Raw genomic sequence first — 42,861 nt, 5'->3', positions numbered from 1 at the left:
AGGGCGGAAAAAGCCGCTAACACGCCAGGCAGGCTTTAATCACTAGGAGCTTATAATGCGTATCGGCCACGGATTCGATGTACACCGTTTCGGCCCCGGCGATCATTTAATGATCGGCGGCGTTAAGCTGCCGTTTGAGCACGGTTTTGTGGCCCACTCCGATGGCGATGTGCTGCTTCATGCCATTAGCGATGCACTGTTGGGCGCCTGTGCGCTGGGCGATATTGGCCGCCACTTTCCGGACACTGACCCGGCATGGGAGGGCGCTGATAGTCGCGAACTGCTACGGCACGTGGTCATGCTTGTTCAGGAACAAGGCTATGGGGTAGTCAATATCGACGCCACGCTGATGGCCCAAGCGCCCAAAATGGCGCCACATATCGAGGCCATGCGGAAAGTCATTGCCGCCGATTTAGACGTTGGGCTTGGCCAAGTCAACGTGAAAGCCACCACCACCGAACGATTAGGCTTCACCGGGCGCGGTGAAGGCATCGCCGCGGAGGCGGTGGTGCTACTTAATCGTGCTGAGGCGCTTAATGATTGATATGCCGGAGTGGCAGCGCTGTTTAGACGCTCAGTTTGGTGCGCCCAAACCGGGCCAGTACCGTGCCCAGCCGGAAGACTTCTGGGTCGATGAGCAGCTTGATTTTACCCCCGAAGCGCACGGGGAGCATCTGTGGCTGCGAGTTGAAAAGCGCAATCAAACCACGTTAGATGTCGTCAAGACCTTAAGTCGGCTTTGCGGCGTAACGCCTCGTGATATTGGTTATTCCGGCATGAAAGACCGTATTGCCGTCACGCGCCAGTGGCTAAGTGTGCATCTGCCCGGTCGTGACGCGCCGGCTGAGCTTGAGCAGTCGCTTACTGCGCTGGGCATCACGGTCGTGGAGCAGGCGCGTCACCCGCGTAAACTCAAACGTGGCGTTCACCGTACGAATCGGTTCGTTTTGCGCTTGAGCGGTGAAGCCATTGAGGGCGACGATTTTATTGGTCGCTGGGAAGCACTCTGTCAGCATGGCGTGCCCAACTATTTTGGCCCCCAGCGCTTTGGCCCGGAGGGACGCAATCTTCAGCGTGCCGAAGCATTACTTAACCGAGGTTGGCGTAAACGCGACGATCGCCAGGGTATGATGCTCTCCACTGCGCGCAGTTTTCTGTTTAATGAACTACTCAGCGCGCGCATCGCCGATGGCACTTGGTCACAGCCGCTGGCGGGCGATACGTTAATGCTGGACGGCACGCAAAGCGTGTTTGGTATCGATGCCACCGACGCGGCGCTCCAGGGGCGTGCAGCGGAGCTGGATGTGCACCCCACGGGGGTGTTGTGGGGTGTTGGCGAAGCTGGTGAAGGCGATGCTGGGGTTTATGAGGCGCGTTTGCTGCAGCACTATCCAGGTCTATGTAGTGGCTTAGAGCGCAGCGGGGTAAAACAGGCGCGCCGAGCACTGCGTATGCGGCTGCTTAACCCCCAACTCACTTGGGAACCTGGCGCCGTCCTACTTTCGTTTGCACTGCCGCGGGGCAGTTTCGCCACCGCCGTGCTGGGTGAGCTGATATTAGCGAGCTGACGTTAGGTGGGCTGAACGCAGCCGTCAGTGTCTGGATGGCTAATCAGGCTTAGAGGTTAGTAAAAGTGATGGATACGAGCCGTCACGTTACGCGCTTATGATCAAGGAGACCCGCCATGCGGCGACTACTGCTTTCCAATGATGATGGTGTGCACGCACCGGGACTGCGTGCGCTGCACGATGCGCTGTTGGCCCATGCCAATATCCGCGTAGTGGCGCCTGACCGTGACCGTAGCGGTGCCAGCAACTCGCTTACTTTGTCACGACCACTCTCGTTGACGCCGCTGGATAACGGCTTTTACAGCGTCGATGGTACGCCTGCGGACTGCGTCTATTTGGGCGTTCACGGTGTGTGGGACGAAAAACCCGATTTAGTTATCTCAGGTATCAACCACGGCAGTAATCTGGGTGACGATGTGCTCTACTCGGGCACCGTTGCGGCGGCGATGGAGGGGCGCAATTTGGGGATGACGGCGATTGCCATGTCGCTGTGCGGCGAGCGCCATTTTGCGACTGCTGCCCGGGTGGCAGGCACTTTGATTGGTGCTGCGGATCAGCTCTCGCTTCCGCCGCGAACACTGCTGAATGTCAATGTGCCCGATGTGCCCTGGGAGGAGATTAAAGGCGTTAAAGTGACGCGCTTAGGCTATCGTGGGCCAGCAGAGAAGCCGTTGGCGGTTCAAGACCCGCGTGGGCGCACGCGCTACTGGATTGCGCCGGTAGCCGCCAATGCTGATGACGGCGATGATACCGATTTTGCTGCCGTCGAAGCGGGCTATGTGTCGATTACCCCTCTACAAACAGACCTAACGCGGCACCCCGCGCTTAACGATGTGCAGGAATGGTTGGATGTTTTTGCCTGATATCTCTCCAGGAGAGCTGCGCGGTCGCGGCATGACCTCCCAGCGCACCCGTGACCGTATGGTCGAACGCCTCATGCAACAGGGCATTAGCGACGCCCGGGTGCTGGAGGTGATGGCCAGTGAGCCGCGTCATCTATTTGTTGACGAAGCGCTGGCTCATCGCGCCTATGAAGATACCGCGCTGCCGATTGGGTTTAGCCAAACGCTCTCGCAGCCGTTTATTGTGGCGCGGATGACAGAGCTCGTGCTGCGCGCCGTGCCGCGCAGAGTGCTCGAACTGGGAACAGGGTCTGGCTATCAGACGCTGATCCTGTCGCGATTGGTCGAAGAGCTCTACTCCATTGAGCGTATCAGCGCGCTACACGAGCGAGCGGCTGAGCGCTTAAGACGGCTAGCAGCACCTGCCACCCTGGCGGTGGCAGACGGTGGTTTTGGTTGGCCTGACGCCGCGCCGTTTGACGTTATTTTACTCACCGCCTGTGCTCAGACGGTGCCTACAGCGCTACTTGAGCAATTGAGCCATGATGGGGTGCTCATCGCCCCGTTAGAAGAGCCCGATGGCAGCCAGTGGCTTACTCAGGTAAAGCGCATCGGCAGTGCCTTTGAAAAACGTCGGCTTGAGCCCGTGCGTTTTGTACCCTTACTGCAAGGAGTAGTGGATTGAAGCGGCAACCCTTGGGAATATTTTTAAGAGGCGCAGGGATGGGCGCTGCCGACGCGGTGCCCGGCGTGTCGGGAGGAACAATTGCGTTTATTAGCGGTATTTATGAAGAGCTGATCAATACGATCAAACAGTTTGGACCCAGCGCTATTGGCGCTTGGCATCGCGGCGGCTGGCGGGCTCTTAGTAACCATTTGAATCTCGCCTTTCTGGTGCCTCTACTGGCGGGGGTCGCGGTTAGCCTGTTTAGTGTGGCGCATTTAGCACTCTGGTTGATGGAAGCGCACCCGCTGCTGCTGGATGGGTTCTTTTTTGGCCTGGTCTCCGCCTCTGCTTTGGTGGTATGGCAAGCGAGTAATGGCTGGAAACTATGGTATTTACTGCCGCTACTGGTTGGGTTAGTGCTCGCCCAGGCGTTGCCAGGCATGATGCCACTGGTGTTATTAATTGGTAATGAAGCACTGGTAGTGATGGTGGCAGGCTGCATCGCGATTAGCGCCATGCTATTGCCGGGCGTTTCAGGCAGCTTTCTATTGCTGACCATGGGGCTCTACGGCACCATCATGGGCGCAATCCGCAGCCTTGATATGGGTATTATTATACTGTTTGGCATGGGCTGTATGGTGGGATTGGCGCTGTTTTCACGGCTGCTGTCCTGGTTGTTACGGCATCATCACACCTCAACCATGCAACTGCTATTGGGGTTTATTGTCGGTTCGCTACCGGTTCTCTGGCCATGGCGTGAACTGTTACGCTATCAAATCGGGCCAGAAGGGCAAATGATTCCTCTGGAGTACCGCTATTTATTGCCCGCTGACTATGCCGCATTGACCGATGCTTCGGCACAAGTGGTCGGTGTTGTCGCGCTAATGGCCGTAGGTGCCCTTATTGTCGTGTTACTCAACCGATATGCGGATCGTCGGTCAATCGATACCCAGCTTGGCGCTGAAAAGGAGTAGGTTTATATGCGTAAAGGTTATCTACCTAAAGCACTAATGATGTCGGCGCTGGCACTGGCAATTGCTGGCTGTGCCAGCCAGCAAGGCGGAAGCCCCCAGGTGCGGGATTTAAGTCAGGCACGCCAGGCGGTGGAAAACTCGCCCCAATATACGGTTAAAGCCGGCGATACCCTGTATGGCATTGCGTGGCAGCACAATTTGGATTATCGCCAGCTCGCGGCAATGAATAACATTAGCCCGCCTTACCAAATCCGGCCAGGGCAAACCATCGCTCTGCGCGAAGGCGTTTCATCCGCGGACAGTAACCAGCCCGCTGCAAATACCTCCCGCGGCGGAGGCGCTGTGGCGACCGGGTTGAGCCCGCAGACAGCCTCAGTGGCGCGTGATGATCAAGAGTTGGATTGGTTGCTGCCCGATGAGTCGGCGATTGAGCGTAATCGGCGCCTTACGGCTGAGCGAGAGGCCGAAGATGCAGCAGAGCAAGTGGCTGAGTCCGCCAATAGCCCTTCGTCAACGCCCCAGCCTGAAGTGGTCGCCGCAGCTGACCCAGAGCCCGAACCCGCCGAGCAGCCTGCGCCACAGCCAGAATCAGAACCAGCGCAAGCGCCAGAACCGCAGCCAGCGTCTGAACCCGAACCCCAGCGCGAAGCGGCCGCTCCTGCTCAAAGCGCTAGCGTAGACCGCTCTTCGCGCACCTATACGCCCGCTGAAAACATCGCCTGGCAGTGGCCTGCTGATGGCAATGTGGTCGGAGAGTTTGGTCAGGGTAATAGCATCACCGCTGGGATTGATATCGCCGGTGAAAAGGGGCAACCTGTAAAAGCGGCAGGCCCCGGCATCGTGGTCTATGCGGGCAGTGGTGTCAGGGGGTATGGCAACCTCATCCTACTCAAGCACAACGATCAATTCCTAAGTGCGTATGCCCATAACGACAGCTTGCGGGTCAAGGAAAATGACGTGGTCGAGGCCGGCGAGGTGATTGCCACAATGGGGGATAGCGATGCAGAAAACGTCAGATTACACTTTGAGGTTCGCCGTGATGGGCAGCCGCAAGATCCCATGGATTTTCTGCCTTCCCGCTAATGTCCTCACAGGGAGGGTGAGCCGTCAGCGTATGACTTCGTTGCCCGAATCGCTGCATTCGAGCGTCATATAACAATCGTCACATAACAATATGGTGTGCGTCCTTGAACGCACCCCTTTGACTTTCTAAATGGCGGGTAGGCGACAAACGAGGGGTAAGGCCATGAGTATGTTGGAGAAAGATCTACAGGAGGTTGACCTGGATGCTGCTGAGGAGGCGCTTGATGATACTGATGATGTCACGGTAGAAGAAGACGCTTTCGAAAAGGCACTAGGGCGCGAGGATCGTCAATCGACCCAAAGCTTGGATGCGACGCAAATCTACCTCAACGAAATCGGCTTTTCGCCACTGTTAACGCCAGAAGAAGAAGTATATTACGGTCGCTTGGCCCGGAAGGGTGACCCCTTGGGTCGCTCGCGGATGATTGAATCCAACCTGCGGCTGGTGGTAAAGATTGCCCGTCGCTACCTGAACCGTGGCTTGACGCTACTGGATTTGATCGAGGAGGGCAATTTGGGCTTGATTCGCGCGGTGGAGAAGTTCGACCCCGAACGGGGCTTCCGTTTCTCGACCTACGCGACTTGGTGGATTCGTCAGACCATCGAACGGGCGCTGATGAATCAAACACGCACCATCCGCTTGCCGATCCATGTGGTCAAAGAGTTGAATATTTACCTGCGGGCGGCGCGGGAATTAACCCAAAAATTTGACCACGAAGCCACTGCCGAAGAGATCGCCGATCACCTTGATAAACCGGTCGATGTGGTCAAAAAGATGCTTGGCCTTAATGAACGCGTGTCGTCGGTGGATTACCCCATGGGGGGCGAGAGCGATAAGCCACTGATCGATACGCTGGCGGACGATGAAGTGCAGGGCCCTGAAGCACGCTTGGTGGACGGTGACGTCAAAGAGCATGTGGATCTGTGGCTGGACGAGCTGAGTGAAAAACAGCGCGAAGTGGTGGTGCGCCGTTTTGGCTTACGCGGCCATGAATCAGCCACCCTGGAAGAAGTCGGCGCCGAAATCGGTTTGACCCGTGAGCGGGTGCGCCAGATCCAGGTCGAAGCACTCAAGAAGCTGCGCCGCGCACTGGAAAAACAAGGCCTTTCTTTAGAGGCGCTGTTTGAAACCTGAGTGACCGGGAGCTTTTGCCACTGAACGCTGAGTTAACTCTTCTAGTCGGCTAAATGCACCAGTGGGAGGCAACTTTAGCTCGCGACCGCTTATGTGGTTGGGAAAAGTGTGCCACCTCTCTAAGCCGGGCGAGCGTCATTAAGCGCTTACTCGGCTTTTTATTTCTAAATCAGGTGAGTGAGAAAGCCCATGCGCCCCCTTGTGGCCGATATTGATCTGGACGCTCTGCGTCACAACTATCAATTGGCGTGCCGCTGTGCGCCCCAAAGCCGCACCGTGGCAGTCATCAAAGCCGATGGGTATGGGCATGGTGCGCTGGCTTGCGCTAAAGCGCTGGAGAGCCAGGCACCGGCGTTTGCCGTTGCCTGTATCGAAGAGGCCCTTACACTGCGTGAGGGCGGCATTACCCAACCCGTAATCCTGCTGGAAGGCATCTTCAGCGCTGATGAACTACCGCTGGTGGATACCCACGGCTTCTGGATTACGGTACACAGCCAGTGGCAGGTCGATGCTCTGCTAGCCGCTTCACCTAAAAAGCCAATTCCCGTCTGGTTGAAAGTTGACTCGGGCATGCACCGCCTGGGCTTCGCTATCGACGAGGCCGCTGCCATCTGGCGTCAGCTTAGCGCCGCACCGAGTGTGGCGTCGCTCCACCTCATGAGCCACTTTGCCAGCGCCGATTCCCTCGATGACGGCTACTTCAAGCAGCAAATGACCCGACTGCAAGGGCTCGCCAGTGAGCTTTCAGCGCCGCTATGCCTGGCCAACTCACCGGCCACCCTGGCGTGGCCGGTGGCCCACGGCGATTGGAACCGGCCAGGGATAATGCTCTACGGCAGCGATCCCCTGGAAGAGGCCAACGACATCACCCAGCAGTTGCAACCGGTGATGACGCTACGCTCGGCAATCATTGCCCTGCGCGAGCTGGAAGAGGGGGAGCCCGTAGGCTACAGCGGTCGCTGGCGTGCGCCGCGGCGTTCACGCATTGCCGTGGTTGCCTGCGGTTATGGTGATGGCTACGACCGCCATGCCCGCGATGGCACGCCGGTACTGGTCAACGGCCAACGCTGCGCCATTGCTGGTAAAGTCTCTATGGATATGTTGACCGTTGACGTGACGGATGTGCCTGATGTCGCGATCGGCAGCGAGGTTGTTCTCTGGGGCAGGGCCAGCAACGGCGAAGTGCTGTCGGTGGATGAAGTGGCCCGCTATTGCGATACCATCAGCTATACGTTGCTCACAGGGGTACTGCCCCGGGCGCCGCGGCGTTATTATGGGCGTTTTGCTTAAACGGTTGTTTGCATGTCGAAATCACGTTACCCGCGCTCGTTCGCCCACCCGCGATACTGGCCCACATGGCTGGCGATTGGTGCCATGTATATTGCTGCCTGGCTACCATGGCGTTTGAAAATGGCCATCGGCAAAGGGCTTGGCCTACTGGCCTGGCGCTTTGCCAAGCGTCGTCGGCATATTACCGAAACCAATATAGCGCTCTGTTTCCCCGAAAAAAGCCCCGAACAGCAGCGACAACTGGTCAAAGATACCTTTATTGCCAATGGCATTGGCCTGATTGAAACCGCCACGGGGTGGTGTCGAGATAGCGAACCTCTGCGCCACCGGGTCACTTATATCGGCGAAGAGCATATGGCCCGTGCTGAGGCTAAGGGTAAAGGGGTGATTATTGTCGGTATTCACTTTTCGACACTTGACTTGGGCGGAGCCCTCCACGCTCTGTCTTTCTCTGCCGATGCGGTTTATCGCCCGCATAACAACCCGCTGTTTGAGCGCTTTATGACCCGGGCTCGTGGGCGCATTTTTGGTCAGGCGATTGACCGCCATGATCTGCGCGGTGTGGTGCGGGAACTAAAAGCGGGACGTATGGTTTGGTATTCACCAGACCAGGATTTTGGCCGTGATGTGAGTGTGTTTGCACCGCTATTTGGGCAGCCGGCAGCCTCTATTCGTTTGACAGCCAAGCTTGCGCGTATGACAGGCGCATCGGTGGTGCCGATGATGTTCCATCGCAACCCGGATAATGCGACGTATACGATTGAAAGCCTGCCTGCTCTGGAAGGCTTTCCCAGCAATGACGAAGTAGCCGATGCCACACGGATCAATCAGTTTATTGAGCTGGCCATTCGCAAGCACCCAGAGCAATACCTCTGGTTGCACCGGCGCTTTAAGACCCGTCCTGAAGGCGAGCCAAGCGTTTATTAATCACCAATAATCGTCAAAAAAAAGCCAGCGCTAGCTGGCTTTTTGGTGTTCTGGTGCTGCGTTGAATCCAGATTGGGGGCTTAATCCAGGTTGCGGGAGTAGAAAATCTCCAGCATCTCTTTACGCAGACGGCCCTCAATGTCACGGGCTTCTTCAAAGGTAATGTCGCGACGCGACGTGCCGAACAGGTAGTTATCCAGTTCGAAGTCTTTGAGCAGCATCTTGGTGTGGAACATGTTTTCCTGATACACGTTAACGTCCATCATCTGGTACGCATTCTTGGTGTCTTCAGCAAGGTAGTCTTGAATGGAGGTAATACCGTGATCGATAAACAGTTTCTTACCATCCACATCGCGGGTAAAGCCGCGTACCCGGTAATCCATGGTGACGATGTCAGAGTCAAAACTGTGAATCAGGTAGTTCAGCGCTTTTAACGGGCTGATATGACCACAGGTGGAGACATCGATATCCAGGCGGAAGGTGCTAATGCCGTTGTCGGGGTGCGACTCGGGGTAGCTGTGCACGGTAACGTGGCTTTTATCCAGATGCCCAACCACGGTTTCCGGCAGCGGGCCGGGGCCCGGCTGAATCTGCTCAGGCGCTGCCTCATCAAGCTCATGCTCGGCAATCAAAATTGTCACGCTAGCGCCGTGGGGTTCATAGTCCTGGCGGGCGATATTGAGTACGTGAGCACCAATGATATTCGTGACGTCTTTAAGAATTTGCGTCAGACGCTCAGCATTATAGAGCTCATCGATATAGTCGATGTAAGCCGCTGTTTGCTCTTCGGTTTTGGCATAACAGATGTCATAAATATTAAAGCTCAGCGAGCTGGTCAGGTTATTAAACCCGTGGAGTCGGAGATTGTCTGTCACGTCCGAGCCTCCTCCATAATCTCAAAGGAATGGGTGATCTTAACGCCGCCGTTAACCAGCATGATCGATGCACTGCAGTACTTTTCAGCGGAGAGTTCAACCGCGCGGGCAACCTGCTTCTCTTTCAGCGCGCGACCGGTTACCACGAAATGGACGTGGATCTTGGTAAATACGGCGGGCACTTCATCGGCGCGTTCGGCATCCAACTCAGCGACGCAGTCGGTGACATCCGCACGCGCTTTATCAAGAATATTCAGAATATCAAAAGCGGTGCAGCTGCCCATGCCCATCAGCAGCATTTCCATTGGGCGGGGCCCTGTGTTGCGGCCGCCGTGGTCGGGCGGGCCGTCGATCACAACGCTGTGCCCGCTACCGGATTCCGCCACGAATTGGCGGCCTTCTGTCCATTTTACCCGTGCTTTCACGCGGCTCTCCTCATCTAGGCGACGAAAGGTAAGTCGCGCAGCATAACATTTCTTGGCCTGCGCGCCCCACCAATTGCTCAGCTCTGTAGCTGGCTTTCCAGTGCGGCCAGTCGCTCCGGGGTTCCCACGTCGACCCAGAGCCCGGCATACCGTTCGCCGCTTACCCGTTGGTTATCAATGGCGGTTCTCAGAAGTGGCGCCAAGGCAAAGGCCCCCTGGGGCTGTTCGGCTAATAGGGCCGGGTGAATCAGGCTGATACCCGCATAGGTCAAGCGCTCAGTGTTGGTTTGATTTACGCGCCCACCCACCAGCCCAAAATCCCCATTCGCATGGTGAGAGGGGTTTTCCACTAGCACCAGATGAGCCAGGTCGTTACCCTGTAGCGCGTGCTGGTCGGGGAGTGCTTCGCACCAAACGTCACCGTTAACCAGCAGAAACGGTGCCTCGCCAAGCATCGGCAGTGCTTGCTGAATGCCCCCACCGGTTTCCAGAGGCACTGCTTCCCGACTCCAGTGAATGCGCACTCCATAGGCGTCACCACTGCCGAGCGCGTCAATAATCTGCTCGGCACGATAGCTGACGTTGATGACGACTTCATGAATACCCGTCTGGCGAAGTCGCTCCAGGTGGTGCACGATCAGTGGTTTACCCGCTACGGGCAGCAGCGGCTTGGGGCAGTGGTCAGTGAGTGGTCGCATCCGCTTGCCCAGGCCCGCGGCTAAAATCATCGCTTTCATAACACTTCCGCTAATCGTTGCATGATGGCAGGCCTTAAGCTGCGGTTGACCCACTCGGCGAACTCAGCCTGCTCGGTCAGGTGCGAAAGGCTATCTTCCAGATGATCCAGAAAGTGCGGTAAGCGCTCCAGATAGCCACTTTTTTGATCGCGCAGGGTTAAACGGCAGAAAATTCCCAACACTTTTAGTGAGCGCTGAGCGGCCATAGCGTGGCACTGGGTGAGAAAAGTGGCAAAATCCACGCTGCTGGAAAGGCGGCCGTCGCTGCGCGCCTGGCGATAAAAAGTATCGACAAAGTCGGCAAACTGCTCGCTGCTAAAACGGCAGTAGCGCCCCCGCAGCAGCGAGATCAAATCATAGCTAAGCGGGCCTGCCACGGCGTCCTGAAAGTCGATCATAAACAGCCGCTGTTCATGTACCATCAGGTTCATGGCATCAAAATCACGGTGCACAGTGACCACCGGCTGCGCTAAGGCGTGCTGGATTAACTGCTCGCGAACTGTGTGCCAGCTGTCCGGCGGTGGCAACGTTAACCAAGCGCTGAGGCACCACTCGGGAAACAGATCGAGCTCACGGCCCAGCAGCGCCGTATTATAAGCAGGCAGTGAGTCAGGGTCTGCGCGATTTTGCAGCTCGGCGATCAGCGCGAGAGCCTGCGCATGGTAAGCCTGTGTGGTAGCGTCGTCGTTGAATAGGTTCTGCAGCGGTGTATTACCCAAGTCTTCAAGCAGCAGAAAACCATCCGTTAGGTTAGTCGCATGCACCTTGGGTACCGGCAGCCCAGCGCTACGCCAGCGCTTGGCGATGTTAACAAACGGCTGGGAGTCCTCTTGCTCAGGGGGGGCATCCATGACCACTTGGGTGGTGCCGTCGGGTAGCGTGAGGCGAAAATAGCGCCGGAAACTCGCATCCCCCACGGCGGACGAAAGCGAAATATCGGCCTGGGATAGGCCATTTTGTTGGGCAGCCCACACGGTGAGGGCGTTAATCCGATATGAGGACATGCAAGCTCCTTGCTGGTCGGGCATCATGCGGGCTGTATAATACCGATTCTGGATGCCAAGGATAACGAACATGGGCAAGCGATTTTCGCGCACCTTGCCGGTTGCGCATACGCTAATGGGCAGTTTGCTTGCTAGCGCCTCGTTTACGGCGGTGGCTCAGGGTCAAACCATGTCCGCTGAAGCGCTGGATTGGCAACCCTGGGGGGAAGAGGAAGCGGCTAACCAATTGTGCCGCGGGCGCTACGTCATGCCCAACTACCGCTTGCCAGCGGAGGATAACCCGGAAACGCTCTCGCTAGAGGCCAGCGACGTCGATTATGCTGCCGACGGCGAGGCGTTGCTACGCGGGGATGTAGTACTGCGACGCGGTAATGAGGAAGTCCAGGCGGAGCGGGTGTTCTTACCCGCCGACCGCCAGCAGGTCGATGCTGAAGGCAATATCGCCATACGCGACGGGCGCGCTTTAGTGCGTGGCGAGCAGGCGATGCTCCGGCTAAACGAAGACCGGGCCACCCTGGGCAACAGCCACTATGTGCTCTACGAGCAGCATTTACGGGGTCAAGCCAGTCAACTGGAACAGACCGGGGAAAACGAGTATCGCCTGCAGGACGCAAGCTTTACCACCTGCGACCCAGGCGCCAATAGCTGGCAGCTGGTCAGCAGCGATATTCGTTTGGATCAGGCTTCTGGCTTTGGTACGGCCCGTCATGCGCGTCTTGAGGTAAAAGATGTGCCGATTTTTTACTGGCCATGGCTGCGCTTTCCCATTGATGATCGCCGCCATACCGGGCTGCTATCCCCATCGATCGGCTTTTCCACGGACGGTTTCGACTACGCCCAGCCGTTTTACTGGAATATTGCCGCTAACCACGATGCGACGATCACGCCGCGTTGGATAAGTGACCGCGGGCTGTTGATGAACGGTGAGTACCGCTACCTGTTCGAGGAGAGCTCGGGCATCGTTGAAGGCGGCTATTTAAACAGTGACGACGGTGGCTCTGGCGGCGGAGAAAATCGCTTCGAGGGTGATGATCGCTGGTATGTGGATGCCCGTCATGCAGGGCGGGTAAACGAGCGCAGCAATTACCGGCTGCGCTACGGAGCGGCCAGTGACGGACGCTATTTCGATGACTTCGGTGGTGAGTTTGGCGACAGTGATCGCGCCAGTATGGAGCGCTTGGCTCAGGTCGATTACCGCGGCCAGCGCTGGCAGTTGGACGCCCGCGCCCAGGGTTTCCAGCGCCTGGAAGACCCGCTTAGCGATAGCGACAAACCCTTTTACCAACTGCCGAGCCTGAGCGCCAATGCCAACTGGCAGTTCGACAATGGGCTCTATACCCAGTGGCGATCAAACGCGACCTATTTTTGGCGCGACGTGGATGAGCGCCGCGTACCGGAGCGTGAGGCGGCCACCGGTAGCCGTTTGCACCTTATGCCTGCGGTTGGCTGGCGCTTTGAGCGGCCCTGGGGCTACCTGGAGCCGCGCACCGAGCTATGGAATACCGCCTATGAACTGGATTATGGCGAGCGCGATACGCAGCGTAGCGACTCACCCAGCCGCAGCGTTGCGCTGGCCTCTATTGACAGCGGTCTGGTCTTTGAACGTGAGCTGGCACTCGGTGGGCGGGACTACCGCCAAACCCTGGAACCGCGCTTGAACTACGCCTACGTGCCGCGCACCGATCAGAGCGAGCTGCCTGACTTCGACAGCCGCGAGCGCGCTTTTTCCTGGGATCAGCTCTGGTCAGCGCAGCGCTTTTCCGGCACCGACCGAGTGGGCGATCTGAACCGGCTCTCTTACGGTGTTCAGTCGCGCCTATTGGAAGATGCATCCGGCCAGAACCGGCTCTCGTTTGGGGTAGGCCAGAGTGTTTACTTTGACGACCGCCGCATCGATAGCGAAGGCGATGCCGATACGCTGCCGGATCGACCGGAAGATAACCCTAGCGTTAATCCAGAAAGCCGCTACCAAGCCACTCGGGATCGTTCGCCGCTGGTGTCCCGGCTGGACTGGCAGATCAATGATCGCTGGAGCAGTGGCGCAGAATGGCTCTACGATGATCACCGGGAACGCACCGAACGCTCCAGCGTTGATGTCGGTTATCGGCATCCCGAAGGGCATGTAGTGAACCTTGGCTATCGTTGGGAGATCGAAGGGTTCGACCCCAGCGTATTGCCGGGCGATGATGGCTTTCGCGACTACAGCCGTGAAGAGTGGGATCTCTCATTTGCTTGGAAAGCCAGCACCAACATTGATTTGATCGGCCGCTACCTGCACGATCAAACCAATGATCGCTCACTGGAGCAGTTGGCAGGTGTGCAGTGGAACAACTGCTGTTACGGTCTGCAGTTGGTGTGGCGCGAATGGGTAGATGACAATGACACCGCCCGCATTAATGATGACTTTAATGATCGCGGGCTGTTTTTACGCTTCGTATTCCGTGGCTTAGGCGGCGTTGGCCAGGATGCGGATAGCTATTTTGAACAGACCATTCCTGGCTATCGTCCGACTGCCCTTTAAATGACTTCCAGAGAATGGCTAATGAAAGAGACGTTTGTTATGAAAATGAGAAAGCCCCTGCTAGGCCGCATGAAACAGCTCTCTGCTGGAAGCCTGCTCGCTCTGTTTGTAGGCGCAGGCCTTGCGTTGGCCCCGCTAGCCCTTCAGGCGCAAGACTTCCAATCCACTCAGCGTCAGGCGTTAGACAGTGTGGTGGCAGTGGTTAACGATGATGTGATTATGCGCAGCGAGCTTAATGATCGGATGGCGCAAATCGAGCAGCAGGCGCAAGCCCAGGGCGGCAACCTTCCGCCGCGCTCCCAGTTGGAGCGGCAGGTACTTGAGCGCATGGTGATGGAAGAGATTCAGCTGCAAATGGCCAAAGATGCCAATTTGAGCATTGATGACACCGAGCTAAACAGACAGGTTCGCTCGATTGCTGAATCCAACGGCATGACGCTGGATGAGTTTGCCGATGCCGTGGAAGCCGACGGCATGACGCTGGCCAGCGTGCGTGAAGACATTCGCCGCGAAATGTTGATGCGCCAGGTGCAGCAGCGTCAAATCAGTAACCGCGTATCGGTCAGTGACCGTGACGTCGAGCGCTTTCTAAATCAGCAGCCCGGTCAGTCCAGCGAGCAGAACTTTATTGAAGAGGCCCGTGCCCGCCACGTGCTGATTGCCCTGACCCCTAATCGCGATGAAAACCAGGCCCGCGCACGCGCGGAAGAGGTGCGTCAGCGTTTGGCGCAGGGCGAGGATTTTGCCTCAGTAGCCCGTGAGATGAGTGACGACAGCGGAACGGCCCTCAACGGCGGCGAACTGGGCTGGGTACGCCCAGGGCAGACCGTTCCCGCCTTTGAAGAGGCGATGCGTGAGCTGGACGTTAACCAGATATCCCAGCCGGTACGTTCTCAGTTTGGCTATCACGTGATTGAGGTAGAGGAGCGTCGTCGTCAAAACGTTACCCAAGAGAGCCAGCGCGAGCAGGTGCGTCAAGCGATCTTCCAGCGTCGCGCTAACGAAGAGTTAGAGACCTGGCAGCAAGAGGTGCGCTCTCAGGCCTTTGTTGATATTCGACTCTAATGGCTGCGGGCGCTTTATCAACCGATAACGCTTTGCCGGTGGTCGTGACCACTGGCGAACCGGCAGGTGTCGGCCCAGAGCTAACGCTTATGCTGGCGGCTCGGGGTAAGCTGCCTGAAAACACGGTGGCGATTGGCGATCCGGATATGTTGCGCCAGCGCGCAACTGCGCTGGGGCTCAATATCACCATTAATGTGTGTCCGCCCGGCGAGCATCCAAGTGGCACCAAGGGGTTGAGGGTTTGGCCTGTCGCACTGAATGCGCCTGCCACGCCAGGCGTGCTCAATCCGGCCAATGCTGACTATGTGCTGGCGATGCTGTCACTGGCCGTGGACGCCTGCCAAAAAGGTTTGGCTTCCGCCATGGTGACGGCGCCGCTACACAAAGGCGTGATCATCGAAGGCGGCCATCCAGGCTTTACCGGCCACACCGAGTGGCTGCGCGATGCTTGCGGTGTCGATGAGGTGGTAATGATGCTCGCCACCGACGCGGCGCTGCATGCGGCGTCACCAAGCTGGCAGGGCAGTGGCGATCTTCGTGTGGCGCTGGTGACCACCCATTTGCCGCTGCGCAACGTTGCCGACGCCATCACCTTTGAACGGGTAACCCGTATTAGCCGACTGCTTGAGGCTGATTTACAGCGCCAGTTTGGGATTGCCAAGCCGCGCATCGCAGTGTGCGGTTTAAACCCTCATGCTGGAGAAGACGGCCACCTGGGGCGTGAAGAGCTGGATATTATTATTCCTGCGCTTGATGCGCTGCGCGCTGAGGGAGTGGATATACTTGGCCCCTTGCCTGCCGACACGCTGTTTACCCCCAGGCATTTAGCTAGTGTCGATGCGGTGCTGGCGATGTACCACGATCAGGGCTTGGCAGTGTTAAAATACGCCGGCTTTGGTCAGGCCGCTAACATTACTCTGGGCTTGCCATTGGTACGCACTTCGGTCGACCATGGCACCGCGCTGGATCTGGCAGGCAAAGGCGTGGCAAACCCCGGCAGCCTAAACGTCGCTATCGCCCTTGCGCGCCGTCTAGCCGCGCAGCGATTGTCTATAAAATCCCCTGATTGAATCCGCACTCCAAGGAACACCGTTTGATGTCTACTGTGCCCCAACACCGCGCCCGTAAACGCTTTGGTCAGAATTTTTTACGCGACCTTGGCATTATTTCGCGGATCGTTCGCGCCGTTGGTCCGCGCTCGACGGATCGCCTTGTCGAAATCGGCCCAGGCCAGGGAGCGCTGACCGAGCCACTGCTGGAAGCCGCGGGGCACTTGGAAGTTATCGAGCTTGATCGCGACCTGATTCCCGGCCTGCGGGTGCAGTTCTTCAACTACCCCGAGTTTGTGATTCATGAAGGCGATGCGCTGAAGTTTGATTTTGCCGCGTTGAAAGGCGATGGGCCTGCGCTGCGTGTAGTGGGCAACCTGCCCTACAACATCTCCACACCACTGATCATACATCTGCTGGCTGCAGGAAGTGCCATAGAAGATATGCACTTTATGCTGCAAAAAGAGGTGGTTGAACGCTTAGCCGCGGAGCCCGGTGGCGCTGATTGGGGGCGTCTGTCGGTTATGGCTCAGTACTACTGCCAGGTCGAACAGCTGTTTATAGTGCCGCCGGAAGCTTTTGTGCCACGGCCCAAAGTCGACTCGGCCATCGTGCGCTTAACGCCCCATGAAACGCTTCCCCATACCGCGGAAGACCCTGCGTTACTGTTTGAGCTGGTAAAGCTCGCCTTTGGCCAGCGGCGAAAAACGCTACGCAATAACTTCAAAGGGCGGGTAACTGCCGATACTTTGGAAGACCTGGGCATTGACCCCATTCGCCGCCCCCAAACCTTGACCGTGGCGGAGTACGTGGCGATTGCCAACCGTGTTACCGCCGACGAGCAGGCAAACGGTGAGCGGGGAAGCCAAACGTGAGTGACCTGGCGATCAAAGTAAGCGTTGTGCCTGACTACCGTGCCGATGAGTCTAATGATGGGGAGTCACGCTACGTATTTAGCTACACCGTGACCCTCCAAAATCAAAGCCCCCACAGCGTCCAGCTTATGGCGCGCTACTGGAAAATTACCCAGGGAGGCGGCGAGTACCAAGAAGTGCGCGGCAAAGGCGTCGTCGGCCAGCAGCCGCTGATTGGCCCCGGCCAGAGTTTTCGTTACACCAGCCGGGCGATTCTCCAGACCCCGGTAGGGGTGATGGAGGGCGCCTATACATTGTTAGACACCTCCACCCAGCGTGTTTTTGAGGTGGCGATTAATCCATTTAGATTGGCTGTGCCGCTTCAGCTCCATTAGTCGTTAGCCTACTCTCCAGATGGTCGCAAAGCCGCAGGGCCAACTGCACAAGGGTTAACGTGGGGTTGGCATGCCCGGCGCTGGCAAAAACGCTGGAACCCGCCACATAGAAGTTATCCTGGGCAAACAGTCGGCAGTCGGGGTTAACAATGCCTTCCTCGGCATTAAGACTCATACGCGTGCCGCCCATATGGTGACGGCCAGCCAATTCTCCCTCGGTAGGCAGTTGTACCGGCGTATCGGCTAGCCAGTCAGCCAGTTGCAGCCTACCTACCTCGTGATCGCGCAGATACTCCCCCAGCAGCAGCATACTCTCGCGAATGGTGCGGCGATCCAGCTCAGATTGCCGCCATACCAATCGGCTACGGGGCACCCCCAGTTTATCCAGCTCATCGCTCAACTCAATGTGATTGTCATAGCGCGGTTCCTGCTCCCAGGCGGCTCTTAGCACTGCACCGTGGATTATCCGCCCCTGGGCCTGCCAGACACGTACCCGGCCGGCCAGCGTGGGCGCCTGACCGGCGAGCTCGTCAATCAGCTCCTGGGTGGCTTCAGCATTCATGCGGTGCAAGCGCAGCCCACAATTGAGTATTTGTCGTGAGCGCAGGGAGCGAGCAGTGGGGGAGAGGAAAACGTTGTAATCCTCGTCCAAACCCAGGGCCGCGGGCTCAAATAGCAGCGCCTTGCCCACTGTGGCGTGGGGGTGCTCCATCCAGTAGCGCCCTAAGGTATCGGCTTGAGGGATTAGCTGGCCATTTAGTTGCTGGTTGCACCACAGCAGCAGGCGCGAGTTTTCGATGCCGCCGCAGGCGAGTACAAAGTAGCGCGCCTGAACCTTGCGGTAGTCGCCCCGATAATTGCTAAAAGTGGCGCTGGTGACTTTGCCCGCCTGGCTTTCCAGCGCCACCAAGTTGGCTGTTAGGCAGCACGCCAGCGTGGCCGAATCGCTCAGCGTGGCGGCATGCTTCTCCTTCATGCGTGTGGGGTGACCCAGCGAAAAATAGATGCGTTTTAACCCCGCCTCAGGGATCACATGATCGGCTGGCGTAGGTTCCAGGCCGAGCATAGTAACGGCCGAGCTGTAGTAAGGAGCCAGCGCATCGCGGCCTATAGGCCAGGCCGTTTCGCTGGCGGCGGCTTTGGCATTGAAGTCGTAGCGATCCAAAGGGCGACAAATACCGCCCCAGTGGTTGGTCGACCCACCTAAATGGCGTAGCCGAGCGCCATACAGGGGAATATACGGGTCGCCGACGACGTCACCCCGGTAGCACTCCTGGGAGCGTTCGCTGTAGTCCGCATCGCCGCCTTCACAGAGCAGTACCCGGTGGCCTCGCTCTGCTAGGGTGACGGCCATGGAAATGCCCGCCGCACCCGCGCCGATAATGCAGACATCCCAGGCGTCGCTGTGTTCGTTGATATTCTCAAAGGCGATATACATCAGCGGTCACTGCTGTTCAGTAGCCAGCCATTAACCGTCACCGCAACGGGGGGAGGGCCAAGCTTGGCAGCAGTGGCACGTGCGGCAGGAATAAGCGCTGTGCCGGGAAGTATGAGGGCACCAAGGCCCGCCAGTGTTGCAACTCGCAGCAGGCTGCGTCGAGAGTGATCCATTGCCATAGGCGTATCGTTTTCCTTAACAGTTATTACCAGGTGGCTAACTAACTATCGAATGGCTTAAGAGCATCAAAGCGTACTTTTATAGTGAGCCAGGTTCACTCTTTTAACCAGTGTTAATCATCAACATAAACCGTCTACAACAGGCAGAGGGTATCGGTGAAGTGATAGTATTAGTCCACTTATTTTATGAAAAAGGCCTCCCGCATGAGTACCTATGCGATCGGCGATCTGCACGGCTGTCACGCCGAATTTGTAGCCCTTCTCGAGAAGCTCAGCTTCAATCCCACACGGGATACGCTATGGCTGGTCGGGGATTTAATTAATCGTGGCCCAGGCTCTTTAGCATGCCTGCGAGAAGTGCGCGCACTGGGTAGCTCGGCACGCAGCGTATTGGGCAATCACGATTTTCATTTGCTGGTCGTGGCGCGCGGCGGCGGCAAGCTGAAAAAAAACGACACCTTGAGCGATATTCTGGGCGCGCCTGATCGCGAAGTGTTGCTGGATTGGCTACAGAGCCAACCGCTTAGCGTGTTTGAAAACAGTACGCTAATGACCCACGCGGGGCTGCTGCCCCAATGGAGCGTAGCCCAGACCGTGTCTCTGGGGCGTGAAGTGCAGGCGTCGCTTTCCAGTGAAGCATCCGGTGAGTTTTTAACTCAACTATTTGGCAATCAGCCAGACAGTTGGCACGACGATTTAGACGGCATGGATCGGCTGCGCCTGATTGTCAATGTGCTGACTCGGATGCGCTTTATTGATTCCCAGGGCCGTTTGGATTTTGCTGCCAAAGAGGGGCTGGATAGTGCGCCTTCAGGTTTTCTGCCCTGGTTTCAATACCCGCGAGATGATAATACCCGGCTGCTTTTCGGCCACTGGGCGGCACTGGAAGGAAGAACCCCGCAGGCGCGGGTGCTCGTCGAGGCGCTGGATACGGGTTGCGTTTGGGGGGGGCGGTTAACCGCGCTCAATCTGGACAGCGGAGAGCGAACCAGTGTGGCGAGCCAGCAACGGAGTAGACAGTAGTGAAAGAGACCAATAGCGATCCACGTTTAGCGGGCTTGAGCGTGTATCGGGTGGGCGGCGCCGTGCGCGATGAGTTACTCGGCTGGCCGGTCTATGACAATGACTGGGTGGTGGTGGGCGCTACGCCAGACGCCATGCGCAAACGTGGCTTTAAACCCGTGGGGCGCGACTTTCCGGTCTTTCTACATCCGGATACAGCCGAGGAGTACGCCTTGGCCCGCACTGAGCGCAAATCTGGCCATGGTTATGGCGGGTTTGAAGTGCACGCCAGCCCCGATGTCAGCCTGGAAGAGGATCTGTTGCGGCGTGATCTGACCATTAACGCCATTGCCCAGAGCACCGACGGCGAATTAACCGACCCGTTTAATGGACAAGGCGATATCGAACGGCGTGTGTTGCGGCATATCTCTGCGGCATTTAGCGAAGACCCGCTGCGGGTGCTGCGTACCGCACGTTTTCTGGCCCGCTATGCGTCACTCGGTTTCACCATTGCCCCTGAAACTTTGGCGCTTATGCGCACGGTAAGCCAAAGTGGCGAACTTGAACACCTGGCCGCCGAGCGGGTTTGGGTCGAAACGGAAAAGGCCTTGGGTGAACCAAGCCCCGAGGTCTACTTCACCACCCTTGAGCGTTGCGACGCGCTCCGCGTGTGGTGGCCGGAATTGGCGGGCGAAGCGTTGGTGAAGGGCTTGGTAGCGATGGCGCAGGTGCCTGATAGCGATATGTTCCCATTGGCTCATTGGCGCCATGCGCAGCTGGTATCGCCGCTAGCCGCTGAGCCGCGCGATGCTTTGTCGGAACGACTCAAACTGCCCAATGCGGTTGCCCAATTAGCTCGCCATACCGCGCTTACCCATTCTTTAATAAAACATGCGCTAACAAACCATTCATTAACCAACCATGCGCCGCCTGCCGACGCATTAGAGGGCCTTAGTGTGCTACGTTGGCTGGAGCGTTTGGATGGCTGGCGTAAGCCAGAGCAGGTCGAGCAGCAACTGGCGTTAGTCAAGATACTGGCGCCGGAGCAGGTTGACCCGCTTGAACGCGCCTGGAAAGCTGCGCGGGCGGTTAGCCCCCAGGCACTGATAGCTGAGGGTTATCAAGGCGCAGCGCTGGGCGAGGCCTTGCGAGATCGCCGCGCGCAGGCTGTGGAGGCGGCACTAATCTAGCCGTTTACCGGCGTGCCGCCGCCAGTAGGGGCTGTTGGTCAGCCTGGGAGATCCAGCGGCCGCGCCAACTGAAATCCACCGCCCAAAGGCGTTGGCTACCAAGCTCAAAGGCGCTCCATAGCGCGGCATAGGGCGTGCCGCAGCGGGGGTGGCGCTCCTCGGGCAGCAGCTCAGCAAGCGGCTGTAGCACAAACGCATTATGGGTGATTTCGCTACGCGGTAAGTCGATTTCGTCAACCGTGCCGCAAAGGCTGCCTACGGTGAGCAAGTCGATATCCAGCGCGCGGGGGCTGAATTTGGCAATGTCGGGCAGGCGGCCATGCTCTATTTCCAGCTGCTTGCCCCATGCTTGAAGTTCGCCAGGCGTCCAGGTGCTATAAAATGCCACCACCAGGTTATAGAAATTGCGGCTGTCGGCGAAGCCGACCGGCTCGCTTTCAAACACACGAGAGACTTGCAGGGAGCCGAAAGTATCAGCAAGCGCATCGAGGCAGCAGCGGATATGCCGAGTGGGGTGGATATTGCTGCCTAAGCTGACGGTTACCAGGTTCATGCGTGGGTCTCCTGGGCTGCCTCCGGCAGGGCGCCGCGAGTAATTTCCAGGCCGACGCTGGCGGCGTTGGGAACCGCCCCCGGTTTACGTACCGTCAAGCGCAGCCAGCTGATGGGGAATTCCGTACGCAGGCACTCAGCAAGGCGTTCGGCAAAGGTCTCGACCAGGGCGAACTGATGGGCATCGGCAAACTGCTGAATGCGCTGGCAGATAGCGGCGTAGTCCAGGGTAAGGCGTAAATCGTCGGTGGCGGCCGCCGAGCGAATGTCGGTCGCCAACACCAGGTCTAAGCTTAGTGACTGTTGAATCGAGCGCTCCCAGTCGTAGACACCAATCACGGTATCGACGCTTAACGCTTCAATCAAAATGCGATCCATCCAGCTTCCCCCTGCGGTAACAAGCGGGCGATTGTACGTTAGGATGGGGGGAAACGACAGTATATCGGGCCACAAAGCGAGCATGGCACCATGGTGTGGATAGTGGTGGGGTATTTAAGTGGCAGTTGGCTGGCAGCGCTAAGCGTTTGCCGCCTGGCGGGCGTGGGCGATCCCCGCCAATTCGGCTCGTTTAATCCCGGCTTTTCCAACGTGCTGCGCTTATATGGCTCCCGTTTAGCGGCAGCCACGCTGCTGTTAGATGCCTTAAAAGCCATGCCCGCTGTTTTGGGCGCAAAGCTGATGGGATACCCAGTCTGGTTGCAGGGCGTCGTGGGATTGGCGGTATTGCTCGGTCACAGCTTTCCACTGTGGCATGGCTTTCGTGGCGGTAAAGCGGTCGCCAGTGCCTTTGGTGTGCTGCTGGTACTGGTGCCTCAGGTAGCGCTCCTGAGCGCATCGATATGGGCGCTGCTGGCGTGGCGATTAAAAACGGCAGCGCTGGCCTCGCTGGTGAGCGCACTCGTGGCGCCACTGGCTTGTGCCTGGCTAGCGCCTGAGTACGTCGTGGTGGTAGGTGGATTCAGCCTGCTGGTGCTGGCACGACACGGGCTTAATATTCGCCGTCTTCGGCGCGGTGAAGAGCCGCCGTTTCGTGATTCTTAGTGTGAGGCTGGCGCTGTCAACTTATCCAGCGGCCAACGGGGCGTCGCTTGCATCATGCCGGGGGTGTCGCGCTCGCCCGCTGCCAAGCGTTGAGCGCCTACATAAGCAATCATGGCGCCATTGTCGGTACAGAACCGCCCACGCGGGTAGTAGGCGCGGGCCTGGCGTTTTTCACACGCCGCTTGTAACCGTTCGCGCAGCCGATGATTGGCGCTGACTCCGCCCGCCACCACTAGGCGCTTCAAGCCGGTTTGATCCAGCGCTCGACGACACTTGATTACTAGCGTATCGACCACGGCCTCTTCAAAGGCGCGGGCAACGTCGGCACGGGCCTGGGCGTCGAGTTCACCGGCTGTTTCCAGCTGGCGAATAGCCGTCATGGTGTGGGTTTTTAAGCCCGAAAAACTGAAGTCTAGCCCTGGCCGGTCGGTCATGGGGCGCGGGAAACGGAAGCGCTTAGGGTCGCCCTGTTCCGCTAACTTGGCGACCTGGGGGCCGCCTGGGTAGGCCAGTCCCAGCATCTTGGCGGCTTTGTCAAACGCTTCACCTGCGGCATCGTCCACTGATTCGCCGAGCAACTGATAGCGACCCAACCCCTGAACTTCGACGAGCTGGGTATGGCCGCCGGATACCAGCAGCGCCACGAAAGGGAATTCGGGAGGTTCGTCTTCCAGCATCGGAGCCAATAAGTGGCCTTCCATATGATGTACGCCGAGCACCGGAATATTTAAAGCGCGTGCCATGCCGTGAGCCGTACTGGCGCCCACCATTAATGCGCCGACCAAGCCCGGGCCTGCGGTGTAAGTGATGCCATCCAGATCACGGCGCGTCAGCTTGGCGTCGCTCAGTACCTGCTCAATCAGCGGCAGTAGCTTGCGGGTGTGATCGCGAGAAGCGAGCTCGGGCACCACGCCGCCAAATTCTGCATGCATGGCGATTTGGCTATACAGCGCATCGGCAAGCAGCCCCTTGCCGCCGGTTAACGCAGTGTCGTAAAGCGCGACACCCGTTTCGTCGCAGGATGTTTCAATGCCCAGAACACGCATAAAGAGGGACTCTCAAAGGCTATTCAAAAGATGTAAAAGTGAAAAACACAAGTGCAGTAGTCTAACATTGTCGCAGCAGGTCAGCGTAAGCATTTGCAAAGATGGTCAACGGCGACTAAACTACTGTGCGCTGTAAAACTGGGTCGTACACCGTGTTCTAAAATGTAATATCGCAGTGTACGTACTATCCGAACTCAAGACTCCTTAAGGTAGGTGAGTGCTTAATGCCTTCTGTAAAAGTACGTGATAACGAGCCGTTTGACGTCGCCCTGCGTCGCTTCAAGCGTTCTTGCGAAAAAGCCGGTGTTCTTTCTGAAGTACGCCGCCGCGAGCACTATGAGAAGCCGACTGCTGAGCGCAAGCGCAAAGCGGCAGCTGCCGTAAAACGCCACGCTAAGAAAGTCCAGCGTGAGCAAAAGCGTTTCGAACGGCTCTATTGATCCGTACCCGAGGGGGCCGGAGCAGTTAGCTGGTCGTCTCAAGAGGGATGCCAAGCGGCCGCCACTAGGTGGCCGTTTGTTTTTGACTGTTGTTTTTAAACCATCGTTTTTCAAAGCGATCGTTCAAGAGCGTCGCTGTTTAAGGTGATCTGGCAACGGGCCTGATGACGTTAAGCAGGGTTGTTAAGAGCGGTTTTTAAAACAGTCTCGAAAGTTAGCGCTTTGCGCGAGGATGCCCGTAGTTCATGGCAGGCCAAATTCCACAGCGTTTCATTGATGACCTGTTAGGCCGCGTTGATGTGGTCGAGGTGGTTGGTGAGCGTGTGCAGCTTAAAAAGGCTGGCCGCAATTATTCCGGGCTTTGTCCCTTCCATCAAGAGAAAACCCCATCGTTCACCGTCAGTGCTGATAAGCAGTTTTATCACTGCTTTGGCTGCGGAGCTAATGGTAATGCACTACGCTTCTTGATGGAGTATGACAAGCTACCGTTTCCAGAAGCGGTAGAGCAGTTGGCTGGACGCCTGGGTATTGAAGTGCCGCGGGAAGGCGCTGATGACCCGCGTGCTCAGCAGCGGGAAAAGAAGCGCAAAGAGGGTGTCAACCTGCTCGAGCTCGCGGCCAGTTTTTATCGCGAGCGGTTAAAGATGCAGGAGGGCCAGTCCGCTCAACGCTATCTGTCGGGTCGTGGGCTCTCGGACGAGGTGATCAAGACCTATGGCATTGGCTATGCCCCGGCAGGCTGGGAGGCGCTGAAACAGCACCTCAGCGAGCGCGGTATTGGTGAGCCAGTGCAGGTCGAGTACGGCCTGTTGATTCACCGTGAGGATACTGGGCGTACCTACGACCGCTTTCGTGACCGGGTAATGTTCCCCATTCGCGATTTGCGCGGCCGCACGATTGCCTTCGGTGGACGGGTGATGGGTGATGATCAGCCCAAATATCTCAACTCGCCGGAAACGCCCGTGTTCCATAAAGGCCGTGAGCTATACGGCTTGTATGAGGCACGCCAAGCCTCGAGCAAGCTTGAGCAACTGGTCATGGTCGAAGGCTATATGGATGTGGTGGCGCTGGCGCAATACGGTATTCATAACGCCGTGGCTACGCTGGGTACCGCCACCACGGAAGACCATTTGACCCGCTTGTTTCGACTGGTGAGTCGCGTGGTGTTCTGTTTCGACGGTGACCGTGCAGGCAGGCAGGCGGCCAGTCGGGCGTTGGAAACCGCGCTGCCACAAATGATTGATGGCCGTGAAGCGCGCTTTCTGTTTCTGCCCGAAGGTGATGATCCGGACACCCTGGTGCGCCGTGAGGGCACTCAGGCATTTCAGGATCGTGTGACCTGTGCCATGCCGCTGTCGGAGTTTCTATTCGAACAGGCGGCTCAAGGGCGCGACTTGAATACTGTGGAAGGGCGCGAGCGGTTTGCCAGTCAGGTGCTTGAGGCATTGAACAAAGTGCCTGAAGGCATGCTCAAATCGTTACTGCTGGAGTCATTGGCAAAGCGCAGTGGTTTGGCGCAAGAGCAGTTGAAAGTGCTGCTTGAAAAGCGTGCTCAGGTATCGCAGCGATCCATCACCAAAAGTGATGCTTCGCAGGCGCAGGCAGAGCAGGATGAGCCCGAATCGGCCTCATCCGCGCCCGGCGCTGTTTTGGCTGCGTCAGCCCGCTCATCGCGCTCGCGTTCCCAGGCACTCTCCCCGGTTGGACGTATCGTGCAACTGTTACTGCATGAGCCAAGCCTGGTGGCCACGCTGCCTGATCATTTGGAGTGGTTGCCGGACGATGACGATGCGCCGCTATGCCGAGAGTTGGTTGAACTGCTCAAGGCGGGGCGCTACCGCAGCCCGCAAGTGGTGTTGGCGCATTTTCAAGGCAGCCAGCAGGGGCAGGCCTTGGCGGCCTTCGCCAAGCGCGAGCTGTTGATTCCCAAAGCAGATCGGGAAGCAGAGCTGCAGGGCTTGGTGGAACACTTGCAGTACGTTCAGCGTCAGCGTTCTCCCCAAGAGGAGTACACGGCGTTGCTGGCGCAGGAGCGCGCTGGGCAAAAGTTGGATAAGGAGCAGCGTCAGCGTTTGGCAAGTTTGGTAATGGAGCTTGCTCAGCGCCAATGAGGCGGTGTCTTGGGCGATGGGGGTTGAATTCCTAACGTTTCAGCACCAGATATAGGGTCAGCCACCGAGCGTTGACCTAACCGAACAAACTAACACACCTGAATTACCGCGCAAATACGTTGGGCTGGAAAATTTCCTGCTTTTTACGCTATACTGTACGGCTTGTTGAGTTTAATCGATTCAGCGCTCCAGGTGTTTCATTCTTCTTCGTCGAGATAGGGTTTCTATGGCTGGAAATGCGCAGCAGCAGTCGCGTCTGAAGGAGTTGATCGCTCGAGGCAAGGAACAGGGCTACCTGACCTATGCCGAGGTCAACGACCATCTACCCGAGGATATCGCCGACCCGGATCAAGTGGAAGACATCATTGGCATGATCAACGACATGGGCATAAGTGTCGCTGAAGAAGCGCCAGATGAAGACACTTTGATGATGTCGGATCAATCCACGGACGAGTCCGCTGCGGAAGAGGCCGTAGCGGCCCTTGCCGCCGTGGAAAGCGATGTAGGCCGCACCACTGACCCCGTACGTATGTACATGCGTGAAATGGGCACGGTTGAGCTTCTGACCCGTGAAGGCGAAATTGAAATCGCCAAACGGATCGAAGAGGGTACCCGTGAAGTGATGTCGTCTCTGGCCTATTTGCCGGGTGCCGTCGCGTCTATTTTGGACGCCTATGACGCCACCCAGGATGAAGAAGCGCCGGGGCGTCTTTCGGATCTGTTCTCTGGTTTCATCGATCCCGATGAAGGCATCCCCGGCGTTGCCGAAGCAGAGGTGCCCGAACCAGAGCCTGAAGCCGAAATTGATGACGACATTGAGAGCGACGGCGACGATGAGGACGAGGATTCTACGGCCAGCGAAGGCGGCCCGGATCCAGAAGAGGCGCGTGCGCGTTTCGAGCAGATTCGCGAGCAGAACGCCTTGGTCGAAGCAGCGTTTGCCAAGCATGGTCGTGGCAGTCCCGAGCTCAAAGCCGAGCAAGCCCGCTTGGCGGTGCTTTTCTCGCCTATCAAGCTGGTACCCAAGCATTTTGAGCGCTTAGTGGGTCAAGTGCGTATCAGCGTTGAGCAAGTGCGTGCCCAAGAGAAAGCGGTCATGCAACTGTGCGTGAAAAAAGCCAAAGTGCCGCGTAAGACGTTTATCAAGTCGTTTCCTGGTAATGAGTCGAGCAAAACATGGCTGGATGAATTCCAGGCAGCGCAGAGCAAGTACGCCGACCGCCTTGAGCCGCTGCGCGCCGATATCGCCCGCGCCCAGCGCAAGATCGCCTTCGAAGAGGATATGGTGCAGCTCTCGGTTGCCGACCTTAAAGAGGTGAATCGCAAGCTCTCTATTGGTGAGGCGAAAGCCCGTCGCGCCAAGAAAGAGATGGTTGAGGCTAACCTGCGCTTGGTGATCTCGATCGCCAAGAAGTATACCAACCGGGGTTTGCAGTTCCTGGATCTTATCCAGGAAGGCAACATCGGCTTGATGAAAGCGGTCGATAAGTTCGAATACCGCCGTGGCTATAAGTTCTCGACCTATGCCACCTGGTGGATTCGTCAGGCAATTACCCGCTCAATTGCCGACCAGGCGCGCACCATCCGTATCCCGGTGCATATGATTGAGACGATCAACAAGCTCAATCGCGTATCGCGCCAGATGCTGCAGGAGATGGGCCGTGAGCCGACGCCGGAAGAGCTCGGCGAGCGTTTGGAAATGCCGGAAGATAAAGTACGCAAGGTGCTTAAAATCGCCAAAGAGCCGATCTCCATGGAGACGCCGATTGGCGATGACGATGATTCACACCTGGGTGACTTTATCGAAGATGGCACCATGCTGCTGCCCATTGATATGGCCACCGGTGAAGGCCTTATCGAAGCCACACGCAACGTGTTAGGCGGCTTGACCGCCCGCGAAGCGAAGGTGTTGCGCATGCGTTTCGGTATCGATATGAACACCGACCATACGCTGGAAGAGGTGGGCAAGCAGTTTGACGTAACCCGTGAGCGAATTCGTCAGATTGAAGCCAAAGCGCTGCGTAAGCTGCGTCACCCCAGCCGCTCCGAGCCGCTGCGTTCATTCCTTGATGAGTGAATAACGTTAGCAGTAAATAGTGTGGGGTAAGTAAAAAGCCCGCCGTTCTCAGAACGGCGGGCTTTTTACGTTAAGCAATGCAAAGGGCTACAGCGTGTAGTAGGTGGCGGAGCCAGGGCCAACAGGTAAACCAAACACAAACACCCAAATGAAGAACAGTAGGCTCCATCCGATCAGCATAAACAGCGTATAGGGAAGCATAATAGCAACCAGCGTGCCGATGCCCATATCTTTCCGGTAACGGCTTGCTACAGCGAGGATCAGGCCAAAGTAGCTCATCATCGGGGTAATGAGGTTGGTGACGGAATCACCGATACGATAGGCTGCTTGGATGACCTCGGGCGCGTAGCCCATTAACATCAACATGGGGACAAAAATAGGGGCCGTCACCGCCCATTGTGCTGAGGCGCTGCCCAGCGATAAATTGACAAACGCACACATAATAATGAAAAGAGCAAACAGGCCGGGGCCGCGTAACCCGAGAGACTCTAGTAGATCCGCACCCGCGATCGCGGTCACGGTACCAAAGTTACTCCAGTTAAACAGCGCCACAAACTGAGCAGCGAAGAACACCAGAACGATGTATAGGCCCAGACTGCTCATGCTTTTAGCCATGGCGTTTACCACGTCGCGGTCATTGTGCATGGTGCCTGCTAGGCGACCATAGACAAAGCCTAATAGGGTGAATGAGACCGCTACAATCACAACGATTCCGCGTAAAAACGGTGAGCCGCTTATCAGCCCCGTTTCAGGGTTACGCAGTATTCCACTCTCAGGCACTACCATCACGGCGACCAGTGCGACTAATGCCAGCGCTGCTAAGCCGGTGCCTTTTAAGGCGCGCTTTTCCGTTGATGAAAGCCCTCCCATGCTTTGTTGGTCAATGTCGTTATCGGCGTAAGCAGGATCAAATTTACCCAGCTTGGGTTCTACGATGCGCTCGGTGACCAGTCCACCAATCAGCGTCACGAAGAACGTGCTGGCAAACATAAAGAACCAATTGGCCTCTGCGCCGACCACATAAGCAGGGTCAAGTAGCCGGGCCGCTTCCTGGGTGATGCCTGAAAGTAATGGGTCAACCGTGCCGATTAGCAGGTTAGCGCTGTATCCCCAGAAACACCACAGAACGCAGCAGCTAGGCCCGCAAGGGGGTGGCGGCCCAGTGAGTGGAATATCATAGCGGCAAGTGGAATCAGTACCACATAACCAAGCTCTGCAGCCATATTAGACATGATGCCTGCAAAGACTACCGCGTAAGTAACAATTCGGGGGGAGCGGTTGAGTACTAGGGCGCGCATGCTCGCAGAAAGCAACCCAGAATGCTCGGCAACGCCTACACCTAGCATAGCCACCAACACGGTGCCAAGTGGTGCGAAGCTAGTGAAATCAGTGACCATTTCGGTGACCAGTCGGCGTAAACCTTCGGCATTAAGCAAAGAGTTAACTGCGATCCATTCACCTTCATTGGCGGGCCTAGGGTCTGCTACGGAAACCCCAAAAGTTGCTGCAATCCCGCTTGCGACAACCACCAATACGCATAGTATTGCAAACAGTGTGACGGGATGAGGAAGCAGGTTTCCCAGCCACTCAACGCTATCTAGAAAACGGGTGAAAAAACCACGCTGGAGGTTTTTTTCATTATGTTTGGTTTTATTCATAAGGTTTATGTCGTCAATGTAAGGGTTTGTAGTGAAAAATGTGGCTATGAAGCATAGCGACCGACACTACGTTGAAGCGCAGCGGGTCGCAAACGGCTTTTTGCATAACGAGATTTGAAAAATGAAACGCCGTCTTGCCAAGCAAAGACGGCGCTCGTCACGGATTACCAAGTGGGCTTACATTAAACGAATATAAGGGGAGTTAAGACGATAATTGGCGGGCTGTGTAGACGCGCCGAGCCAGTAGTAACAATTCCAACGTGGCGATCAAAATTAGGCTATAGCCGAGCAGTTCGACGACTTCTTCAGCAACACTCTTAAAGGTTCCCGAGTAGCTCTCTTCAAGAACGGCTTGCCAGAACTCCTGCCGCCCATACAGGCGCGAGAATATATAAGTGGTCAGCACGCCTGCCGTAAACAAACCAAAGGCGAAGGTGTTGCTGTAATGAGCGAACTCCGCGAGAAAGTGTTGGCGCTGCTTAATTACCCAAAAGAGCGATGGGAGAATAATCAGCGCAACAAGCACCTTCCAGGTGTTATGAGCCACATAGTTATCTAAAAAGTGATCTTGTTCGCGCACCAGCGAGGCGGCCACAAATGCCAGCAGCAGAAGCGTGACGGTGGGCCATACTTTAAGTACTTGGCGAATATAGATCAGCATTGCACAGCAGGTGGCCAGCACCAGCGTTTGGGTGAATTCGGTAAAGCCCAGCTCAGAAAAGCGTACTGAGGGGAGATAGAGCGCTTCTAAATAGGCGCCTTGGGCAATTGCGCCAATAAACAGTACGTACAGCACCGCACGTACTAAGATGGTTTGAAACCCAATGGGCCAGGCAGGGGGGGGAGACATACCAACATCCTTTGTGGGTAAGCAGCGTCGCTATTCGCATATTAAAACATGCATGGGTGAATGTTCATTATATCGTCACACTTATATGTTCGCACGTCGATATTGCGGTTAATCACTCGACGTTTGGTCGTCGGCGCTGCAAAGTGTCCCATAGGCAGGTAATAACAGCGTTGTGAGGCGAAATAGACATGGCTATTAGTGTGTTTGATCTTTTCCGAATTGGCATTGGGCCCTCTAGCTCCCACACGGTGGGACCAATGCGCGCCGCCCGCGACTTTGCCCTTGCGCTTGGCGATGCCCGCATTACCCGGTTGGTGGTGAGGCTGCATGGTTCGCTTGCCGCCACTGGGGTGGGGCATGGTACCGACCAGGCGGTGATCATGGGGCTAATGGGCGAAGCGCCTGAAAGCGTCGATCCGGACACGATTGTCGCGCGGTTAAAGCTGCTTGAAGAGGGCGAGCCGCTGGTGCTTGCCAATGGCCAGTCAATCGCTTTCGACGCGCGTAACGACGTGGAGTGGGATGAGACCTGCCTGCCGTTTCATCCCAATGCCATGGTGCTGAGTGCCTATTGTGATAATGAGCTGATAGCGACCAATACGTTTTACTCCCTCGGGGGCGGTTTCTATGTCGATCAAGCTAAGGCAGATCAAGGCGAGGTGGGTGAAGATGCTACTGAACTGACGTATCCCTTCAATACGGCTGCCGAGCTGCTCGCGCTATGCCAGCAGCATCAACTGCGCATTAGCCAACTGATGCTTGAAAATGAAAAAGCCTGGCGTAGCGAATCAGCCATACGTGAAGAGCTGCTGACTATTTGGCACGCCATGAGCGACAGCATCGAGAATGGCCTGCGCGCGACGGGCCATTTGCCCGGTGGCTTGAATGTGCGCCGTCGAGCGCAACTGCTCCATCAACAGCTACTGAATCCACCGGCCAATCAACGCCTGATCGTATCGAGTTTTACCGTGATGGATTGGGTCAATGTCTTTGCTCTGGCGGTGAATGAAGAGAACGCTGCCGGGCGGCGCATGGTCACCGCCCCGACCAATGGCGCGGCGGGTATTGTGCCTGCTGTATTGGCGTACTACTTGAAGTTTGAGCCCGATGCCAGCGAGGCCGATGTGGTGGATTTTCTGCTTACCGCCGGGGCGGTGGGTATCTTATGCAAAAAGAACGCCTCTATTTCCGGTGCGGAAGTAGGTTGTCAGGGTGAAGTGGGCTCCGCCTGTGCCATGGCGGCCGCAGGGCTTGCTGAAGTGCTGGGCGGAACGCCGGGCCAGGTGGAGAACGCCGCCGAGATTGGCTTGGAGCATAACCTGGGTTTGACCTGTGATCCGGTGGGTGGGCTTGTACAAGTGCCCTGCATCGAGCGCAATGCGATCGCTTCCGTCAAAGCGATCAACGCGGCGCGAATGGCACTGCACGGCGATGGCGAGCACTTTATATCACTGGATAAAGTGATTCGTACCATGCGCGACACCGGCCGTGATATGCAGGATAAATACAAAGAGACCTCCAAGGGCGGGCTCGCTGTCAATGCCATCGAGTGCTAGCTCTTCAAGTTTTAAGTCAGCGGGTTATTGGGCAATAAGCTGTCAATGTTGGCGGCCAAGTAGTCGACCAACTGACGTATTTTGGGCGACAGATGGCGGTGTCGAGGGTAGACCGCCCAGACAGCGGTGTCGTGGTGTCGAAAGGGCTCAAGCACGGCCACCAGTTCACCGCTGGCCAGGTAGGGGCCAACATAATAGTCGGGCAGTTGTGCAAGTCCCAGTCCTTTAAGTGCGGCATCTAATAAAGCCGGGCCTGAATTGGCGCTCCAGCGACCTTCTACGCGCACCTCGCGACGCTGACCGTTCACTTCAAACAACCAGTTAGGCCGTGAACCGATAAGACAACGATGCTGGTTTAGCTCGCCCAGCGTGTGCGGGCGTGGCGCTTGGCGAAAGTAGCTTTGTGAACCGACGATATACTCGCGGCGGTCGCACAGGCGCCTGGCGATAAGACTGGAATCCTTCAATACTCCCATCCGAATGGCAATGTCGTAGCCCTCCTCAATCAGCTCCACCGGCCGGTTAGTGAAATGCATGTGGATGTCCAACTGCGGGTGTAAACACTGAAAATCATTAACCAGTGGGGCGATAAAGCGCTCACCGAAGGTGGTGGCGGAGGTCAGTTTAAGCAGCCCATTGGGCTTATCCTGAAGTTCACTAAGTGCCTGCTCGGCATCCCGCAGACCATCAAATAGATGGCGGCAGTGCTCCACGTAGGTAGTGCCTGCATCGGTTAAGCGGATCTGGCGGGTGGTGCGGTAGAGCAGTTGTACTCCTAACTGGTTTTCGAGCTGACTAACCAGACGGCTGATATGGGAGGTCGATACCTTCAGGTGACGGGCCGCAGCAGAGAAGGTGCCTAAACGCACCACCTCGACAAAGGCTTCGATACGGCTCCAGTGCTGCATGCTAGCTCCCTGGGTCAATGGCGATTGTTGCTGTGTGGCAATAATCTTGTGAGTGTATCCCGGTTTATCAAGGCCGCCTAGCTGGCCTACACTGTTACCATCGGTAGCTTATGAATGGAGCCTTTTGCTTATGTCTATATCCTTATCTCAATGGTCGCGTGGTGCCTTGGCAGTGGCCGTGAGTGCTGGCTGGGCAGTCACTGCCCAAGCAGAGCTACCCACTCAGCAGCAGGAGCAAGCGCCGGGCTGGTTTCGAATGATGGTCGGGGAGTATGAGGTGACCGCTCTATACGATGGTCATACGGCTATTGATACCTCCTTGCTAAAAGGCATGGAGCAAGAAGAGATTCTCCGCCACTTGGATGCGCTATTTATCGATGCAGAGAGTGGCATGCAAACTGCGGTTAATGCCTTTCTTATTCACACTGGCGAGAACCTTGTGCTGGTCGATGCTGGCTCGGCTGCCTGCTTTGGCCCCTCCTTGGGCCAGGTAGAGAGTAACCTACGTGCTTCTGGCTACTCGCCGGAGGATGTCGACACGGTGTTGATGACTCATCTGCATCCTGACCACGTGTGTGGTTTGGCCAATGAGGAGGGTGAAGCGGTTTATCCCAATGCTGAACTGCGTGCCAGCCAGGCAGATGCTGACTTTTGGCTGGATGAGGAGCGTGCAGCAGCGGCACCTGAGTCTGCCCAGGCCTTCTTTACCATGGCCCAAGAGGCGATAGCGCCTTATCAGGAGGCTGGTCGTTTCAATCCCTTCACGGCAGGTGATGAAGTGCTAATGGGTATCGTTGCCCAAGATACTCATGGCCACACCGCCGGGCACTCAAGCTTTATGCTCAACAGCGATGATGACGCCATGCTGGTATGGGGGGACGTAGTGCACAGCTACGGCGTTCAATTTGCCGATCCCACTGTGGCCATTGAGTTTGATTCTGACCCCGAGCAGGCCGTTCGTACCCGGGAAAGCGTGCTCGAAAGCGCGGTTGAAGATAAACACTGGGTGGCTGGTGCCCATATGCCATTTCCTGGTATTGGTCATATCACCAAAGATGACCAAGGCTATCGCTGGTTGCCGATTGAATTCGGCCCGGTAACCACTGATAAGTAACGTCTTAGTTTTTCTGAAGTAACGTACATTTAGGAGTCAAAATGAAGTCACGCGCAGCTGTTGCACTGGAAGCGGGCAAGCCGCTTGAACTGGTTGAGATTGATGTGGAAGGCCCGAAGGCTGGGGAAGTGCTGGTTAAAATGGCCGCCACGAGCGTCTGCCATACCGACGCTTACACGCTCTCCGGCGCTGATCCAGAGGGTAATTTCCCTGCCGTGCTGGGCCATGAAGGCGCCGGCGTTGTTCAGGAAGTAGGCGAGGGCGTCACTAGCCTTAAGCCAGGCGACCATGTGATTCCGCTTTACACAGCCGAGTGCGGCAAGTGCAAGTTCTGTCTGTCGGGTAAAACCAACTTATGTGGTAGCGTGCGCGCTACCCAGGGTAAAGGGGTAATGCCTGACGGTACTTCGCGTTTCTCACTCGATGGCAAGATGCTCCATCACTATATGGGTACCTCCACGTTTAGTGAGTACACCGTGCTACCTGAAGTCTCCTTGGCGGTGGTTTCCAAAGAAGCGCCCATGGATAAAATCTGTCTGTTGGGTTGTGGTGTGACTACCGGTATCGGTGCGGTGCTGAATACCGCTAAAGTAGAGCCGGGCGCCACGGTGGCGGTGTTTGGTCTCGGGGCTATCGGTTTGGCCGTTATTCAAGGCGCGGTAATGGCCAAGGCGGGGCGTATTATTGCTATCGACGTCAACGCTGATAAATTCGAGCTGGCCAAGCAGTTTGGCGCCACCGACTTTGTGAACCCGAAAGAGTACTCAGACCCCATCCAGCAGGTCATTGTCGATTTGACTGATGGCGGCGTTGACTACTCCTTTGAGTGTATCGGCAATGTCAACGTGATGCGTTCGGCGCTGGAGTGTTGCCACAAAGGCTGGGGTGAGTCGATCGTGATTGGTGTCGCCGGCGCTGGCGAAGAGATCTCGACCCGCCCATTCCAGTTGGTCACCGGGCGGGTCTGGAAGGGCTCTGCCTTTGGCGGTGTAAAAGGCCGTAGCGAATTGCCGGGTTATGTTGACCGTTATATGAACGGTGAAATCAATATCGACGACTTTATTACTCACGATATGCCGTTCGAGAAGATCAACGAAGCTTTTGATCTGTTGCACGCAGGTAAGAGCATTCGTACCGTGCTGCATTACTAGGCTCAGCACGATTAGGTGCCTGCCAGGGCAAGTTTCCGCGAGGGCGCTGTGAACCCATCCATGGGCGCTACTTTTGACATCCTTGTCAAAAGACCCTCGCTCCAACTTACCCTGGCACTCTCTTATAAGGGGTTTTTATAAGTAGTCAATTACCCTGTGCACTACTAGGTCTAGCATTATTAAGTAGTATAGTAAGAACGTTTAAAACGCGGTGGGACAGACCTGCCGCGTTTGCTGCATTTAAAGGAACCTGCCCATGAGCATGAGTGAAACTTTAGAACTGGTGTCTGCCAACCGTAGTTTCGGTGGCTGGCATAAGCGCTACCGCCACTACTCCCGTGCGCTGGATTGCGACATGATCTTCGCTGTTTACTTGCCGCCTCAGGCAGAAAACGAGCGCGTGCCGCTGCTTTGGTGGCTTTCGGGACTTACCTGTAACGACGAAAATTTCATGCAGAAAGCGGGCGCTCACCGTATTGCCGCTGAGCTGGGCGTGGCGATTGTGTGCCCTGATACTAGCCCACGGGGTACCGATTTGCCCGGGGAGCATGAAAGCTATGATTTAGGCTCTGGGGCCGGTTTTTACGTGAATGCCACCGAGTCTCCCTGGAAGTCTCACTATCGCATGTATGACTATGTGATTGAGGAGTTGCCTTCCGTGGTGCGTCAGCACTTCCCGGTCAATGGGCGTGAATCGATTAGCGGGCACTCAATGGGGGGGCACGGGGCATTAATTCTGGCGCTACGTCACCCCGGGCGTTTCCGTTCCGTGTCGGCTTTCTCACCAGTGGTCAATCCGATGAACTGTCCTTGGGGGCAGCAGGCGTTTAACGCCTACCTGGGGGATGATCAAGCTCGCTGGCGCCAGTATGATGCTTGTGAGCTGGTGGCCAACGGCGCATCACGCCAACGTCTGTTTATCGATCAAGGTGAAGCAGATCAATTCCTGGAGGAGCAGCTTCAGCCAGAGCGTTTAGAAGCCGTTTGCGAAGAGCACGATCACCCGTTAACACTGCGTCGTCAACCGGGCTACGATCACAGTTACTTCTTTATAGCCTCGTTCATTGAGGATCATCTGCGCTATCATGCAGACCACCTCATGAAGCGTTAAGGATAACGAGATGCTCAATCGCTCGCTGCGTCGTTTTATGCGCCTGCTATGGCGGATTGTTTGGCGCGGCGTTTTAGCGTTTGTGCTGCTGTCAGTTGCGCTGGTACTGCTGTTCCGGGTCGTTCCTCCTCCGGGCTCAATGGTGATGGTCGAGCGCAAAATAGAGAGCTGGATCCAAAGCAATCCGATTCGCATACAGCGCGAGTGGCGGGGATGGGATTCGCTCTCTCCTAATGCCAAGTTGGCAGTGATTGCGGCAGAGGATCAGCGCTTTCCGCATCATCAGGGGTTTGACCTTGTCGAACTGCGTCGCGCGTTGCAGGCCAGCCAAGATGGGGGGCGACTGCGTGGTGCCAGTACCTTGAGTCAGCAAACAGCGAAAAACGTTTTTCTATGGACAGGCCGCAGTTGGACGCGCAAAGGGTTAGAAGCGTGGTTTACGCTGCTGATAGAAATACTTTGGAGCAAGCAGCGTATTTTGGAGGTCTATCTCAACGTCGCCGAGTGGGATCGCGGTGTATTTGGGCTGGAAGCTGCTGCTCAGCACTATTTCGGCGTCTCTTCTAATTCGTTAACTGAACGTCAGGCAAGCCTTCTCGCGGCTATCTTACCTAGCCCCCTGACGCGCAGTGCCGCACGTCCCGATGCCCAGGTTGAGCGGCGAAGCCAGTGGATTCGCCAGCAGATGCGTAACTTAGGTGGAGCTGATTACTTACAGCATCTATAGCTGTTTTTAGCCCCGTTAGTCATATTTAGCGTCATCAATCTCCGCCAGTGCTTCTAGGTTGGGATGGGAGAAGTAATAGCCTTGTTGCATGGGAATGCCTAGCGTCAGCAGGCAGCGCGACTCCTCACGGGTTTCCACGCCCTCAGCAATCAGCTTTGTACCCAGTGTTTCTGCTAGTGCCACTAAGCTACGCAATATGGCTTGGCGGCGCTTGTCGCTATCACACTCCATTACCAAGTCACGATCGATTTTTAGCGTATCAGGTCGCAGATCGGTCAACAGGTCGAGGTTGGCGTAACCGTTACCAAAGTCATCCAGCGAAGTGGTTAAGCCCATTTCGCGATAGCTCTCAATAATGGTGCGCATATGAATGCGGTCTTTGACCCGCTCGGTTTCGATAATTTCGAAATTGAGCCGCTCGGTGGGCCAGCCAACCCGATGGGCTGTTTCCAGGGTGGCTTGAATGCACGCCTGTGGTTCGTAAACGGCATTGGGCAGAAAATTGATTGAGAGCCGTTCCCGCATGCCCAGTTCGCTGGCTAGTTCAATCGCTTTGATGCGACACGCTTGGTCAAAACGGTACATCAATGCATCGGTCACCTGGTCTAGTACTGACAAAGCGGGCTCACCGTTGGGGCCGCGTACTAACGCTTCGTAGTAAATAATTTGTCGCTGACTGACATTGACGATCGGTTGAAATGCCATCGTGAATGCAAAAGGTACCGGAGAGTCGCAACGGTTACAGTGTCCGTTCACTCTCGCACAGTGATGGTGTGCTGACATGTTTAATCCAAGCCCTGGTCTACAGCTGTCGTTAATTATTAAGAGCGCGTTAATTATAAAAAGCGCATCATCGTCTAATCGCCATCACCACCCCAGTAATAGCAACCAACATCCCCATAAGTCCTAGCAGGGGAAGGCGTTCGTCAAAAAGCCACCACGCCTGAAGCGCTGTGACCGGTGGCACAAGATAAAAAAGACTTGCCACACGTGAAGCTTCCCCCTTTTTAATCAAGGCCATGAGTAACAGGATAGCGGCAATTGAGAGAATCAACACCAGCCAACCCAAGGTGAGGAGAAAGGTGCTGCTCCACTCCACTTGGCGGCTCTCAAATAACAGCGCCCCTATCCCGAGGAGAGCGCCCGCCGCCAAGTATTGAATCACTGCCCCGGAAAGTAGCGGCATACTGGTGCAGTACCTCTTCTGATAGAGAGTACCTAGTGAAATCCCCATCAAGGCTGCGGTGACACACAGCAGAGCGCTAATCCCGAAACCATCAAACAGTGACTCGCCCACCTCAAGCTTACTACCCAGCACTAGACTGATACCTATTAGGCCCAGTCCTAGCCCTAACCATTGACGCCAAACGAGCTGCTCGCCTAACAGTGGCCCGGCGAAAGCGGCGGTCAGGAGCGGCTGAAGCCCGACCAGTAGCGCTGCTAAACCGGCGGGCATGCCCAGGTAAATACCATAGAAGACACCCCCCAAGTAGGCCCCATGAACTAGAAAACCCGATATTGCGATATGTGTCCATAACCTGGGTGATGATGGCCAGGGTATTCGCATCACTACTACCAGTGGAATCAGCAGCAGTAGCGTGAGTACAAAGCGAATAAACAGGAACGTAAAGGGTTCTGCATACGGCAGCCCGAATTTAGCGCCGATAAAGCCGGTACTCCAAAGCAGCACAAAAAGTGCTGGCATGGCGGCAAGCCCTGCCGAGGATAGGTTTTCGTGACGTAAACTTTTGAATTTGCTATACATGTGCTTTCCGTAGTGGCGTGCGTAATTCGATTTTTTGATACATTATGTTCTTTTTGTTACTAGCTTTTACATAAAAAATTGAACCTGGTTGAATACGGCGCGTCACAGTGGGCACATACACAACGCAATACTGAGGTTTCTTTTATGCAACGTATGACTGCTCTGTTCTCCGCTGCCCTGCTCGCGACCGGCCTGATGACAGCTACTGCCCACGCCCAAGAAGAGCAAGGCGCTGCACAAGATCCTATGGCAACCCAGCAAGCACCTGCCCAGGATTTCTCTGACGATCAGCTCCAGCAGTTTGCCGATGCTTCTCAAGAAATTGCGGTTATTTCCCAGGAATATACCCAGCGTCTGCAGGAAGCGGAAGATGAATCAGCGCAACAGGAAGTGCGCACCGAAGCTAATGACCGCATGATTGAAGTAGTTGAAGACAGCGGCCTAGATGTTGATACCTTCAACGCTATTGGTCAATCTATTCAACAAGACCCGGAAATGATGCAGCGCGTGCAGGAAATGGCTAACCAGTCGTAAGTCGTACTTGCTGAACGCGATCGAGGTCATTATTGCGAATGTTGGTATTGCTTATATAGCAACCTTTATCTAGCAGCCTACATGACTTCGACCACAAGGCCCGGTGCTTAACTGCACCGGGCTTTTTTTATGGGTCATTCAACTTCAGGATAGTTTTATTATACTGGGAGGGGTTTACCTGACTTAGCCTTCCCGCCACACTTTAGATAACGCGTTGGTTATCCCGCCTATTGTCCGGCAAGCCCAAGGAGTCCGTATGGATGTCGAGCTGTTAGAAATACGCCAACATATGGGGCGGTTTCCCCCTTTTGATGGGTTGTCGGATGATCTCCTGGATGCCATTGCTGAGCAGGTGGAAGTGAGCTACTTCAAAACCGGCAGCAGCATATTGGCGCTCAACGAGATGCTCAATGATCTTTGCTATATCCGCAGTGGCGCCGTGGAAGTTTATCGTAGCCAGGGAGAGCTGTATAACCGCTTGGGTGAGGGCGATATTTTTGGTCACTTTAGCTTGCTGCGTAACCATAAAGTGCGTTTTCCCGCTCAGGCGATTGAAGATACCCTGATCTACTTTATTCCCAAGGCGGTCTTCCTTCGGCTGTGTGAGGAGGATGAGCACTTTGCTGATTTCGTAGAGCTGGAACGACCGCGTCTTGAGAGCGCTGCCGAGCAGCAGAAGAAGTCCAACGATATGATGGTCACCCGGATACGCAAACTGCTGACCCGCTATCCGGTAATGGTGGAAACGTCTACCAGCGTTCAGCACGCCGCGCAGCAGATGAGCGAAGCGCAAGCATCCGCACTGCTGGTAATAAAAGAGGGAAGTGATAACCCACGCTACAGTTTCAAAGATAGTGAAGGCCAGACTTGGCAGATGTGCGGGATTTTAACCGACAGCGATTTTCGTACCCGCGTGGTGGCCGAGGGGCTATCGCCGCAAACCGCGGTCGGTGAAGTGGTTTCCTCAAGGCTAATCACCATTCAATCGGACGCCTCTGTTTATGAGGCCATGCTGACGATGCTGCGCAGTAACGTACATCACCTCCCTGTCTTGTATCGTCAACGCCCGGTGGGCGTGGTGCACCTTTCGGATATTATCCGCTACGAGACCCATAGCGGCCTCTACCTGGTCAGCAATATTTTTCATCAGTCCAGCGCCCAGGGGCTGGCACGCTTGGCGCCGGATGTGAGCGCGGCGTTTGTGCGTATGGTGCAGGAGGGGGCTAATTCGCAAATGGTGGGTAGCGCCCTTTCCACGATCGGACGCAGCTTTACTAGGCGGTTGCTGGAAATGGCTGAAGCGGAACTGGGCCCGCCGCCGGTGCCTTACTGCTTTATGGTCAATGGCTCCATGGCCCGCAATGAGCAGAGCATCGTCACGGATCAGGATAATGCGTTGATTCTCTCTGATGACTTTGTTCCTGAGCAGCATGACGACTACTTTTACGCACTGGCAAAAATTGTCAGCGATGGCTTGGATGCCTGCGGCTATACCTATTGTAAAGGCGATGTTATGGCGACCAACGCTCAATGGCGTCAGCCGCTCAGCGTTTGGAAGAGCTATTTTCAGGATTGGATGGCCAAACCAACGCCTGAACGACTGCTTCACAGTTCGATTTTCTTTGATCTGGATAGTTGCTACGGCGAGGATCTCTATGTAGAAACGCTGCAGGATTTGATTGCCGAAACAGCGCCAAAATCACCGCTGTTTTTAGCAGCCATGGCGCGCAACGCCCTGAACCGTACGCCACCGCTGGGGTTTTTCCGCACCTTTGTGATGGAGCAGGATGGTAAGCACAACAACTCGATCAACTTGAAGCGCCGCGGTACGGCGCCGATGGTGGATTTGGTGCGTATTCACGCCTTGGCCTGCGGCTCCAAAGCGCAAAACTCATTTCAGCGTTTAAATGACATCAGCAATACTCAGCTATTGGCTAATGGTATGAGCGACAAGCTGAGCTACGCATTTGAATTTTTATGTATGTCGCGGATTCGCCATCAAATGATCGATCTTCAGGAGGATCGTCTGCCGGATAACAATATTGAGCCTGAAAACGTGGCGGATAGCGAACGGCACACCCTTAAAGACGCTTTCCAGGTGTTGAGCAACGCGCAAAAGTTTCTGAAATACCGCTACCCTATGCCCGCCCAGCGGCAGGGGCGTTAAGATGTTCGGTATACGCCCACGTCAGAAAATCACCCAGGCCGACTGGACGGGCTATATGGCCCAGCGGGCTCAACAGGCGAAAAATCCTGCGCTTCAGCAATTTTTTGGTACGCCGTTGCCTGACCCTGAAACACCTATTTCCGAAGTGCCCATGGTGGCGCTGGATATGGAAACCACGGGGCTGGATGAGAGGCGACATGCGATTGTCAGTATCGGCCTTGTACCTTTTACGTTAAATCGTATTAAATTGGCTGAGCGGCGCTATTGGGTCGTGAACCCTTCGCGACCGCTGGCGGAAGCCTCAATTACCTACCACCATATTACCCACTCAGAGATCGCCCAGGCACCGGACTTGGAAGAGATCCTGGACGCGCTGCTGGCCCAGTTAGCAGGTCGCCTGGTGGTGGTGCATTTTCGCAATATTGAACGGCCCTTTTTGAACGCGGCGGTCAAAACCCGGCGTGGGGAAGGGGTGCTGTTTCCGATGATTGATACTATGTCGCTGGAAGCGCGGCTGCATCGCCAAACCCTATGGGCGCGTTTTCGCCGCTGGCTGGGTCGCCCACCGGTTTCCATCCGCCTGCACGCAAGCCGTGAGCGCTACGGCTTACCTGCTTACCAGGGGCACCATGCCCTGGTCGATGCGCTGGCCACCGCAGAGCTGCTGCAGGCGCAAATTGCCACCCACTATCGCCCTGACACGCCCTTAAAAGATATGTGGTGTTGAAGGCTATTTATCAGCCCACCAATAAAAACGGGCAACCCAGTGAACTGACCCCATAAACTTGGACAGTGAAAAACTAAGCGGCCAAGGCCTGATTTCGGTACTGCAC

At 56.1% G+C, this 42,861-nt stretch carries 41 protein-coding genes and 1 pseudogene; 28 read left to right on the top strand and 14 right to left on the bottom strand.

Annotation, left to right across the window (positions count from 1 at the left end):
• Positions 1 to 55 precede the first annotated feature (55 nt).
• From ispF to lpxL, 9 genes are all read left to right on the top strand, one after another.
• The gene (ispF, locus tag JI62_RS03675; RefSeq protein ID WP_088698875.1) at positions 56 to 544 is read left to right on the top strand and encodes a 2-C-methyl-D-erythritol 2,4-cyclodiphosphate synthase; all 489 of its coding nucleotides are present in this window, start codon (positions 56 to 58) and stop codon (positions 542 to 544) included.
• Positions 537 to 1,568: a tRNA pseudouridine(13) synthase TruD gene (gene truD / locus JI62_RS03670; protein ID WP_088698874.1), complete on the top strand. Its 1,032-nt coding sequence runs from the start codon at positions 537 to 539 to the stop codon at positions 1,566 to 1,568. Before ispF ends, truD begins: the two co-directional genes overlap by 8 nt.
• A gap of 116 nt (positions 1,569 to 1,684) precedes the next feature.
• Positions 1,685 to 2,431, top strand: a complete 747-nt coding sequence (surE, locus tag JI62_RS03665) for a 5'/3'-nucleotidase SurE (RefSeq protein WP_088698873.1) — start codon at positions 1,685 to 1,687, stop codon at positions 2,429 to 2,431.
• Complete coding sequence (locus JI62_RS03660) at positions 2,418 to 3,095, top strand: protein-L-isoaspartate(D-aspartate) O-methyltransferase (protein WP_088698872.1); 678 nt, start codon at positions 2,418 to 2,420, stop codon at positions 3,093 to 3,095. The genes surE and JI62_RS03660 overlap by 14 nt, the downstream gene beginning before the upstream one ends.
• Complete coding sequence (locus JI62_RS03655; protein ID WP_088698871.1) at positions 3,092 to 4,051, top strand: DUF368 domain-containing protein; 960 nt, start codon at positions 3,092 to 3,094, stop codon at positions 4,049 to 4,051. The genes JI62_RS03660 and JI62_RS03655 overlap by 4 nt, the downstream gene beginning before the upstream one ends.
• Positions 4,052 to 4,057: 6 nt before the next feature.
• On the top strand, positions 4,058 to 5,134 hold the full coding sequence (locus JI62_RS03650) for a peptidoglycan DD-metalloendopeptidase family protein (RefSeq protein ID WP_088698870.1): 1,077 nt from the start codon (positions 4,058 to 4,060) through the stop codon (positions 5,132 to 5,134).
• Positions 5,135 to 5,297: 163 nt separating this feature from the next.
• The gene (rpoS, locus tag JI62_RS03645; protein ID WP_088698869.1) at positions 5,298 to 6,269 is read left to right on the top strand and encodes an RNA polymerase sigma factor RpoS; all 972 of its coding nucleotides are present in this window, start codon (positions 5,298 to 5,300) and stop codon (positions 6,267 to 6,269) included.
• Between the two features lie 189 nt (positions 6,270 to 6,458).
• Positions 6,459 to 7,559, top strand: a complete 1,101-nt coding sequence (alr, locus tag JI62_RS03640; RefSeq protein ID WP_088698868.1) for an alanine racemase — start codon at positions 6,459 to 6,461, stop codon at positions 7,557 to 7,559.
• A 12-nt stretch (positions 7,560 to 7,571) separates the two neighbouring features.
• Positions 7,572 to 8,486: an LpxL/LpxP family Kdo(2)-lipid IV(A) lauroyl/palmitoleoyl acyltransferase gene (gene lpxL / locus JI62_RS03635; protein ID WP_088698867.1), complete on the top strand. Its 915-nt coding sequence runs from the start codon at positions 7,572 to 7,574 to the stop codon at positions 8,484 to 8,486.
• A gap of 80 nt (positions 8,487 to 8,566) precedes the next feature.
• Here the strand turns inward: lpxL and speD are convergent, their stop codons facing one another.
• The 4 genes from speD to JI62_RS03615 all read right to left on the bottom strand — a co-directional run bounded on the left by speD (position 8,567) and on the right by JI62_RS03615 (position 11,527).
• Positions 8,567 to 9,361 (bottom strand): adenosylmethionine decarboxylase, encoded by a 795-nt coding sequence (gene speD, locus JI62_RS03630; protein ID WP_088698866.1) that lies wholly within the window; start codon positions 9,359 to 9,361, stop codon positions 8,567 to 8,569.
• On the bottom strand, positions 9,358 to 9,786 hold the full coding sequence (locus tag JI62_RS03625; RefSeq protein ID WP_088698865.1) for an OsmC family protein: 429 nt from the start codon (positions 9,784 to 9,786) through the stop codon (positions 9,358 to 9,360). The genes speD and JI62_RS03625 overlap by 4 nt, the downstream gene beginning before the upstream one ends.
• Before the next feature lie 77 nt (positions 9,787 to 9,863).
• Positions 9,864 to 10,523 (bottom strand): N-acetylmuramate alpha-1-phosphate uridylyltransferase MurU, encoded by a 660-nt coding sequence (gene murU / locus JI62_RS03620; protein WP_088698864.1) that lies wholly within the window; start codon positions 10,521 to 10,523, stop codon positions 9,864 to 9,866.
• Positions 10,520 to 11,527 carry an aminoglycoside phosphotransferase family protein gene (locus JI62_RS03615; protein WP_088698863.1) on the bottom strand — a complete coding sequence of 336 codons (1,008 nt, stop codon included), beginning with the start codon at positions 11,525 to 11,527 and terminating at the stop codon, positions 10,520 to 10,522. The genes murU and JI62_RS03615 overlap by 4 nt, the downstream gene beginning before the upstream one ends.
• 70 nt (positions 11,528 to 11,597) lie before the next feature.
• Here JI62_RS03615 and JI62_RS03610 point away from each other — a divergent pair, with 70 nt between their 5' ends.
• From JI62_RS03610 to apaG, 5 genes are read left to right on the top strand one after another with little or no spacing between them, the layout of a single operon-like run.
• Entirely contained in the window at positions 11,598 to 14,048 is a 2,451-nt protein-coding gene (locus tag JI62_RS03610; RefSeq protein ID WP_088698862.1) for an LPS-assembly protein LptD, read from the top strand.
• A 39-nt stretch (positions 14,049 to 14,087) separates the two neighbouring features.
• Positions 14,088 to 15,113: a peptidylprolyl isomerase gene (locus JI62_RS03605; protein WP_088698861.1), complete on the top strand. Its 1,026-nt coding sequence runs from the start codon at positions 14,088 to 14,090 to the stop codon at positions 15,111 to 15,113.
• Positions 15,113 to 16,183 (top strand): 4-hydroxythreonine-4-phosphate dehydrogenase PdxA, encoded by a 1,071-nt coding sequence (gene pdxA / locus JI62_RS03600; RefSeq protein ID WP_088698860.1) that lies wholly within the window; start codon positions 15,113 to 15,115, stop codon positions 16,181 to 16,183. Before JI62_RS03605 ends, pdxA begins: the two co-directional genes overlap by 1 nt.
• A 26-nt stretch (positions 16,184 to 16,209) precedes the next feature.
• On the top strand, positions 16,210 to 17,037 hold the full coding sequence (rsmA, locus tag JI62_RS03595; RefSeq protein ID WP_088698859.1) for a 16S rRNA (adenine(1518)-N(6)/adenine(1519)-N(6))-dimethyltransferase RsmA: 828 nt from the start codon (positions 16,210 to 16,212) through the stop codon (positions 17,035 to 17,037).
• Positions 17,034 to 17,411, top strand: coding sequence for a Co2+/Mg2+ efflux protein ApaG (gene apaG / locus JI62_RS03590; protein WP_088698858.1), 378 nt, complete (start codon positions 17,034 to 17,036; stop codon positions 17,409 to 17,411). Before rsmA ends, apaG begins: the two co-directional genes overlap by 4 nt.
• On the opposite strand, the gene JI62_RS03585 is transcribed toward apaG, so the two are convergent.
• Both JI62_RS03585 and JI62_RS03580 read right to left on the bottom strand, forming a co-directional pair.
• On the bottom strand, positions 17,380 to 18,849 hold the full coding sequence (locus tag JI62_RS03585) for an FAD-dependent oxidoreductase (protein ID WP_088698857.1): 1,470 nt from the start codon (positions 18,847 to 18,849) through the stop codon (positions 17,380 to 17,382). The genes apaG and JI62_RS03585 overlap by 32 nt on opposite strands.
• Positions 18,849 to 19,028 carry a hypothetical protein gene (locus tag JI62_RS03580; RefSeq protein WP_088698856.1) on the bottom strand — a complete coding sequence of 60 codons (180 nt, stop codon included), beginning with the start codon at positions 19,026 to 19,028 and terminating at the stop codon, positions 18,849 to 18,851. Before JI62_RS03580 ends, JI62_RS03585 begins: the two co-directional genes overlap by 1 nt.
• A 204-nt stretch (positions 19,029 to 19,232) precedes the next feature.
• Between JI62_RS03580 and JI62_RS03575 the strand changes: the two genes are divergently transcribed.
• Complete coding sequence (locus JI62_RS03575) at positions 19,233 to 20,051, top strand: symmetrical bis(5'-nucleosyl)-tetraphosphatase (RefSeq protein WP_088698855.1); 819 nt, start codon at positions 19,233 to 19,235, stop codon at positions 20,049 to 20,051.
• Positions 20,051 to 21,220 (top strand): polynucleotide adenylyltransferase, encoded by a 1,170-nt coding sequence (locus JI62_RS03570; RefSeq protein WP_088698854.1) that lies wholly within the window; start codon positions 20,051 to 20,053, stop codon positions 21,218 to 21,220. The genes JI62_RS03575 and JI62_RS03570 overlap by 1 nt, the downstream gene beginning before the upstream one ends.
• A 4-nt stretch (positions 21,221 to 21,224) precedes the next feature.
• Here JI62_RS03570 and folK read toward each other — a convergent pair whose 3' ends face one another.
• Positions 21,225 to 21,773 (bottom strand): 2-amino-4-hydroxy-6-hydroxymethyldihydropteridine diphosphokinase, encoded by a 549-nt coding sequence (gene folK, locus JI62_RS03565; RefSeq protein WP_088698853.1) that lies wholly within the window; start codon positions 21,771 to 21,773, stop codon positions 21,225 to 21,227.
• Positions 21,770 to 22,150 carry a dihydroneopterin aldolase gene (gene folB, locus JI62_RS03560; RefSeq protein ID WP_088698852.1) on the bottom strand — a complete coding sequence of 127 codons (381 nt, stop codon included), beginning with the start codon at positions 22,148 to 22,150 and terminating at the stop codon, positions 21,770 to 21,772. Before folB ends, folK begins: the two co-directional genes overlap by 4 nt.
• Before the next feature lie 90 nt (positions 22,151 to 22,240).
• Between folB and plsY the strand changes: the two genes are divergently transcribed.
• Positions 22,241 to 22,813 carry a glycerol-3-phosphate 1-O-acyltransferase PlsY gene (gene plsY, locus JI62_RS03555; protein ID WP_088698851.1) on the top strand — a complete coding sequence of 191 codons (573 nt, stop codon included), beginning with the start codon at positions 22,241 to 22,243 and terminating at the stop codon, positions 22,811 to 22,813.
• Here the strand turns inward: plsY and tsaD are convergent.
• Positions 22,810 to 23,859 (bottom strand): tRNA (adenosine(37)-N6)-threonylcarbamoyltransferase complex transferase subunit TsaD, encoded by a 1,050-nt coding sequence (gene tsaD / locus JI62_RS03550; protein ID WP_088698850.1) that lies wholly within the window; start codon positions 23,857 to 23,859, stop codon positions 22,810 to 22,812. The two genes, plsY and tsaD, sit on opposite strands and share 4 nt — an antisense overlap.
• 224 nt (positions 23,860 to 24,083) lie before the next feature.
• Here tsaD and rpsU point away from each other — a divergent pair, with 224 nt between their 5' ends.
• The 3 genes from rpsU to rpoD all read left to right on the top strand — a co-directional run bounded on the left by rpsU (position 24,084) and on the right by rpoD (position 28,487).
• The gene (gene rpsU / locus JI62_RS03545) at positions 24,084 to 24,299 is read left to right on the top strand and encodes a 30S ribosomal protein S21 (RefSeq protein ID WP_008956349.1); all 216 of its coding nucleotides are present in this window, start codon (positions 24,084 to 24,086) and stop codon (positions 24,297 to 24,299) included.
• A 245-nt stretch (positions 24,300 to 24,544) separates the two neighbouring features.
• Positions 24,545 to 26,410 (top strand): DNA primase, encoded by a 1,866-nt coding sequence (gene dnaG / locus JI62_RS03540; RefSeq protein WP_088698849.1) that lies wholly within the window; start codon positions 24,545 to 24,547, stop codon positions 26,408 to 26,410.
• A 226-nt stretch (positions 26,411 to 26,636) separates the two neighbouring features.
• Entirely contained in the window at positions 26,637 to 28,487 is a 1,851-nt protein-coding gene (gene rpoD, locus JI62_RS03535; protein WP_088698848.1) for an RNA polymerase sigma factor RpoD, read from the top strand.
• A gap of 87 nt (positions 28,488 to 28,574) precedes the next feature.
• Here the strand turns inward: rpoD and JI62_RS03530 are convergent.
• Together JI62_RS03530 and JI62_RS03525 are read right to left on the bottom strand one after the other, a co-directional pair.
• A pseudogene (locus JI62_RS03530) lies at positions 28,575 to 30,145 on the bottom strand (AbgT family transporter).
• A gap of 202 nt (positions 30,146 to 30,347) precedes the next feature.
• The gene (locus JI62_RS03525; RefSeq protein ID WP_088698847.1) at positions 30,348 to 30,995 is read right to left on the bottom strand and encodes a hypothetical protein; all 648 of its coding nucleotides are present in this window, start codon (positions 30,993 to 30,995) and stop codon (positions 30,348 to 30,350) included.
• Between the two features lie 188 nt (positions 30,996 to 31,183).
• On the opposite strand from JI62_RS03525, the gene JI62_RS03520 reads away from it, so the two are divergent.
• Complete coding sequence (locus tag JI62_RS03520; protein ID WP_088698846.1) at positions 31,184 to 32,551, top strand: L-serine ammonia-lyase; 1,368 nt, start codon at positions 31,184 to 31,186, stop codon at positions 32,549 to 32,551.
• 11 nt (positions 32,552 to 32,562) lie between these two features.
• Here the strand turns inward: JI62_RS03520 and JI62_RS03515 are convergent, their stop codons facing one another.
• A complete protein-coding gene (locus tag JI62_RS03515; RefSeq protein WP_088698845.1) occupies positions 32,563 to 33,459 on the bottom strand; it encodes a LysR family transcriptional regulator in 897 nt (298 codons plus the stop codon).
• Positions 33,460 to 33,589: 130 nt separating this feature from the next.
• Between JI62_RS03515 and JI62_RS03510 the strand changes: the two genes are divergently transcribed.
• The 4 genes from JI62_RS03510 (at position 33,590) to mtgA (ending at position 37,562) form a co-directional block, all read left to right on the top strand.
• Positions 33,590 to 34,573 carry an MBL fold metallo-hydrolase gene (locus JI62_RS03510; RefSeq protein ID WP_088698844.1) on the top strand — a complete coding sequence of 328 codons (984 nt, stop codon included), beginning with the start codon at positions 33,590 to 33,592 and terminating at the stop codon, positions 34,571 to 34,573.
• A 41-nt stretch (positions 34,574 to 34,614) separates the two neighbouring features.
• The gene (locus JI62_RS03505) at positions 34,615 to 35,724 is read left to right on the top strand and encodes an S-(hydroxymethyl)glutathione dehydrogenase/class III alcohol dehydrogenase (protein WP_008956357.1); all 1,110 of its coding nucleotides are present in this window, start codon (positions 34,615 to 34,617) and stop codon (positions 35,722 to 35,724) included.
• 256 nt (positions 35,725 to 35,980) lie between these two features.
• The gene (gene fghA / locus JI62_RS03500) at positions 35,981 to 36,835 is read left to right on the top strand and encodes an S-formylglutathione hydrolase (RefSeq protein WP_088698843.1); all 855 of its coding nucleotides are present in this window, start codon (positions 35,981 to 35,983) and stop codon (positions 36,833 to 36,835) included.
• 10 nt (positions 36,836 to 36,845) lie between these two features.
• The gene (mtgA, locus tag JI62_RS03495) at positions 36,846 to 37,562 is read left to right on the top strand and encodes a monofunctional biosynthetic peptidoglycan transglycosylase (RefSeq protein ID WP_088698842.1); all 717 of its coding nucleotides are present in this window, start codon (positions 36,846 to 36,848) and stop codon (positions 37,560 to 37,562) included.
• A gap of 15 nt (positions 37,563 to 37,577) precedes the next feature.
• On the opposite strand, the gene JI62_RS03490 is transcribed toward mtgA, so the two are convergent.
• Together JI62_RS03490 and JI62_RS03485 are read right to left on the bottom strand one after the other, a co-directional pair.
• Positions 37,578 to 38,267: an EAL domain-containing protein gene (locus JI62_RS03490; RefSeq protein ID WP_088698841.1), complete on the bottom strand. Its 690-nt coding sequence runs from the start codon at positions 38,265 to 38,267 to the stop codon at positions 37,578 to 37,580.
• Positions 38,268 to 38,412: 145 nt separating this feature from the next.
• Positions 38,413 to 39,327, bottom strand: a complete 915-nt coding sequence (locus JI62_RS03485; protein ID WP_088698840.1) for a DMT family transporter — start codon at positions 39,325 to 39,327, stop codon at positions 38,413 to 38,415.
• Between the two features lie 144 nt (positions 39,328 to 39,471).
• Here JI62_RS03485 and JI62_RS03480 point away from each other — a divergent pair, with 144 nt between their 5' ends.
• The 3 genes from JI62_RS03480 to JI62_RS03470 all read left to right on the top strand — a co-directional run bounded on the left by JI62_RS03480 (position 39,472) and on the right by JI62_RS03470 (position 42,755).
• Complete coding sequence (locus JI62_RS03480; RefSeq protein WP_088698839.1) at positions 39,472 to 39,861, top strand: DUF4168 domain-containing protein; 390 nt, start codon at positions 39,472 to 39,474, stop codon at positions 39,859 to 39,861.
• Positions 39,862 to 40,117: 256 nt separating this feature from the next.
• Entirely contained in the window at positions 40,118 to 42,028 is a 1,911-nt protein-coding gene (locus tag JI62_RS03475; protein ID WP_088698838.1) for a DUF294 nucleotidyltransferase-like domain-containing protein, read from the top strand.
• A gap of 1 nt (position 42,029) precedes the next feature.
• Positions 42,030 to 42,755 carry a 3'-5' exonuclease gene (locus JI62_RS03470; RefSeq protein WP_088698837.1) on the top strand — a complete coding sequence of 242 codons (726 nt, stop codon included), beginning with the start codon at positions 42,030 to 42,032 and terminating at the stop codon, positions 42,753 to 42,755.
• Positions 42,756 to 42,861: the final 106 nt, after the last annotated feature.

It is taken from the genome of Halomonas campaniensis (assembly GCF_002211105.1).
Classification (GTDB): Bacteria; Pseudomonadota; Gammaproteobacteria; order Pseudomonadales; family Halomonadaceae; genus Vreelandella; species Vreelandella campaniensis_A.
Note: the sequence above shows the minus strand (reverse complement) of the source record. Positions and strands in the feature narration are given on the sequence as shown.

Bases quoted from the DNA above. Each gene is read 5' to 3' on its own strand.
- surE (WP_088698873.1), top strand. From the start codon at position 1,685: ATGCGGCGACTACTGCTTTCCAATGATGATGGTGTGCACGCACCGGGA.
- rsmA (WP_088698859.1), top strand. From the start codon at position 16,210: ATGTCTACTGTGCCCCAACACCGCGCCCGTAAACGCTTTGGTCAGAAT.
- folB (WP_088698852.1), bottom strand. From the start codon at position 22,150: ATGGATCGCATTTTGATTGAAGCGTTAAGCGTCGATACCGTGATTGGT.
- JI62_RS03475 (WP_088698838.1), top strand. From the start codon at position 40,118: ATGGATGTCGAGCTGTTAGAAATACGCCAACATATGGGGCGGTTTCCC.
- JI62_RS03660 (WP_088698872.1), top strand. From the start codon at position 2,418: ATGTTTTTGCCTGATATCTCTCCAGGAGAGCTGCGCGGTCGCGGCATG.
- JI62_RS03650 (WP_088698870.1), top strand. From the start codon at position 4,058: ATGCGTAAAGGTTATCTACCTAAAGCACTAATGATGTCGGCGCTGGCA.
- JI62_RS03520 (WP_088698846.1), top strand. From the start codon at position 31,184: ATGGCTATTAGTGTGTTTGATCTTTTCCGAATTGGCATTGGGCCCTCT.
- lpxL (WP_088698867.1), top strand. From the start codon at position 7,572: ATGTCGAAATCACGTTACCCGCGCTCGTTCGCCCACCCGCGATACTGG.
- JI62_RS03485 (WP_088698840.1), bottom strand. From the start codon at position 39,327: ATGTATAGCAAATTCAAAAGTTTACGTCACGAAAACCTATCCTCGGCA.
- truD (WP_088698874.1), top strand. From the start codon at position 537: ATGATTGATATGCCGGAGTGGCAGCGCTGTTTAGACGCTCAGTTTGGT.
- JI62_RS03510 (WP_088698844.1), top strand. From the start codon at position 33,590: ATGTCTATATCCTTATCTCAATGGTCGCGTGGTGCCTTGGCAGTGGCC.
- folK (WP_088698853.1), bottom strand. From the start codon at position 21,773: ATGAACCTGGTAACCGTCAGCTTAGGCAGCAATATCCACCCCACTCGG.
- plsY (WP_088698851.1), top strand. From the start codon at position 22,241: ATGGTGTGGATAGTGGTGGGGTATTTAAGTGGCAGTTGGCTGGCAGCG.
- JI62_RS03585 (WP_088698857.1), bottom strand. From the start codon at position 18,849: ATGTATATCGCCTTTGAGAATATCAACGAACACAGCGACGCCTGGGAT.
- JI62_RS03480 (WP_088698839.1), top strand. From the start codon at position 39,472: ATGCAACGTATGACTGCTCTGTTCTCCGCTGCCCTGCTCGCGACCGGC.
- murU (WP_088698864.1), bottom strand. From the start codon at position 10,523: ATGAAAGCGATGATTTTAGCCGCGGGCCTGGGCAAGCGGATGCGACCA.
- JI62_RS03515 (WP_088698845.1), bottom strand. From the start codon at position 33,459: ATGCAGCACTGGAGCCGTATCGAAGCCTTTGTCGAGGTGGTGCGTTTA.
- JI62_RS03615 (WP_088698863.1), bottom strand. From the start codon at position 11,527: ATGTCCTCATATCGGATTAACGCCCTCACCGTGTGGGCTGCCCAACAA.
- alr (WP_088698868.1), top strand. From the start codon at position 6,459: ATGCGCCCCCTTGTGGCCGATATTGATCTGGACGCTCTGCGTCACAAC.
- fghA (WP_088698843.1), top strand. From the start codon at position 35,981: ATGAGCATGAGTGAAACTTTAGAACTGGTGTCTGCCAACCGTAGTTTC.
- tsaD (WP_088698850.1), bottom strand. From the start codon at position 23,859: ATGCGTGTTCTGGGCATTGAAACATCCTGCGACGAAACGGGTGTCGCG.
- mtgA (WP_088698842.1), top strand. From the start codon at position 36,846: ATGCTCAATCGCTCGCTGCGTCGTTTTATGCGCCTGCTATGGCGGATT.
- rpoD (WP_088698848.1), top strand. From the start codon at position 26,637: ATGGCTGGAAATGCGCAGCAGCAGTCGCGTCTGAAGGAGTTGATCGCT.
- rpsU (WP_008956349.1), top strand. From the start codon at position 24,084: ATGCCTTCTGTAAAAGTACGTGATAACGAGCCGTTTGACGTCGCCCTG.
- JI62_RS03580 (WP_088698856.1), bottom strand. From the start codon at position 19,028: ATGGCAATGGATCACTCTCGACGCAGCCTGCTGCGAGTTGCAACACTG.
- pdxA (WP_088698860.1), top strand. From the start codon at position 15,113: ATGGCTGCGGGCGCTTTATCAACCGATAACGCTTTGCCGGTGGTCGTG.
- JI62_RS03575 (WP_088698855.1), top strand. From the start codon at position 19,233: ATGAGTACCTATGCGATCGGCGATCTGCACGGCTGTCACGCCGAATTT.
- JI62_RS03605 (WP_088698861.1), top strand. From the start codon at position 14,088: ATGAAAATGAGAAAGCCCCTGCTAGGCCGCATGAAACAGCTCTCTGCT.
- JI62_RS03525 (WP_088698847.1), bottom strand. From the start codon at position 30,995: ATGTCTCCCCCCCCTGCCTGGCCCATTGGGTTTCAAACCATCTTAGTA.
- JI62_RS03490 (WP_088698841.1), bottom strand. From the start codon at position 38,267: ATGGCATTTCAACCGATCGTCAATGTCAGTCAGCGACAAATTATTTAC.
- rpoS (WP_088698869.1), top strand. From the start codon at position 5,298: ATGAGTATGTTGGAGAAAGATCTACAGGAGGTTGACCTGGATGCTGCT.
- JI62_RS03470 (WP_088698837.1), top strand. From the start codon at position 42,030: ATGTTCGGTATACGCCCACGTCAGAAAATCACCCAGGCCGACTGGACG.
- ispF (WP_088698875.1), top strand. From the start codon at position 56: ATGCGTATCGGCCACGGATTCGATGTACACCGTTTCGGCCCCGGCGAT.
- dnaG (WP_088698849.1), top strand. From the start codon at position 24,545: ATGGCAGGCCAAATTCCACAGCGTTTCATTGATGACCTGTTAGGCCGC.
- JI62_RS03505 (WP_008956357.1), top strand. From the start codon at position 34,615: ATGAAGTCACGCGCAGCTGTTGCACTGGAAGCGGGCAAGCCGCTTGAA.
- JI62_RS03610 (WP_088698862.1), top strand. From the start codon at position 11,598: ATGGGCAAGCGATTTTCGCGCACCTTGCCGGTTGCGCATACGCTAATG.